Source organism: Nodularia chucula CCY0103, assembly GCF_963923915.1.
GTDB classification, from domain to species: Bacteria; Cyanobacteriota; Cyanobacteriia; order Cyanobacteriales; family Nostocaceae; genus Nodularia; species Nodularia chucula.
Genome location: NZ_CAWUOL010000035.1, coordinates 1 through 43,137, shown reverse-complemented (window position 1 = coordinate 43,137; position 43,137 = coordinate 1). Strand labels below are relative to the sequence as shown.

The 43,137-nt window shown below is 42.4% G+C and carries 38 protein-coding genes and 2 pseudogenes; 26 read left to right on the top strand and 14 right to left on the bottom strand.

Annotated elements, in window-relative coordinates:
- Positions 1 to 147 precede the first annotated feature (147 nt).
- The 6 genes from ACM0OP_RS11950 to grpE all read right to left on the bottom strand — a co-directional run bounded on the left by ACM0OP_RS11950 (position 148) and on the right by grpE (position 7,883).
- Positions 148 to 1,737, bottom strand: coding sequence for a glycoside hydrolase family 57 protein (locus tag ACM0OP_RS11950; protein WP_414528628.1), 1,590 nt, complete (start codon positions 1,735 to 1,737; stop codon positions 148 to 150).
- Between the two features lie 177 nt (positions 1,738 to 1,914).
- Positions 1,915 to 3,003, bottom strand: coding sequence for a small ribosomal subunit biogenesis GTPase RsgA (gene rsgA, locus ACM0OP_RS11945; protein WP_414528627.1), 1,089 nt, complete (start codon positions 3,001 to 3,003; stop codon positions 1,915 to 1,917).
- Positions 3,000 to 3,257, bottom strand: coding sequence for a sulfurtransferase TusA family protein (locus ACM0OP_RS11940; protein ID WP_414528626.1), 258 nt, complete (start codon positions 3,255 to 3,257; stop codon positions 3,000 to 3,002). The genes rsgA and ACM0OP_RS11940 overlap by 4 nt, the downstream gene beginning before the upstream one ends.
- Positions 3,257 to 4,390, bottom strand: coding sequence for a molecular chaperone DnaJ (gene dnaJ, locus ACM0OP_RS11935; protein ID WP_414528625.1), 1,134 nt, complete (start codon positions 4,388 to 4,390; stop codon positions 3,257 to 3,259). Before dnaJ ends, ACM0OP_RS11940 begins: the two co-directional genes overlap by 1 nt.
- Positions 4,391 to 4,907: 517 nt before the next feature.
- Positions 4,908 to 6,875 (bottom strand): molecular chaperone DnaK, encoded by a 1,968-nt coding sequence (gene dnaK, locus ACM0OP_RS11930; protein ID WP_414528624.1) that lies wholly within the window; start codon positions 6,873 to 6,875, stop codon positions 4,908 to 4,910.
- Between the two features lie 261 nt (positions 6,876 to 7,136).
- The gene (grpE, locus tag ACM0OP_RS11925; RefSeq protein WP_414528623.1) at positions 7,137 to 7,883 is read right to left on the bottom strand and encodes a nucleotide exchange factor GrpE; all 747 of its coding nucleotides are present in this window, start codon (positions 7,881 to 7,883) and stop codon (positions 7,137 to 7,139) included.
- A 387-nt stretch (positions 7,884 to 8,270) separates the two neighbouring features.
- Between grpE and ACM0OP_RS11920 the strand changes: the two genes are divergently transcribed.
- The 4 genes from ACM0OP_RS11920 (at position 8,271) to ACM0OP_RS11905 (ending at position 13,426) form a co-directional block, all read left to right on the top strand.
- Positions 8,271 to 10,286: a GspE/PulE family protein gene (locus ACM0OP_RS11920; protein ID WP_414528622.1), complete on the top strand. Its 2,016-nt coding sequence runs from the start codon at positions 8,271 to 8,273 to the stop codon at positions 10,284 to 10,286.
- A gap of 63 nt (positions 10,287 to 10,349) precedes the next feature.
- Positions 10,350 to 11,468, top strand: coding sequence for a type IV pilus twitching motility protein PilT (locus ACM0OP_RS11915; protein WP_414528621.1), 1,119 nt, complete (start codon positions 10,350 to 10,352; stop codon positions 11,466 to 11,468).
- 42 nt (positions 11,469 to 11,510) lie between these two features.
- Positions 11,511 to 12,731 (top strand): type II secretion system F family protein, encoded by a 1,221-nt coding sequence (locus tag ACM0OP_RS11910; RefSeq protein ID WP_414528620.1) that lies wholly within the window; start codon positions 11,511 to 11,513, stop codon positions 12,729 to 12,731.
- 143 nt (positions 12,732 to 12,874) lie between these two features.
- Positions 12,875 to 13,426: a hypothetical protein gene (locus ACM0OP_RS11905; RefSeq protein ID WP_414528619.1), complete on the top strand. Its 552-nt coding sequence runs from the start codon at positions 12,875 to 12,877 to the stop codon at positions 13,424 to 13,426.
- Positions 13,427 to 13,561: 135 nt separating this feature from the next.
- Here the strand turns inward: ACM0OP_RS11905 and bioU are convergent, their stop codons facing one another.
- Positions 13,562 to 14,566 (bottom strand): (S)-8-amino-7-oxononanoate synthase BioU, encoded by a 1,005-nt coding sequence (gene bioU, locus ACM0OP_RS11900; protein ID WP_414528618.1) that lies wholly within the window; start codon positions 14,564 to 14,566, stop codon positions 13,562 to 13,564.
- A gap of 342 nt (positions 14,567 to 14,908) precedes the next feature.
- Here bioU and ACM0OP_RS11895 point away from each other — a divergent pair, with 342 nt between their 5' ends.
- The 3 genes from ACM0OP_RS11895 (at position 14,909) to ACM0OP_RS11885 (ending at position 16,128) form a co-directional block, all read left to right on the top strand.
- Entirely contained in the window at positions 14,909 to 15,247 is a 339-nt protein-coding gene (locus ACM0OP_RS11895; protein ID WP_414528617.1) for a XisI protein, read from the top strand.
- Positions 15,248 to 15,318: 71 nt separating this feature from the next.
- A complete protein-coding gene (locus ACM0OP_RS11890) occupies positions 15,319 to 15,672 on the top strand; it encodes a hypothetical protein (protein ID WP_414528616.1) in 354 nt (117 codons plus the stop codon).
- A gap of 129 nt (positions 15,673 to 15,801) precedes the next feature.
- Complete coding sequence (locus ACM0OP_RS11885; RefSeq protein ID WP_414528615.1) at positions 15,802 to 16,128, top strand: HNH endonuclease; 327 nt, start codon at positions 15,802 to 15,804, stop codon at positions 16,126 to 16,128.
- 87 nt (positions 16,129 to 16,215) lie between these two features.
- Here the strand turns inward: ACM0OP_RS11885 and ACM0OP_RS11880 are convergent, their stop codons facing one another.
- Positions 16,216 to 16,392 carry a hypothetical protein gene (locus ACM0OP_RS11880; protein ID WP_414528614.1) on the bottom strand — a complete coding sequence of 59 codons (177 nt, stop codon included), beginning with the start codon at positions 16,390 to 16,392 and terminating at the stop codon, positions 16,216 to 16,218.
- Positions 16,393 to 16,510: 118 nt separating this feature from the next.
- Here ACM0OP_RS11880 and ACM0OP_RS11875 point away from each other — a divergent pair, with 118 nt between their 5' ends.
- The 5 genes from ACM0OP_RS11875 to ACM0OP_RS11855 all read left to right on the top strand — a co-directional run bounded on the left by ACM0OP_RS11875 (position 16,511) and on the right by ACM0OP_RS11855 (position 18,852).
- Positions 16,511 to 16,765 (top strand): hypothetical protein, encoded by a 255-nt coding sequence (locus ACM0OP_RS11875; protein ID WP_414528613.1) that lies wholly within the window; start codon positions 16,511 to 16,513, stop codon positions 16,763 to 16,765.
- On the top strand, positions 16,762 to 17,106 hold the full coding sequence (locus ACM0OP_RS11870) for a type II toxin-antitoxin system RelE/ParE family toxin (protein ID WP_414528612.1): 345 nt from the start codon (positions 16,762 to 16,764) through the stop codon (positions 17,104 to 17,106). Before ACM0OP_RS11875 ends, ACM0OP_RS11870 begins: the two co-directional genes overlap by 4 nt.
- A gap of 652 nt (positions 17,107 to 17,758) precedes the next feature.
- A complete protein-coding gene (locus tag ACM0OP_RS11865) occupies positions 17,759 to 17,968 on the top strand; it encodes a DUF2997 domain-containing protein (RefSeq protein WP_414528611.1) in 210 nt (69 codons plus the stop codon).
- 39 nt (positions 17,969 to 18,007) lie between these two features.
- Positions 18,008 to 18,394: a DUF1257 domain-containing protein gene (locus tag ACM0OP_RS11860; protein ID WP_414528610.1), complete on the top strand. Its 387-nt coding sequence runs from the start codon at positions 18,008 to 18,010 to the stop codon at positions 18,392 to 18,394.
- On the top strand, positions 18,394 to 18,852 hold the full coding sequence (locus ACM0OP_RS11855) for a ferredoxin (RefSeq protein ID WP_414528609.1): 459 nt from the start codon (positions 18,394 to 18,396) through the stop codon (positions 18,850 to 18,852). The genes ACM0OP_RS11860 and ACM0OP_RS11855 overlap by 1 nt, the downstream gene beginning before the upstream one ends.
- Before the next feature lie 86 nt (positions 18,853 to 18,938).
- On the opposite strand, the gene ACM0OP_RS11850 is transcribed toward ACM0OP_RS11855, so the two are convergent.
- From ACM0OP_RS11850 to ACM0OP_RS11840, 3 genes are all read right to left on the bottom strand, one after another.
- Positions 18,939 to 20,501, bottom strand: a complete 1,563-nt coding sequence (locus ACM0OP_RS11850) for a DUF4335 domain-containing protein (protein ID WP_414528608.1) — start codon at positions 20,499 to 20,501, stop codon at positions 18,939 to 18,941.
- Positions 20,502 to 20,528: 27 nt separating this feature from the next.
- Positions 20,529 to 21,134, bottom strand: a complete 606-nt coding sequence (locus tag ACM0OP_RS11845) for a DUF3038 domain-containing protein (protein WP_414528607.1) — start codon at positions 21,132 to 21,134, stop codon at positions 20,529 to 20,531.
- A gap of 241 nt (positions 21,135 to 21,375) precedes the next feature.
- The gene (locus ACM0OP_RS11840; protein ID WP_414528606.1) at positions 21,376 to 23,802 is read right to left on the bottom strand and encodes an endonuclease MutS2; all 2,427 of its coding nucleotides are present in this window, start codon (positions 23,800 to 23,802) and stop codon (positions 21,376 to 21,378) included.
- 574 nt (positions 23,803 to 24,376) lie between these two features.
- On the opposite strand from ACM0OP_RS11840, the gene ACM0OP_RS11835 reads away from it, so the two are divergent.
- The 7 genes and pseudogenes from ACM0OP_RS11835 to ACM0OP_RS11805 all read left to right on the top strand — a co-directional run bounded on the left by ACM0OP_RS11835 (position 24,377) and on the right by ACM0OP_RS11805 (position 30,775).
- Positions 24,377 to 25,039, top strand: a complete 663-nt coding sequence (locus ACM0OP_RS11835; protein ID WP_414528605.1) for a DUF1449 domain-containing protein — start codon at positions 24,377 to 24,379, stop codon at positions 25,037 to 25,039.
- 25 nt (positions 25,040 to 25,064) lie between these two features.
- Positions 25,065 to 25,199: a hypothetical protein gene (locus ACM0OP_RS11830; RefSeq protein ID WP_414528604.1), complete on the top strand. Its 135-nt coding sequence runs from the start codon at positions 25,065 to 25,067 to the stop codon at positions 25,197 to 25,199.
- Entirely contained in the window at positions 25,180 to 26,079 is a 900-nt protein-coding gene (locus tag ACM0OP_RS11825) for a flotillin domain-containing protein (RefSeq protein WP_414528603.1), read from the top strand. The genes ACM0OP_RS11830 and ACM0OP_RS11825 overlap by 20 nt, the downstream gene beginning before the upstream one ends.
- 116 nt (positions 26,080 to 26,195) lie before the next feature.
- On the top strand, positions 26,196 to 27,359 hold the full coding sequence (locus tag ACM0OP_RS11820) for a GuaB3 family IMP dehydrogenase-related protein (protein ID WP_414528602.1): 1,164 nt from the start codon (positions 26,196 to 26,198) through the stop codon (positions 27,357 to 27,359).
- 331 nt (positions 27,360 to 27,690) lie between these two features.
- A pseudogene (trxA, locus tag ACM0OP_RS11815) lies at positions 27,691 to 28,023 on the top strand (thioredoxin); the annotation flags it as partial.
- 210 nt (positions 28,024 to 28,233) lie between these two features.
- Positions 28,234 to 29,304, top strand: a complete 1,071-nt coding sequence (locus ACM0OP_RS11810; RefSeq protein WP_414528601.1) for an LOG family protein — start codon at positions 28,234 to 28,236, stop codon at positions 29,302 to 29,304.
- Between the two features lie 133 nt (positions 29,305 to 29,437).
- A complete protein-coding gene (locus ACM0OP_RS11805) occupies positions 29,438 to 30,775 on the top strand; it encodes a D-alanyl-D-alanine carboxypeptidase (protein ID WP_414528600.1) in 1,338 nt (445 codons plus the stop codon).
- A 169-nt stretch (positions 30,776 to 30,944) separates the two neighbouring features.
- Here the strand turns inward: ACM0OP_RS11805 and lptC are convergent, their stop codons facing one another.
- From lptC to metG, 3 genes are all read right to left on the bottom strand, one after another.
- Positions 30,945 to 32,204 (bottom strand): LPS export ABC transporter periplasmic protein LptC, encoded by a 1,260-nt coding sequence (lptC, locus tag ACM0OP_RS11800; RefSeq protein ID WP_414528599.1) that lies wholly within the window; start codon positions 32,202 to 32,204, stop codon positions 30,945 to 30,947.
- Positions 32,205 to 32,206: 2 nt separating this feature from the next.
- Positions 32,207 to 32,836 carry a LabA-like NYN domain-containing protein gene (locus ACM0OP_RS11795; protein ID WP_414528630.1) on the bottom strand — a complete coding sequence of 210 codons (630 nt, stop codon included), beginning with the start codon at positions 32,834 to 32,836 and terminating at the stop codon, positions 32,207 to 32,209.
- Positions 32,837 to 33,006: 170 nt separating this feature from the next.
- Positions 33,007 to 34,608, bottom strand: coding sequence for a methionine--tRNA ligase (gene metG / locus ACM0OP_RS11790; RefSeq protein WP_414528598.1), 1,602 nt, complete (start codon positions 34,606 to 34,608; stop codon positions 33,007 to 33,009).
- 824 nt (positions 34,609 to 35,432) lie between these two features.
- On the opposite strand from metG, the gene ACM0OP_RS11785 reads away from it, so the two are divergent.
- From ACM0OP_RS11785 to fabD, 7 genes and pseudogenes are all read left to right on the top strand, one after another.
- Positions 35,433 to 36,263: an alpha/beta fold hydrolase gene (locus ACM0OP_RS11785; protein ID WP_414528629.1), complete on the top strand. Its 831-nt coding sequence runs from the start codon at positions 35,433 to 35,435 to the stop codon at positions 36,261 to 36,263.
- A gap of 102 nt (positions 36,264 to 36,365) precedes the next feature.
- Positions 36,366 to 37,526 (top strand): hypothetical protein, encoded by a 1,161-nt coding sequence (locus tag ACM0OP_RS11780; protein ID WP_414528597.1) that lies wholly within the window; start codon positions 36,366 to 36,368, stop codon positions 37,524 to 37,526.
- A 66-nt stretch (positions 37,527 to 37,592) separates the two neighbouring features.
- Positions 37,593 to 37,688, top strand: a pseudogene (locus tag ACM0OP_RS11775) (element excision factor XisI family protein); the annotation flags it as partial.
- A gap of 74 nt (positions 37,689 to 37,762) precedes the next feature.
- Complete coding sequence (locus ACM0OP_RS11770; protein WP_414528596.1) at positions 37,763 to 39,235, top strand: leucyl aminopeptidase; 1,473 nt, start codon at positions 37,763 to 37,765, stop codon at positions 39,233 to 39,235.
- A gap of 165 nt (positions 39,236 to 39,400) precedes the next feature.
- On the top strand, positions 39,401 to 40,426 hold the full coding sequence (plsX, locus tag ACM0OP_RS11765) for a phosphate acyltransferase PlsX (RefSeq protein WP_414528595.1): 1,026 nt from the start codon (positions 39,401 to 39,403) through the stop codon (positions 40,424 to 40,426).
- A 119-nt stretch (positions 40,427 to 40,545) separates the two neighbouring features.
- Positions 40,546 to 41,538: a beta-ketoacyl-ACP synthase 3 gene (locus ACM0OP_RS11760; RefSeq protein ID WP_414528594.1), complete on the top strand. Its 993-nt coding sequence runs from the start codon at positions 40,546 to 40,548 to the stop codon at positions 41,536 to 41,538.
- Between the two features lie 87 nt (positions 41,539 to 41,625).
- On the top strand, positions 41,626 to 42,507 hold the full coding sequence (gene fabD / locus ACM0OP_RS11755; RefSeq protein ID WP_414528593.1) for an ACP S-malonyltransferase: 882 nt from the start codon (positions 41,626 to 41,628) through the stop codon (positions 42,505 to 42,507).
- Positions 42,508 to 43,137: the final 630 nt, after the last annotated feature.

Sequence of the window (43,137 nt, the reverse complement as noted above, 5' to 3'; positions counted from 1 at the left end):
CTTTCTTGTTTCCGTAATTTCCCTGTGTGACAGCTAAGGGTGCGGAATGTGGGTTTGTAGTATGAGATGCGCCAGCTAAGAGTCTTAACATAGTCCCCAGTCCCCAATCCCCAATCCCCAGTCCCCAATCCCCAGTCTCCAGCTATATTACAAAGGACGATAAACTCGATAGTTAATTTTAGGGAAAATATTATCCATCAATTCCACTTTTTCCAGCCAACCACTATCAACCTTGCCAATTTTAACGTCTTCGTAAAGTTTATTAAACCGCATCAGGTGCGATCGCGTTCTTCTCACAGCATAGGGAACCATTGTTCCAGTCCGCATAATAAAAGCCCAGTCAGAAGATTGCGCTAATAAAAGTTCTCGCGCTGCTTGGTTAAGTGCTTTTTCCTGCAATTCGTCCTCAACTTCTAGGTGAGATAATTCAATCATCCGTTCGGTTGCTTTATGTAAATGAGGATAAATCCAAGCATTTGTTTCATTCAACCAATATTCATGAAAACCCTTATAACCCCAACTGGACTGAGAAGGGCGACACACCTGCTGAGTTGATTCAGTCCGTAAATAGTCAGCTAAATGAGTCATTTGATATGTGCCTTGGTCGTACCATGATTTGCGGAACAGATAATCAATAAACCAGGGTCCTTCATACCACCAGTGACCAAATAACTCTGCATCGTAGGGCGAAACAATAATTGGGGGGCGACCCATAATACCGTTTAAATGCTCCGCTTGGCGTTCCCGGTTATACATAAAGTTAGCGGCGTGTTCTGCTGCTTTTTCCCGCGCCCAATAAGGGTCATAGAGTGCTTTATCAGAAAGCCCCAAACCACGCCCAGTAATTTTATGATATTTAATGCCCGTATTTTTTCTTTGACCATTGGGCATAATGAAGGGCTTAATGTACTCATATTCGGCTTCCCAGCCCAAATCTTTGTAAAATTCCCGATATTCTGCTGCACCGGGATAGCCCACTTCTGATGACCATACCTGCTGAGAAGATTCGTGATCTCTACCAAACACTGCAACACCAGTTTCTGTAAAAATTGGGGCGTAAGTACCAAAGCGGGGGCGAGGACGGGCGTATAAAATCCCATGTCCATCAGTAAGGAAATAGCGTAAACCAGCATCCGCCAGCATTCGCTCCATACCTTCATAGTAGGCGCATTCCGGCAACCAAATACCTCTGGGGGCTTGACCAAAGCTTTGCTCGTAGTGTTCGCAAGCTACCTGAATTTGCGCCCACACTGCTTCTGGATACATTTTCATCAGTGGGAGATAGCCGTGGGTAGCACCACAAGTGATAATTTCTAGGTTGTTGCTATCTTGGAATTTCTTAAATGCTGTTACCAAGTCACCTTTGTAGTGTTCCCATACCTGACGCGCTTCTTGAAATTCTTTAGCGTAATGTTCTGCTAAATAACGCAGATGCCCATTATTGATATTATGCTCAATCTCTAGCTCTGTCAGTTTTTCTAGTTGGGTTAAGTGTGCGTCATAGCGTTCTTGGAGTAGAGGATCACGGAGCATTGACACTAGGGGAGGTGTCATACTCATGGTGATTTTGAAGTCGATACCGTCTCGCTTTAAACCCTCAAATACTTTTAATAAAGGAATATATGTTTCGGTGATGGCTTCATAAAGCCATTCTTCTTCCAACACATAGTCACTTTCTGGGTGACGAACAAAAGGTAGATGTGCATGGAGTACCAGCGAGACGTAGCCTATAGTCATAGTAATTTAAGGGTAATCGTAAGTTTAAGTAAAGAGGGTTGAGCGAAATTAAAAATATTTTAAGACTTTATGGGGTGCTTGACTGTAGTTTTATCGTTGGCTGTATTGTTAAGATATCTATAAGTTATCATTGGGTCTAAGTTGCCTAGTACATTGGCTTGATAACTATTCACTGATTTATTCTTCAGCTTCTTTATACAATTGTTCTAATTCTTGCAACTGTGTTTTCCGAGAGACGCGACGATATTTTTTACTTTCTAACTTCGGTTCGTACTGTTGCTTACCCTGACCTTTGCTTTTAACTTTCATGGTGGATTCGGGATCGGCTTGGTGATGTAGCTGAGTTTGACGGGCGATCGCCTGATCTAAAAATTCTAAGTAATGTTCATACCTTTCCCAGTCACCCTGCACCACACAATCAGGCTCGTCTCGATGCAAACAGTCGCTAAATCGACAGCTAGCCACTGCTAAACGTTCTCTGGCTTCTGGGAAATAATAGATTAATTCTTCGGGGCTACAATCCAAATCAGGTTGATTAAAGCCGGGAGTATCTGCCAGTAAACCACCCCCAGGTAATTCAAATAATTCTGTATGGCGGGTTGTATGGCGACCTCGTGCTAGTTTGCCGGAAACCTCTCCCACTCGCAGGTTAAGGGTGGGTATCAGCACATTAATCAGGCTCGATTTTCCCACTCCAGAAGGTCCAGCAATCACGGTAATTTTGTTATTCAGATGGCTAGTTAATGCGTCAATATTGATGCCGTTTTGGACGCTGATAAATAGAGGTTTATAGCCCCATCCCAGCAGGCGATCGCTAATTTCCTGTTGTACTTCTGGGGAAACTAAATCACTCTTATTTAGACATAACAGCACATCTACATCAGTAGACTCAGCTTTTACCAGAAATCGACTTAATTGATAAGGTTCCAGAGGTGGATCTGTGACAGCAAATGCTAAGAGAATTTGGTCAACATTGGCGATCGCGGGTCTATCTAAAACACTTACACGGGGGAAAACATCAGAAATGGCCCCCCTACCACCAGACCAATCCGGCTCAGAAACAATCACGCGATCGCCCACCATCACCTGTTTCCCGATTTTTTTCAACCGGGTTCGACGAGTGCAGAGCAGAATAGGCGGAGTAGAAACTGGAGAAAACTCCTCCTTCTCATTCACATCCAGTTGTACGCGATAAAAATTCGCCTGTACAGCAAGCACCGTACCCAATAACTCTCCAGTATGAGAAATCATTTCCACTGTTGTCATTGGGCAGCAGCCGGACAGCGTACCAACAAAGAAAAATAGCCCGTACAATCTGTAATTTGCTCAACCTGATAACCAGCCATTGTCAGACTATCAGGAACCTGCTCAATCGGTTCTCCAGAATCTAGCCATACTTCCAGCAAAGTACCAGGCAGCATTTTCTCCAAAAATAACTTTGTCCGCACAAAATTAATCGGGCAAGGAGTACCACGTAAATCAAGTTGAGCATCAGGAATTGAAAGGTGAGAAAACTTCATTACTTAAACAGATTTCCCAAGAATCCTTCTAGACCACCTTTACCAGTACGGTCTCCCTTAATTTTAGCCAATTTTTCCAGCAATTCTCTTTCCTCAACAGTCACCTTTATAGGAATATCAATTAATATTGTCAGCAAATGGTCTCCCCGACTCACAGGATTTCCCAAACGCGGTACACCCCGATTTTCCAGTTTCATCACCGTATTTGGTTGAGTACCAGCAGGGATAATTAACTCCACAGGGCCATCTACAGTTTCCACTTCCAAACGGCAACCTAAAATAGCTTGCAAGTAGCTAACTTTGATTTCCGAAATAACATTAATCCCATCCCGTTGAAATTCTTCATCTTCATTGACAAACAAATAAACATACAAATCGCCAGGAGGTCCACCCCGTTGACCAGCATCCCCTTCTTGAGATATCCGTAAACGTGTACCATTATCAACCCCAGCCGGAATCGTAATTTTCAGCTTCTTAGGTACTTGATTAGTTCCCTTACCATCACAAGCATCACATTTATCCTCAATCACCATCCCCGTACCATTACAGGTGGGACAAGTAGAAACTTGAGTAAAGCTACCAAAAGGCGTTCTAGTCACACGCCGGACTTGACCAGAACCACCACAAGTTGCACAAGTGCGAGGACGAGTACCAGCCTTCGCACCAGAACCACCACAGGTATCACAAACCTCTAAATGGGAAATACGAATTTCTTTTTCGCCGCCAAATACCGCTTCTCGAAAGTCTAACTTCAGGTCTAGCCTTAAGTCATCACCACGCACTGGCCCACTACGCCGGCGTTGCGTTTGACCACCCATACCGCCACCAGCAAAGCCACTGAAAATACTTTCAAAGATATCAGCAAAGCCGCTCATATCGCTCATATCTTGGAAGCCTCCGCCAGCAGCAGCCCCTGAAACACCAGCTTCACCAAAACGGTTATAACGTTCTCGTATATCTGGCTCAGAAAGCACTTCATAAGCGCGGTTAATTTCCTTAAACCGATCTTCCGCTCCCGGTTCTTTGTTCACATCTGGGTGATACTTCCGGGCTAAACGGCGGTAGGCTTGTTTGATGTCTTCTTTGTCGGCGTCACGAGAGACACCCAGAATTTCATAATAGTCGCGGGCCATATAGCAAAGGTAAAAGTTAGGAGGAAGAAAGCAGAAGGCAATACACGCCACCAACACTTGCTATCTTACGGTAAGTCATGTCGTTCAGGAGCGGCTACCCATTCAAGTAACCTAGTCAGGAATCAAAATTTACTCCTGTAGTGCGCCCAAGAGCGAAAACTCTCTCAGATGACTTATTTCAGTAATGCAGCGTCTTTAGAGGGCGGCTTGCCAGAAACTAGACAGAAACAAAAAGTTAATTTTTATTAATATATCGATTTTACCTTTTAGGCTTTATCTTTCACAAAAATTACTAGCAAATTTTAGACAGCTAGGAGAGAACACCAGTCAAAACAGTGGGCAAGATCAACTGTGCCTTGGACTATTGTGCTACTTAGTAGAGTTAACATCCGCGCCTGAACCAAGGAGTTAGCCGCACAACTAGGTGCGGAAAACCCCCCATTTGTGGTAATTCAGGACTGTCCCAGAGGGTAGAAAACAGGATGCATGGAAGAAGATTTTCACTACTCACCAATAACTAATCTATAGCTTCATAATCAGCCGGAACTGTAGTCTCATCATCAAAATCAAAGTTAAATTCTGGTTTTAGTGTTTCATCATCAGGCTCTTCTAATTCTTCTGATCTCAAAACATCCTCTGAGACTTCTTGCACTGGGTCATGACCTGTTGAGTCACTGGCTCGGCTGTATACATCAGCACCAATAGCAAACACAGTCTGTTGGAAGTCATCTAAGCACTGTTGAAATTCCGTCAGAGAAATCCGTGGATTAGCCATAACAGCTTTGAGCTGGGTCACTTTTTCTTGGGCTAAAGTTTTCATCTGCTCACCAATAAACTCACTATTTTCTTTCAGGCTGGATTCGTAACTAAACAACAAATTATCTGCTTGGTTTTTGAGATTAACCAATTCTTTGCGTTTTTTATCTTCCTCAGCAAATTGTGCAGCTTCTCGCTGCATTCTTTCTACTTCGCTGCTATCCAAACCACCTGTATTAGTAATCCGGATACTTTGTTCTCGACCAGTACCTTTATCTTGGGCTGCAACCTTGAGGATACCATTAACATCGATTTCAAAAGATACTTCTATTTGTGGCACACCACGAGGAGATGGCGGGATTCCGGTCAACAAAAATTTTCCCAGACTTTTATTATCCTTGGCCATAGCCCGTTCCCCTTGGAGAATGTGAATTTCTACCGAGGTTTGCCCATCAACAGCTGTGGAAAAGACTTGGAATTTACTAGTGGGAATTGTCGTATTACGATCAATAATTTTGGTAAATACTTCTCCCAATGTTTCAATTCCCAGGGATAAAGAAGTCACATCTAAGAGTAGTAGATTATCAACCTCACCACTCAAAACCCCAGCTTGAATGGCTGCACCCAATCCTACTGCCTCATCAGGGTTGATGGAACGGTCGGGAGTTTTACCCTTAAAAAACTTCACCAGGGCATTCTGGACTGCGGGAATACGGGTGGAACCACCCACCAAAATAATCCGGTCTATGTCGTTGGTTTCTAAGTTGGCATCTTTGAGAGCTTGAATCATCGGCTCGACGGTAGCTTGAATTAACAACTTTGCCATCTCTTCAAATTGAGCGCGATTCAGTTCCATTTCTAGATGTTTGGGACCATTGTGATCGGCGGTGATAAATGGCAGGTTAATGGAGGTACTGGCCATGTGAGAAAGTTCAATTTTGGCTTTTTCTGCGGCTTCTCTTAGACGTTGCAGCGCCATATTATCCTGGGAGAGGTCGATACTTTCTTGTTCCTGGAAATGTTCTAGCATCCAGGTGACAATCACGTTATCAAAATCATCTCCGCCTAAATGGTTGTTACCACAGGTTGCCTTAACTTCAAAAACTCCATCTCCCAGTTGCAGAATGGAGACATCGAATGTTCCACCGCCTAAGTCAAAAACTAAAATTAACTGCTCTTGGTCTTGTTTTTCTAAACCAAAGGCTAAAGCCGCAGCAGTTGGCTCGTTGATGATGCGTAGCACTTCTAGTCCAGCAATAGTACCCGCGTCTTTAGTTGCTTGTCTTTGGGCATCGGTGAAATATGCTGGTACGGTAATTACTGCCTTGGTGACTTCTTCTCCTAAAAAAACTTCTGCATCCTGCTTGAGCTTTTGCAGAACCATAGCAGATATTTCTTGGGGTGTGTAGCTTTCGCCGCGAATTTGCACATCCACAGTATCATCTCGACCTTTGACACAGGTGTAGGGTACTCGACTACGCTCTGTTTGAGTATCTTCCCAGCGACGACCGATAAATCGTTTAATACTATAGATTGTATTTTCAGCGTTAGTCACGGCTTGGCGCTTGGCCATCTGACCAACTAAGCGAACATCACCTTTACTAAATCCCACGATACTCGGTGTAGTCCGTCCCCCTTCAGTATTGGAGATGACAATTGGTTTACCACCTTCTAAAACTGCGACGCAGCTATTCGTAGTGCCTAGATCGATGCCAATAACTTTTCCCATAATTAAAATATTTTTATTGAGTGTTTCTACTGAGTTTTTTTCTGGATTTATAGCTTAATGTAATGCCTGTGCAACTCTTCTGGCAAGCAGTGGCAACAGGGACATTGGTTGAGGGTAAGCTTGTGATGTGGGGAATATACTATTAAAAGGCGGGCTGAGAAAGTCGGGTCAACAGTCCACAGCCCTATCCTTTTTGAGGTGTGCGATGCCTGTTCTTAATAGCATCTAGCCATTGTAGTCAATGAGACAAGTAACTACAGTTTAACTGTCAGATGCACTGGACGGCTCTTCTGGTGCAGATGGTGTGTCTACGGGAGGGGCAGCCACTTTGACCATAGAATGGCGTAAAACGCGATCGCCTAAATAATATCCGCGTACTAACTCTTCTAATACGGTTCCTTCCGGATGTTCATCTGTAGGTTCACGCATAACTGCTTCATGGAGATTGGGGTCAAATTCTTGACCTTCGGGACGCATGGGTGATACTCCTATGCGTTTGAGGCAATCCACAAGTTGTTTATAAACACCTTGATAACTTTTGTGAATTGTCATCTCACCATCACTTTGTGGCTTGAGGTGCGCTCGCGCCCGCTCAAAATTATCGACGATGGGTAGCAATTCCATAATAGTGTTACGTTTAACTTGCAAATCCAGCTCTTCTTTTTCCTTGCTGGTGCGTTTGCGGTAGTTCTCAAAATCCGCCGCAATCCTCATATATTGAGTGCTGCGTTCTTCTAGTTGGACTTTGAGAGACTCAATTTGCTGAGTTAATTCTCCTAAAGCAGCCGTTGGTGCTTCACTGTTATCAGTCGCAGCAACACCATCATCCGGAGAAAATGTTGTATCTTCAGGTACATTGTCTGGTGTTGTCACTGGCTCTGTAACCTCGTTACCAGATTCATAAGAGTTGGTTTCGGTGGGGGAGTCGCTCTTCATTGATTGATTTACCTCTGTTGGTTCACCCAATTGCTGGCTTGTATTGTTTACCTGTTTATTTTCATCCATCATTCATTACTTTACCCGTCTCAGATTGTTTTTATGGCAGTCAGTCACCACAGCTGACAACTGAGGCTAATTTTCTTGCCGAGATTTTTCTAGAAATGATGCCACCGTCTCCTATTTTGACAAATAGTGAACACCTGAGTGCAGAGAGCTTGAGGACGGTATTCCGAACGAGTAGGTGAAGACTTGATTCCCTACTTCCTCTGTTTCTGGAAATTTCCACACAATATATCATTTCAGAGTAGTTCTACATACCCTACCTATTCAGGCTTTTTTCCTCATCAAAAATCTCCAGCAAGAACTTTGACCTAAATTTAGTCGGTATGAATGAAAATTATTGGTCTCAGGCTGGGAATAATGTAATTAGAGGTTTTCCATACTCATCGCTCACCTATGACTTACTCCTCACCACAACGGCGCAGTACCGCTCTCACGACCAGATCAGACATTTCCTCCTTCGGTAACAAGCTAGTCCAAGCTGGCTACGTCAATACCGAACAGATGAGGTTAGCCCAGATTGAAAGCCGCAAGTCTGGCAAACCTTTGACGGAAGTTTTGGAGTCTATTACTGGCAAACAACTATCACCTGAGTTCCTGCGACAATATAAAAAACAGCAGCTATTTGAACTCAAAATACTGTACGGTGTTGAGTTTGTAGATCCAGAAGTTAACCAAATTGGTAATCCCAAATCCGTCAACCTGATTCATACTCTGATCCCGGCGGATGTTTGTCGTCGTCATCGCTTAATTCCATTGTTAAGAAATGATAACCAAACTCCCCCCAGTGTCTTGGTGGCAATGGTTGATCCGGATAATCTGGAAGCTTGCGATGACTTAAACCGCATCCTGCGCCCCCAAGGTTTGGCATTACAGCGCATGGTAATTACCCTACAAGATTACCAACAACTAATTCATAAATATTTGGATGATTTAGCTGTACGCCAAAAGGTACAGGAAAAAGAAAAGTTTACAGATATTAATCAAGATTTAGAAAATCTCAGTGATGTTGACCTCCAAGATAAGGCAGAAGAAAGCGAGGACGATTTAGGGGTAGTGATGAAGGGTGCAGAAGATGCGCCCATTATTAACCTTGCTAACAGAATCTTGGCCAAAGCCTTACATGAAGGGGTTTCTGATATTCATATTGAACCGCAGGAAGAAAATTTACGTATTCGCTTTCGTAAGGATGGGGTATTACGTGAAGCTTTTGACCCCTTACCGAAACACATCGTTTCTGCGGTGACAGCAAGATTTAAAATCATCTCCAATCTAGATATTGCCGAACGCCGCTTACCCCAAGATGGACGCATTCGGCGGCTATTTGAGGGACGTAAGGTGGATTTCCGGGTGAATACCTTACCTAGCCGCTACGGGGAAAAAATAGTCCTGCGGATTTTGGATAATTCCTCTACCCAGTTGGGATTGGATAAACTAATTACTGATCCAGAAACTTTGAATATTGTCCTAGATATGGTTAGCCGTCCCTTTGGGTTAATTTTGGTAACTGGCCCAACTGGTTCTGGTAAAACTACATCCTTGTATTCAGCATTGGCAGAAAAGAACTCTCCGGGAATCAATATCAGTACCGTAGAAGACCCCATTGAGTATAGTTTGCCAGGGATTACCCAAGTACAAGTAATTCGGGAAAAAGGCTTAGATTTTGCTACGGCTTTGCGGGCGTTTTTGCGCCAAGATCCAGACGTGTTACTGGTGGGTGAAACACGGGACAAAGAAACAGCAAAAACTGCGATTGAAGCTGCTTTAACTGGTCACTTAGTATTAACTACTTTACATACTAACGATGCTCCTGGTGCGATCGCTCGTCTAGGAGAAATGGGTATTGAGCCTTTCATGGTTTCTAGTTCCTTAATCGGTGTATTAGCACAACGTTTAGTGCGGCGTGTGTGTTCTAATTGTCGCATTCCCTATACTCCAACCACTGAGGAACTAGCTCGCTATGGTTTATCAGCCTCCCAAACCGCAGGAGTAACTTTTTACAAAGCCAACTCCTTAACCTTTGAGGAAATTACAGAAGCTAAGGACAAAAATCAGGAAGTTTGTTCCAACTGTGGCGGCGCTGGCTACAAAGGACGTTGTGGTGTTTATGAAGTGATGCGAGTTACGGAAAACCTACAAACTCTGATTAACCAAGAAGCTCCCACTGAACGGATTAAAGAAGTGGCTGTGGAAGAAGGGATGAAAACCTTACTCGCTTACAGTCTCGACTTAGTGCGTCAAGGGGCGACAACCTTAGAAGAAGTAGAACGTGTTACTTTCACTGATACTGGTTTGGAAGCAGAATTAAAAGCCAAACGTAAGAGTGGTCTGACTTGTACTAGTTGTAATGCCATATTGCAACCGGAATGGCTTGATTGTCCATACTGTCTCACACCTCGTTTTACAGATTAGTTATCAGTCATTTGTGACTGCTTTCAACTGACAAATTCAACAGATAAATAAGGAATCAAAACTATGGATATGATGATTGAAGACTTGATGGAACAGATGATTGAAATGGGTGGTTCGGATATGCATTTATCCGCAGGTTTACCCCCCTACTTTCGCATCAGTGGGAAATTGACCCCCATCGGAGACCATATATTGACGGCGGATCAGTGTCAAAAACTGATTTTTAGTATGCTCAATAACACCCAGCGTAAGACTTTGGAGCAAACCTGGGAATTAGATTGTTCCTACGGTGTCAAGGGTTTAGCTCGTTTTCGGGTCAATGTCTATAAAGAACGTGGTGCTTATGCTGCTTGTTTACGGGCGTTAAGTTCCAAAATTCCTAACTTTGAGAAATTGGGTCTGCCAGATATCGTGCGGGAAATGTGTGATAAGCCCAGAGGATTAATTCTAGTCACAGGCCCCACCGGTTCTGGTAAAACCACCACCCTAGCGGCAATGATTGACTTAATTAACCGCACAAAAGCCGAACATATTCTCACGGTAGAAGATCCCATTGAATTTGTTTATGAACCCATCAAGAGTCTAGTCCACCAACGACAACTAAATGAAGATACCAAGAGTTTTTCTAATGCCTTAAGAGCAGCTTTACGGGAAGATCCAGATATTATTCTGGTGGGGGAAATGCGTGACTTAGAAACCATTTCTCTAGCTATTTCGGCGGCGGAAACAGGACACTTGGTATTTGGAACTCTGCACACCAGTTCGGCTGCACAAACAGTTGATCGGATTATTGACGTGTTCCCTCACGAAAAACAAACCCAAGTCAGAGTACAGTTATCTAACTCCTTAGTAGCCATATTTAGCCAAACTTTAGTACCTAAGAAAAACCCTAAACCAGATGAATTTGGTCGGGTCATGGCGCAAGAAATTCTCGTGGTTACGCCTGCTATTTCTAACTTGATTCGAGAAGGAAAAACAGCACAAATTTACTCTACTATCCAAACAGGGGGTAAATTAGGAATGCAAACTTTAGAAAAAGTTTTAGCTGATTTATACAAGGCTGGAACTATTTCCTTTGAGGCTGCAATGTCTAAAACTTCTAAGCCTGATGAAGTTCAACGGCTCATCGGTAGTGCTACACCCCAAGCCGGTACAAGACCCGGTACTGTGAGAGCGCGTTAAATTTTTACGTTTTCTATCATCCAATTTTGAATTACTGAATCCATGCCAACTTATGTAGCCCGTGTTCGGGATGCTCAAGGACAATCCCGAAAGGAAAAAATCGTTGCCGAATCCTTGTCAGATGCCCGCACTAATCTGAGGCAGCAAGGCTTTGTTGTTCAAGATTTAAAACAGTCCCAAAGTTTTGCCAGCACCTTTGATTTAAAGAAAATCGAGCTGGCAATGACCAAGGTGAGTGTTAAGGATAAAGCAGTATTTTCTCGTCAATTTGCAGTTTTGATGAATGCCGGTGTAGCTATTGTCAGAAGTTTAGGGGTGCTGGCTGAACAGTGTAGCAATCCTAAATTAAAACACGCACTGCTGGAAATTAGTGCTGATGTGCAAACTGGTATGGACCTTTCTGAGTCCATGAGTAAACATCCTGAGTGCTTTGATGGTTTATATGTCAGTATGGTGCAGGCTGGTGAAATTGGCGGTGTTTTGGATGATGTGCTAAATCGTTTGTCTAAGTTATTAGAGGATGTCGCCCGATTACAAAACCAAATTAAATCAGCATTGTCTTATCCAGTGGTTGTGGGTTTTATAGCAGTTACTATCTTTGTCGGGATGACTGTTTTTCTAAATCCCATTTTTGCGACAATTTTCTCAGATTTGGGGATAGAATTACCGGCTTTGACGCGATTTCTGATGTGGTGTAGTGCAGTCTTAAGAAGTTGGTGGTCTTTAGCGGTTGTTGGTAGTTTGATCGCATTTCGTATTGCTTATCAGCAATACTACAAAACACCTGTTGGCCGCATAAATATTGACAGCCTTTCTTTAAAACTACCTTTGTTTGGTGATTTGATTCAAAAATCAGCAGTGGCTCGCTTTAGTCGGACTTTCGGCGCTCTAACTCGTTCAGGTGTGCCAATTCTAACCTGCTTAGAAATTGTCCGGGATACATCAGGAAACCAAGTGATTGCTAACGCTATAGATGCAGCCCGTTTAGAAATTCAACAAGGAGGTGTGATTAGCGTGGCTTTGCAAAAAGATAAAGTGTTTCCGATGATGGCAATTCAGATGATGAGTATTGGTGAAGAAACTGGTGAATTAGATTCGATGTTGATGAAAGTTGCAGATTTTTATGAAGATGAAGTGGAACAGGCTGTTAAAGCACTGACGAGTATTTTAGAACCAGTGATGATTGTGGTTTTGGGGGGTATGGTAGGAACAATTTTGCTGGCGATGTATTTGCCGATGTTTAAAGTGTTTGAAGAGCTTTAAATAAATTGGCTAAGTGGTTAGATTTAATGATTGATGAGTTAGGAGTTCAAAATTTTGATTCCTAACTCTACATAACTGTTGTAATTAATAATTGCGTTTGCGTGGTTTAGCCAGAGGAAATATTACGAATTAGTAGATAAATCATGGCTGTGAAAAAATCTCACTATGAAGCTAGTTTGGCAGAGTATAGCAATAATTTAGCTGCGATCGCCTTACTCAAGCAACACCGACCTTACTTAGAAATGATTCCGAGTCTGCGTCGTCCCGATGAAAGTCTGATTACTATTCCTCTACCCATTGTGCGTTTCCGTGGTAATGCCACAACCGATACACAGATAACTTGCTTACCCTGTGATATAGCAATGATTATGTGTGATCCAGAATGGAAAATCAAAACTGGAGTAGAAATTTTACTGTTTATTCATCGTCCCCATGAAGATTTTTCTGATTTATTGGGGCGTTGGCGCAAAACTCAAGTGTTGCTGGATAAAGACTACGAGTGGCTAATGCCTTTACGTCACAGTCATATTTTGAGTGATGGGGCAAATACTATATGTCCACTATTTGTGGTGTTTACTGAAACCTCAGAACGCATCCAGAAGGGTCTTGTAGGGGCAGAACTGCCATTTATTATCCAAGCACCCTCTTTTTTAATAGAAGAGGAAATTCAACAGGGACTAGAGGCTAACCGTTAGTGCTACTAAGCGGAAGAAAATTAGAAAAGTAGGTTGGGTAAAGCACAGCGCAACCCAACAAAGCAACAAAAATGTTGGATTTCCAGCCGTCAACCCAACCTACATTGAAATCTAATTTTGGGTTTTAATAGTGGCTTATTTCACAAATTGGGGCATAATTTCCGCAGCAGTGAAAATGCCATAAATACCGCGCTGGTGTAATTGTCTACCAGCTTTGAGATAGCCAAAGGCGGGGCCGCAAACATTCGCCGCCATGCTGGTTTCATCTCCTAAAGTAAAGGTATGGGTAGAAATTTTACCTTCAAAGGTGCGTCCTGTGACTTTAACGTTAGTGCTGAGGGGTTTTTTGGCGTTGCGGGTATCTACGACTCCACCAACTGTAACGCGATCGCGTGAACAAATGCCCGCAAATTCTAACATCACATCATCAGCGTGTTCCATATTCTCTAAAGTCAGCACGCCATTGGTTTTATCTAATAAGGCTTCAACTTCTGCATCAGTCATCGCCCTAGCAGTTTCTACACTATAACCAGGCATATGTCCAATATCTTCCCGAACAGTGGCGCGGTAAGCTTCCCAATTGGCAATACCCACACCAAAGGTAATTTCTACCTTGTGAATTTCCGCGTAGCTTTGGGCGGCTAAAGCGGCGGCGGCGGTTAATAGTCCTGGTGTCGCACCACATCCAGACATATAGGTAATTCCGGCGGCTTGTAGTTCATCTTTCATCGCCAAAAGTTGTTCTACAGCACTGGTGCGCTTAATCGCATCCACTAGCACACCGCGCCAACCAGATTTAATGAATTGTTGGGCGACGGAGGGGATGAAGTCATTGGGGAGGTTGGGTAAAGCGAGGAAATACCCATCGACAGGCTGAGTGGTAGCGATTAAATCTTGAATGCTGTTATTGCTTAATCTGCCAACTGGTTCTAAATAACCCACTGAACCTTGAGATTGGTAGGTTTTAATGCATTCTTGAGTATTTAAACCTTCAGTAGAGTAAGCGTAGCCTTTTTGGTCTGCGGCGGCCACTAAGATCATTTCCCCTTTGCTGGAGAGGAGTTTAGCGGCTGCTTGTCCCAGTCCACCGAAACCCAGGACTCCGACGCGGATAGGTTGGTTTGTTGGTTGTGTATTCATAGTAAATTTACCGTGTTGGCTCATGGCTATAAAGGTTAATTATGCTCCATTATCCTTGGTTCGTTAGCTGAGTAATAATTTTTTTTTACCAGAATATTTTGCTGATTTGAGCTTGGCTATAAAGACGGTGATGTTTAGATGACAATTGTTATGGCACTTACTACTTGACAGAAAATACTAAATATGTGTAGGTTGCTCAGATTTTCAAACCAGATTTTTCCTGATGGCTTTGAGTGAAAGCACTTGTAAAACAGTTTTTGAAGAAGAAGCTGTTCAAACTTTAATTTAAGATGGTGTTATTCGTTTATTTAGCTTCGATACTGAACAGGAGGTAATTGTGAGATGGATTCCTTAACTAATCAATATCGTCAGATAATTAAAAAGATTCTCGAAGATTACGCTGATTTTCTTGGTAATGATGAGGAGGTTCAAATTGAACTGGTGTTAGATGAAAAAAATGATCGTTATTTATTAGTTGAGTCAGGCTGGAAAAATGGTTATCGTATCTATGGAACTTTATTACATATTGATTTAATTGGCCATAAACTCTGGATTCAACATGATGGCACAGAAGAGGGAATTGCTAATGATTTGGTTGCTGCGGAAATACCAAAAGCACATATTATTTTAGGTTTTAAGTCTCCTGAAATTCGTAAATATACAGAATTTGCTGTTTCTTAACGTGAGGATAAAACGTGATGATTATTTAAAGTTTATTAAGGTAGGTTATTTGCATGAGCAAAGTATTAACAGTGAAACTGAGCGATGAAGTTTATACAGCTTTGCAGCAAAAAGCTAGTGCTGTTGGACTTTCAGTCGCAGAATTAGTTGCTACGTCCTTAAATACTCAGTATAGTTTGTCAGTTGGTCATAAATCCGATGCTGAGGAAGCACGTCAGCGTTTGCTGGGTTTTGCTGGTGTAATTAGTATGGGTTATGCGACTATAGGTGGTGGAAAGCTTAAAAACGGACAGACGGGCGTGTTAATAAAATTTGATACTGGTGAAATAGAATGGAAAAGACGAAGAGCAGTTGCAGATCAAGCATACGTAAAAGCTGACGATCCAGCAAAGGCATCTGCTCTTTGGCGTGAGATTAACGAATAAATTATGTTAATCAAATTTAACTCGCGCAAGTGGGGTTACTAAATTTTCTCAGGCTTTGTTTTGTAAATTTCTACTAACAGCTAATAATAATCGGCTGCTCTCTATAGTTTACTTTTTGAGGATTAAAATATGAAAGCTCGTGATTTTATTAAACCTGGTGAAAATATTATTGTTGTTTTCACTGATGGTACATTGCTTGAGTTTGGTAATGATAATACAGGTTTAACAGGTGATTGGCATATTGATATAAATCGTTCAGTTGATCGAGTTATTGTTTATGTACGTGACACTCAGACAAATTCGTTATACATTGGCAATCATGCTGGTGTGCAATTTGTTGAAGAAGCCAAGAAATATAAAATTAAATTAACTCATGTTCAATATATAGGTAAAACTGACTTAAATTGGTTCGACTTTGCTGAGACAGGCTCACACTCTATTCGGTATCTCCCATAGTTTTACTTACCATAATTAAATAAATAAATGACGACTGGGCGTGTTTTTGCAGCTATACCCAAATCAGCAAGCCAAATTTCACCAAGTTTAGGGTTCATCCAACAAATCCAAAACTTCCTGCTCTACTGTACGAGTTATGAGAATGTCTAAAACATCCTGGTCTGCCATTTCCATTATTTCTAGAATACAATGGCGAACTTGATCTGCTATAGCTGGTTGCCAGTAATTTAACTTTGCATTTAGTTCTTCAATTAAAGCATCCATAGTAATTTTGTGTACTTCTAATTATTAATGTTAAACCAATTTTGAACCCAAGCGATACCTTTATTGGGCGATCTAGCATAGAATTATATTTAGAAACCTTTTGCAAAATAATCTGATTATGGCGATAGTTGTTTCCCTTAGCCCAGAATTAGAAGCACAACTGCGTGAAAAAGCTGCACAGCAAGGACAAGATGTTAGTTTTGTTGCGGCGAAATTGTTAGAGGCTGTTTTAGAGTGGGAAGTGGAAGACTCAGAAGCAGCTATTCAAGGTATTCAGAAAGGATTAGAAGATTTTGAAACGGGTCGATTTCGTTCATTTGATGATTTTGCTGACGACCAGCGTCACAAGTATAACTTGCCTGCTGATTCATGAAATACCGTATTGAAATTTCTAGTGTAGCTGAAGCTGAAGCTGACAAGGCATTTTTATATTTGTCTCAAGTTACTTCTGCGAGTAGAGCAAGTCAATGGTATGCAGGTTTACTCCAATTGATTGAGTCTTTATCACAAATGCCTAAACGGTGTTCTCTAGCTAGAGAAAATGATTGCTTTAGCCAAGAAATTCGCCAGATAATTTACGGTCGAGGGCGTAACTCATACCGCATAATTTTCACAATTGTGGAAGGACAAGAAATATCTACAGTTCGTATACTTCATATCCGTCACGCCACACAAAAGAATCTTGGACAAGCACCTGATAATTTTGAAGATTAAGTTGGCAAATTATATTCGCTTCAAATTTTTCAAACACCCTCTAAGCCAGGAATATTACAACTGTAGGTATGCGATCGCCTATCGTCTAAAATTAATATATAGTCGATACCATTAAGCAAGTATTGGGCGCAGCAGGAATACAAAAATATTTCGCCAGTACAAAAGATTTTTTAGGGTAGTTGCAGTCCATTTAGCTATTTTGTGAAAAAATCAGTCGGGCGATCGCATCCCCTGGCGCAGATATGAAATAATCCCACTGGGTGCAACTACCGCCATTGAAACTATCCAGAGCCATAATAGTGGATATCCAATGGTAATGATAGAGATTTTCAACAAAAAGTATATTTTTGTGAAGCAGTAAACTGATTATACTATTGCTATACCTTGTTTTCAGCGCTTTTATTGCTAATTCTGGTAACAAAATTGTTAACTTGACTATTTTATAAGGTTAAGAGAAACTAACTAATAAGTGATGTATGTGCTTATAATATTAATAAAATTTGTAAAGATTCTGAGATATATATTTTGAGAGATGGAACATTAGTTAACAAATGGCAAGTTTGTATCTAAGTAACTATGTTCCCTGGGCTATATTTTTAGCCTGCTGCTCCGGCAGTAAAGTTCAAAAGTACGATCATGGTTGGCCAAAAGTATGGAGACATTAGAATTTATCATCTATCCAGACGGTCGGGTACAAGAAACAGTCACTGGAATTGTGGGCAATTCTTGCGCTGAGGTTACAGCAGCAATAGAAGCACAACTGGGGCTGGTACTTAGTCATGAGCCAACCTCAGAATTTTTTGCCACTCAGGTGCAACAATCCTCTGTGGTCAATACCCAAGCCACATACAGCGATTGGTAAGTTTTCTCAAAAGTTTCATGTCATTTATCAATAACCGCCATGTCACACTTTAGCCAAATTAAGACTCAAATCCGTAACCTTGACTCTTTAAAAGATGCTCTCAGCGAATTGGGCATCGACTGGAAACCTGGCCCCCGCGAAGTCCGTGGCTATCGCGGTCAAACTCATCCGGCCGAAGTAACTATTGAACAGGAAAATGGCTATGACATCGGTTTTAGATGGAATGGCAAAGAATATGAGTTGGTGGCTGATTTACAATATTGGCAACAAGGCTTGTCTGTGGATGGGTTTTTACGCCAAGTAACCCAACGCTATGCTTACCAAACCGTGGTGAAAGAAACGGCTCGTGCAGGCTTTGAAGTTGCGGAACAACAAAAAAATCCCGATGGATCAATTCGCTTAGTTGTACAACGCTGGAGTGCGTAATGGCTGATTTTCTGCCGTCGCCGTCAGAAGAAGAAAATAATCGTTCCGGTGTGGAACCAGAGTTAGGCGGTTTCTTACGAGATGACCTAGAACGCTCTGGTTTAGAGCCGGAATTGGGTGGTATTGAACGTCAAAAGGGTGTTTATGTGGATGAAATCACCTGTATTGGCTGCTTACACTGCGCTCATGTGGCGCGTAATACCTTCTACATTGAACCAGATTATGGGCGATCGCGCGTGATTCGCCAAGATGGAGATGGAGAGGAGGTCATCCAAGAAGCTATCGATACTTGTCCTGTTGATTGCATCCATTGGGTTGATTACACTGAACTAAAAAACTTAGAAGAAGAGCGTAAATATCAAGCCATACCTATTGCCGGCTATCCAGTGGAAAAAGCAGTATCTACTGCTGAACGGCGACGTAAAAAGCAAAAATTAAAAAACAAACAACCCCGTTAACAAACCGTCATCAAAAACCCTACATACGTCTTTAAGTATCAGGTGGAGATCAACATCCCTACCTGATACACATTTATCACGACTAATTAATTTTCCGGCAATGTTTGAACTTTACCATCAGGACTGAGAACCACTCGAATCCTGACATTTTCTCCATTGCGATTGGCAGAAACAAAGGGTTGACCAATTTCGGGTATGCCTGCACCATCGAAAAATATTCTTGCAGCCTGATTTATAGGATAAATCCTCTCAATTGTACCATCAGCATTCACAATCAAACTATACTCTAAAGTTTCTGTAAATCCACTAGGTGGCTGCCAGCGTTTTTGGAATACGGCTCTAGCTTCAGCTACTTGGGGTGTGTCAAACAAGCTGCTACCAGCAGCAACGGTTTCAGATGTTGCAGGTTGTCCTGTGGTTCTGCTAACTGATGAATCTGCCTCAGTCCCCATATTTCCAGAAGAATTTATACTTCCTGACGTGGGAGGTAGTGTGAGTAATGATTCAGAAGGTAAAGAACTCTGCCTAACACCGTTACTAGAAGTAATGGAGGGAGACAAGGGAGGTGATGAGAGTTGAGATAATGAGTCTCTATTAGTAGATAGGTGAGGTGGTAAAGACCGCCTTTGGGGTAAATTTTCAGTCCCTGCAATTGAGGCTGTGAAGTCTGGCTGAATAGAAAATGTGGGGGGGATTCTAGCAGTTGAGAGATTCGTTTCTATATCTGGAATTTTGGATTCCGAGATAAACAGTGGATCTTCTAAAGATGGTAGCGGCGAAGAGGAAGGAGTAAACAGGCTAGAATTAGATGCTGCTAAGGGCGTTTGTGGGAAAGCAGCAATGGGGGTTTGAGGTGTTGATTCTAAAGGTGCCTGCGGTGTCAATCCGGGTGGTAATGGGGGCGTTTCTAAAGAAGGCGAGGGTTCTAAGGCCGTTGTCAACTTTTCTGGCTCTGATGTTGTGGCTATTTGTTGCTGATTGTCTCTGTTATTTTTAGCCAGATGCCAAGTTGCTGGTAGTAAACCTACACTTAAAACCATGACTGCGGCAATAGAAGCCCAAGCTGGAAAGCGCAGAACTTGATGTTGATGATTGAGATTTGGTAACGCCATCACATCAGCAGAGTATGCATCTAAAGCAGTTGCTAAATCAAATATTTGCAGCAAACTAAGTTGAATTACAGCACCAGATGTGGGGTTAGCCAGGGGGCCAAGAAACAGATTATGAGTTAAATAATTCCCTGGTTCTAAGTAAATTTTGCTCTGTGATCTTTGAGAGCTAAAAGATTTGAGATTATTGGGGCTGGGGAGTGAATTTTGCTGAAAATCTGTGAACTGAGAATCATGAGAAACTTTACTAGAGTCCTGGGGTTCAGAAATATTCAGCCAAAAGTTATCAGCCGGCTGTTGTAGAAAATCTTGCACGTAGTTGGTGACAACATCACACAAAATTTCTAGTTGATCGCGATCGCCCCGAATCAATATTTTACTTTCTTCTGGTAATTGGGGCGCGTCAAAGTACAGTTCAAAGGTCAGCTGCTTGATCACAGTTTTTCCCATCAAATGAGATAACGGTGAACTTTGCGCCCAGATTTCTAAGGTACAAGTGGGAGGCGTGTAGCGTCTAATAACAGAATTCAATGGTGGCATAGCAAAAACGGCGAAAGAGACGATTATCTAAAATTTGGCAGAACTGTCGATGAGTGCTAACCAGAGGCGGCGGTGTCCACCAGGCGCACTGTAAAACAGCAAATCTACAAGCAGTTTTAGTGCCAAGTGGGTGAGTAGATCCGTGGTTATTTGGTCGTCTTCTTCCATCCGTTCTTGGTAGGTATTGCAGAAAGCATCGATATAATCTCCAAGTAAGGCAGACTGATGAGGTTCCCGCTTGTTTTCCGCCATTTGTTCTAGTAGACCAACAGCACGGCGAATCAACTCCTGATGCTGTTTGGCGAGGTAGCAGGTAATGAGAACCAGCGATCGCGCTTCTTCTACATCTAGCTTTTTTCGCCCACCTTGTCCTTTGCGTAAGGGATTAGACTGACGCAATCGCCATAAAGCTACCCGGTCTGGCACTCTTGACTCTAAATTCAGGTCGGTTGCCGCAGACAGCATAGCCTCGGAACCAATACCCGTCAAAGTTTCTAACACCAACAGCACTAAGTCTAACTGGGTTTTGATGTTGTCCCACTGAACTGTGTTTGGGGTGGGAAGGCTAATTAAATCTGCCCACTGAGGATTTGGTGTGGCTGAGTTGGCGGCCGAGTGCATAACTTTTAGCATAGGTGATCAGGCTGTAGGGGCTGTTGCTGTTACCCATTTTGAAACCGACTCTTAAAGATTCAGGTTGGTTTCCCATCGCTATTAGCTAGAAGCTGCCGCAAGCTTTGCTTATTTTGGTCAACAGCAATAGTCTTTGTCTTACTCTACTAGATGAAAATAAATTTTCAACCAATTTGCTTGACAAAATTGATCCAGTTCCTACCAAATTCTATCTTTTCTGGGTATATTTATGGCTGCTGCATCATTTAACATGAGCAATAGTCACACCAGTCCCGCCATCTGCCTGTTCTGCTGGTTCATGGTGGCTAATTCTGGGGTGGTGGCGTAAAAACTCGTGAACTCCTTGGCGCAACTTCCCAGTTCCATGTCCATGAATAATCCACAAGGGGCCTATGGCTTCCGAAATGGCTTTATCTAAAATTATTTCAGAATCAGCAACCCGTTTACCACGCAAATCTACTGTATTCCGAGAGGTGCGAATAGCGGGGGCGCTTTCTTCCGGAGGCTTGACTGGGGCTGGTTTTTGTTTAACAACTGGTTCTGGTTTTTGACCATCTAAAGATTCGATGTCTTGTAGCTTGACAGTCATTTTCATAATCCCAAACCGCACACTGAATTGACCTTCAGCATCAGGGGCGGTTAAAACTTCTGCTGTTTGCCCAAACTGGGAAAGCCGGACGCGATCGCCTACTTTGGGCATAAACCCCACTTTTGGCTTCGGTGCTACTACTGGCTGATATTTTTGGGAAATTTTATTTAACGCCTCCGTAGCTGTTTGGGCATCTTGGGCTTTTGGTGTGCCTTTTTGCAAACGCCGAATTACTTGGGCAATTTCACCCTTAGCGGCGGCGATCGCTTGCTGTACTGCTAGTTCCTGATCAGCCCGTAAAGCCTTTTCCCGTTCCTGCAAAGCTTCAGATTTTGCCGACACTTCCTTGTATAACCGTTCCGCTTGCTGCAACAAACTTTGAGCTTCCGCAGCTTTAGTTTCTTGACGGCGGCGTTGTGCTTCTAACCCAGCAATCACCTGGTTAACTTCGTCTGTGGTTCCTCCCACTTGGGTTTTTGCCTGTTCCACCACTTCTGGCTTTAAACCCAAACGGCGTGCAATTGTCAAAGCATTAGAACGTCCCGGAATCCCCCACAGTAAACGATAGGTAGGGGAAAGTGTACTTTCATCAAATTCTACAGAAGCATTTTCAAAGCGCTGGTCTTCATATTTCAGGGCTTTCAATTCACCAAAGTGAGTTGTAGCAATGGTTAGCTGGGCATGATTAGCCAGATATTGCAGCAAGGCGATCGCTAATGCACTACCTTCCACTGGATCAGTTCCCGCCCCGACTTCATCCAGTAATACCAAGGATTTCATCTTGCTAACTTCTTCTTCCCCGTTCCCCAGTCCCTGTTCCCCAGTCCCCGTTCCCCCCTGATCCAACGCCTGCAAAATCCGACTAATGCGGCGAATATGTCCCGAAAAAGTCGATAAACTTTGCTGTAAAGATTGTTCATCGCCAATATCAGCCAACACCTGGTCAAACCAAGGTATTTCCACAGGTTCACGGGCGGGAACAAATAACCCCACCTTAGCCATTAACGCTGCTAAAGCTAAGGTTTTTAAACTGACTGTTTTACCCCCGGTATTCGGCCCCGTAATCGTCACTACCCGCAGATGGGGACTGATTAATAAATCCACCGGTACTACAGCTTGACCATGTTCATGTTGCTGTTGCCAAACTAACAGAGGATGGCGTAATTGCCGCAGGGTAATGATTTCATTATCTTCCCGGTTGATAAATCTGGGAGGATTAGCACCTAACCAAAAACTATACCTGGCTCTGGCGGTGGCTAAATCCAAAGTTGTCACAATTGCTAACAACCGTTCCAAATCTGCCTTGACTTCTGCCACTTGCTGGGTTAATTTCCGGCGAATTGCTTCCTCTTCTGCTTGTTCTCTTCTCAGAGTTTGCCGGAGTTGATTACCCCACGGCACTATAGAATTAGGTTCTACATACAGAGTCGCGCCACTGGTAGAAGTATCATGAACAATGCCGGGAATGGCATCTTTTTGGGGTGCTTTTACAGGGATAACATAGCGATCGCCCCGTTGAGTAATTAACTGTTCTTGAACTGCATTCGATTTAACTTGTAAAATATTTTGTAGTTTTTGGGTAATTTGACTGCGTGTTTTCCGTAGTTCAGTGCGAATTTCTCCCAGTTTTTGACTAGCCCGGTCGGTGACTTGACCTCGTTCATCTATACATCGGTGGATTTCTTGCTCTAGTTCCGGATAAGTCCGCAAATCAGCGACTAATTCCGTTAATACCGTTAAATTCTCTTGATTATCAATAACACGGCGTAAATTTCTCGCCCCAGCCAAAGTGGTGGCGATCGCCAGGAGTTCGTCCCCTGCTAAAATCCCACTCAGTTCCGCCCGTTCTAAAGCATCACCAATATCCTGAATCCCATCAAATGACAGTCCCGTTGTCAATTGAATTTCCAGTTGGTAAACTTCCTTAGTCTGGGCTAACAAATGCGTACTTGCTGCTTGGGATGCAGGTATTTTCAGATGAAGTGATGCGATCGCCCCTAGCTTAGTTGCCGCAAATGTGGAAAGATGCTGGCAAAGGCGATGCCATTCGAGTAGTTCTAAGGTTTCAGATTGGATCAAGGCTTCAATATCAAATCTGAAAGAATTGTAACAATTCTAGCTCCTGAATGGTTAAAACTTAAAGAGGAAAATTTTCCGTCCTCCCAGTCCCAGCTGTATGTCTCTGGGGATTGGGGATTGGGGATTGGGAAGTTACAATCTTTTCCCCCTACCCCCTACCTGTTGGTGTGTGACCTCCTGGGCGGTTACTATAATCAGAAATTATTTAACTTTTTAATTAGAAATAGTAAAAAAGATAGGACTTACGCAAGAACTCTCTGAAACCCTCTTGACTATGCCTTCGGCACGCTACGCGAACGTGTCCTTTGTGTCCTTTGCGGTTCGTTTTTTCATAATTTTTCGTAAGTCCTGTTTAAATAAAAATTAACTGCAAATTATCAAATGTATGACCTTGGGAAAGTTAAAACTTTCCCAAAAATTTAATCTACAACTTAATACAACTTAAATTAAGAATAATTACCCGCCGATAAATTTAGATATTTCCGAAATCTCCTTTGACTGAGTTGTAGTTGTCTACAACAATTCCTACATTAGTCATCCTGAGCAGATTAGGAAACATATCACCGAACATCTTATGCTGTTTAACCCCGCTAACTTAGCTTATTGGATATTCCTGGGGATGGGAGTATTTCTATTTTTATTTATCATCGTTTCCGGTGGGGGAGACGGAGATGCAGATGCAGATGCCGAATTTGATGCAGATGCTGATGGGGAATTGAGCTTTGGGCAATTTTTGGGATGGGTAGGAATTGGAAAAGCACCACTCATTTTATTACTAGCAATAGACCTCAGTTTTTGGGGTATTTTTGGACTGATATTAACTAGTTTAGCAATTAACTTCAATGAAGATCTGAGTGCTTTTTTGGGTGGTGCTATATTCTTAATTTCCTTAATTCTCAGCTTAATTCTGGGAAGATTCATCGCTGAAATAATGGGTAAAATTTTCGCTGAATTTAGTGAAGATGCCAGTAGCGATCGCCTAATTGGTTGTGAAGGTACTGTGACATCCTTTTATATTCCCAGCGAAAAAGAAGGGAAAATTGGTCAAGTAGATGTACTAGATACCAAACATAATTTTCTCACCATCAGTGCTGCTTTACCAGAATGGGCAACCATTGCACCCCAAAGAGGTGATCAAGTGATTGTCATTGACAATAAACAGCAAAGCTATCTGGTAATCGCCAAAGATACCCCAGATGAAGCAACTTGGTTAGCTAATTCCAGACATACAAATTAAACATCAAGAATCAGGGGGCAAAATCATGCTATATTGGTTAACTTTTATCCAGTCATTACCAACTATTCCCCTATCGGAAATTCCCACAAGTCAATTAGAACCAAAACAGTACCAAGGAAGAAATCCGCAAAAAATTATCCTTGCAACAAAGCCAAATTGAAGCCGATATTGCTTTAGAAGAACGGAATAAACATTTAAAAGTGTCCCAAGCCTTACAACAACAAGAAGCCGAAATTGCCGAAATTTCTCGCAAACATAAAGTAGAAGCCGGCAAACTGAAAGCCGAAATGGAGATAGTCGAGTCAGAAAAACTCGCCAGAATTGCTCAAGAAGATTTAGAAATTGCTATTTCTGCCAAAAAACGTGAAAGCTTTCTCGCCCAAGCCGAACAAGCCAAAGCCCAAGAAGCAGTACGCACAGCAGGTGACATCGAAAAAGCTGAACGTGACAAACGTTTGTCCACCATTTCCGCCGAAAGAGAAGCCGAACAACGCAGCATCAGCGATCGCAACGTCGTAGAAATTGATGCCTTCCGCCGTCGCCGTCAAGCAGAAATCGCCCAACAAGCCGCAGAATTAGAAGCCGAGTCCATTCGTATCCTAGCCGCAGCCCACCGCGACCAAGTTTTAGCAGAAGCCGAAGCCCTAAAAGTGAAAATTGCCGCCGAAAATACCATTAGTAACGCCAACCTCTCAGCCAAAATCCTCACCACAATGTGGCCAGCTGTAGCCGATAAACTCCCAGAAATTCTTACAGCCCTCGCCCCACAAGCAGGGGTTTTAGGAGATACCCGTATTTACTCATTCCCTGGTGCTAACGGCAGTAATGGCAGTCAAGATATTAACAAATTAATGCTTTCTACCAGTGGGTTATCCTTAATCAATACCTTGCTTGAGGATGGAAAATTAGGTGAATTAATTGGTCAAGTTAGCCAATTAGTCCGTAACGATAACCCAGTTATAACTGACACAGATAGCAATTTTGCCTTAGCTAAAAAACCAACATCAAACAACAGCCAAAACAACAGCGAAGTTGGTTAATCATTTCTACCAGACTCTTATCTTTTAAAAATTAGTCGTTACTAAGGAAAAAAAACGCTCCAAACCTCCTCACAATTTGATACCCTAGCTTAAACAGATTTGAGAAAAGTTAAAGCGTGGAAATTCAACTTGGGCGGGGAAAAAAAGCTCGTAGAGCTTATGGAATTGATGAAATTGCTCTAGTCCCTGGTAACAGAACACTCGATCCGAGTCTGGCAGATACTAAGTGGACTATAGGCAATATTGAGCGAGAAATCCCCATCATTGCCAGTGCAATGGATGGCGTAGTCGATGTCAAGATGGCTGTACATTTATCAAAATTAGGGGCATTAGGAGTCATCAACCTTGAAGGTATCCAAACTCGCTATGCAGACCCAGAACCGATTTTAGATCGCATTGCCTCTGTGGGGAAAACTGAATTTGTTTCCCTGATGCAAGAACTCTATGCCGAACCCATAAAACCGGAATTAATTGAAAAACGTATTCAGGAAATTAAGCAGCAAGGTGGCATAGCCGCAGTCAGTGCTACCCCAGCCGCCGCCAGTAAATATGGTGAGGTAGTGGCAAAAGCGGGAGCAGATTTATTCTTTGTGCAGGCGACAGTAGTCTCTACAGCACATTTATCTCCAGATTCCATAGTTCCCCTAGATTTAGCGGAATTTTGCCGCTCTATGCCTATACCAGTGGCTTTAGGGAACTGCGTAACTTATGAAGTCACCTTGAACTTATTGAAAGCTGGGGCGGCTGCGGTATTAGTGGGAATTGGCCCTGGTGCAGCTTGTACCTCCCGTGGTGTTTTAGGTGTAGGTATACCACAAGCAACTGCGATCGCCGATTGTGCCGCCGCCAGAGATGATTATTATCAAGAAACTGGTAACTACATTCCCATCATTGCCGATGGCGGTTTAATTACAGGTGGCGACATTTGTAAATGCATCGCCTGTGGTGCAGATAGCGTCATGATTGGTTCACCCTTCGCCAGAGCCGCCGAAGCTCCAGGCCGAGGTTATCATTGGGGTATGGCAACTCCTAGCCCCGTACTGCCCCGTGGGACTCGCATTAGCGTGGGTACAACCGGCAGCCTAGAGCAAATACTCATCGGTCCGGCGGGACTAGATGACGGCACTCATAATCTTGTGGGAGCCTTAAAAACTAGCATGGGGACATTAGGAGCCAAAAACATCAAAGAAATGCAGCAAGTGGAAGTAGTAATTGCTCCTTCCCTACTAACCGAAGGCAAAGTATACCAAAAAGCTCAACAATTAGGCATGGGTAAATAGAAAATGGGGAATAGGCACTAAATAATAAATAAAATAAATTTTTTACTATGCCCTATGCCCCAAGTACAAATTCTTACCATGCAGAAAATTTTTTCCAGACTTACAAACAATCTCTGGAAAAATCCGATATGTCGCCTACAATAGAGATAGCGGAGACTCATGTTTCCGTTCACTCCTCACACCACACTCCGCCCGGACTATTGTTCGGGCGGTTCCTTATATTTGTGCATAATTTCTTTAGTTTCGTTGCAAATGTACATTCTTGACTTCTAAGTTGCTGTTTTTGCTATGGTAGAATTTTCACCAAAGTCAGAAATATAATTGCCAAAGGTTTATAGGAATGTCAGCAGCCGCACAAGTTACAGATTCTAGTTTTAAGGAAGAAGTACTCGATAGCGATGTACCAGTTTTAGTGGACTTCTGGGCCCCCTGGTGTGGTCCCTGCCGCATGGTAGCTCCTGTCGTCGAGGAAATCGCCGGCCAGTACGAAGGTCAAATTAAAGTAGTGAAAGTTAATACTGATGAAAATCCTCAAGTGGCTAGTCAGTACGGTATCCGCAGTATCCCTACTTTAATGATTTTTAAAGATGGGCAAAAGGTAGACATGGTAGTTGGTGCAGTACCTAAAACTACATTAGCTAACACTTTGGAAAAATATCTTTGAGCCTCAATCGGTAGCAAAATCCTTTTGAGTCTGCCGTTTGCTTTAGATTTAGCTCAATCTTTGTTCATAAGTTTGTGAGGCGCGACAACTCGCGTCTCAAAAAAACTTTTTTGTGGTAAGAATTTCATCCAGCATCAGGAGTCTGGAAAGCGGTGATAAACTGCACTACATAATTAGATAAAATGTAATGCCATTGTAGCGACAGTTTTCATGACCTCATCTGCGTCCTTTGAAACATTAGAGACCCTCCAGGCAGATATTGCTGAACTATTTGATCGTTTACCGACATTAAAAAATCGGCAACTGATTCAGCAAGCACTAGCTACTATAGTGCGTCTGGCTGAGAGTGAGATTGAACGTCTTGACTGGAAAATCTTGTCATCTGCTTTAGCAGATATGGAACTAGGTTTCCATCTATTTTATGAATACCGACACGTCCGCAAAGTCACTATCTTTGGTTCAGCTCGGATATCGCCAGCAACACCAGAGTATCAAATGGCTTTGCAATTATCTCGCGCCGTTTCTCAATTAGGATTTATGGTGATGACAGGCGGCGGTGGCGGTATCATGCAGGCGGGAAATGAAGGTGCTGGACGAGAAAATTCCTTTGGCTTAAATATTCAGTTACCGTTTGAGCAGCAAGCGAACCCATTTATTGAGGGTGATCCTAAGCTGATTCATTTTAAATATTTCTTCACTCGCAAACTGTTCCTCCTCAAAGAAAGTGATGCTGTGGCTTTATTTCCAGGAGGTTTTGGAACTCAAGATGAAGCCTTTGAGTGTATGACTTTAAGCCAGACGGGTAAGTTTGGCCCTGTTCCTGTGGTGTTAATTGATCATCCAGGTGGCGATTACTGGCGGTCTTGGAGCGAATATATTGATCAACAACTGATCAAAAAAGGTCTTGTGAGTCCTGAAGATCCCAGCCTTTACACAATTACAGACAACCTAGAAGTAGCTTGTAATGCAATTACTGGTTTTTATCAGGTTTATCACTCTAGCCGCTACGTAGGTGATCAATTGGTGATTCGTCTATCGTCAGATTTATCAGATGCGGCGGTGGATGATTTAAATGCTAAGTTTAGCGACATTCTGGTAAAAGGGAAAATTAGCAAAAGTCAGGCTTTACCCCAAGAAAACCAAGATGAAACAACGGAACTACCCCGCCTGGTTTTATACTTTAACCAACGTGATTTGGGTCGTTTATATCAAATGATTGCGGTTATTAATCAGATGGGTCGGCTTTCAGTGGAAGAAAAGCCACATCCTGAAAGAAAATAACTATTAGGGGTGGTGTTTCCACCCTCTACTTTTCTAATTGAGCTAGCTAGAAACACAGCAGTTATGGTTGCTGAATGCTGATGATCTAAAAAAAGCCTGTATATTAGCTCAATAGACGTATAGGGGAATCAATATGCTGGAATTATTGGGTTCAGGTTTAGTTTCTCTGTGGCTGGAAATGGCTGGAGTCCAAATTAAGCCTGCACAAGCTCTACAGACATTAGCTTCGCAGACTAGTCCTGGCTTAGTTCTCGCCCCTGACCCCAATCCCTCTGGAGCCACTACTGTAGAAGAATATTTACAAGCTCTGATCAAATCAAAGTTGGTAACGGAAAATTTAACCGAAAGTCAAGGTATTTGGTTACAGTCAGGACCGATTTTGATGGCGAATCATCAAGGGACTACGCCTCTTCCTGCTGCTTCTTTAACTAAAATTGCTACTTCTCTAGTGGCTTTAAAAACTTGGGGGCCAAATCACCAATTTGAAACTTTGGTCAGCACTACAGGACCCATAGTTAACGGGGTATTGCAGGGTGATTTGGTGATTACTGGTGGTGGTGATCCTCTGTTTGTGTGGGAAGAAGCGATCGCCCTGGGTAATACTTTAAATAAAATGGGTATTAAGGAAGTTAAGGGGAATTTGTTGGTTACAGACAATTTCGCCATGAATTTTGAACCAAATCCCATGTTAGCTGGTCAGATGCTCAAGCAAGCATTCAATCACACCACTTGGACTCGTCCAGCCAATTACAGCTATGCAATTATGCGGCAGGGAACAGCTAAACCCCAAGTTGTGATTGCAGGTGGTGTAAAATTAGTCTCTCAACCGAATCCCCAACAAACTTTACTGCTGCGTCGCCGTTCTTTAACTTTGCAGCAACTGATTAAGGAAATGAACATTTTCAGTAATAATTTTATGTCTGAAATGTTGGCGGAATCTCTAGGAGGAGCGGCTATTATGCAATCCCAAGCTGCTAAGTTGGCTGGAGTTCCGGAGGCGGAAATTCAATTAATTAATGGTTCTGGATTAGGGGTAGATAATCGCATTTCTCCCAGGGCGGCTTGTGCGATGTTAATGGCAATTCAACGGGAAGCAACCGCTCAGAAAATTAATGTCGCTGATTTGTTTCCTACTTCTGGTTTTGACCGTCGAGGAACGATGCAATATAGAAATATGCCTTATGCGACTGTGATGAAAACTGGTACTTTGCGTGAGGTAAGTGCTTTGGCTGGGGTAATTCCTACACGCGATCGCGGTTTGGTGTGGTTTGCTATTATTAACCGTGGCCCACAAATTCCTGGTTTCCGCGCTAGTCAAGACCGACTTTTACAGTCTCTTGTAGAAAAGTTAGAAGTCGATCCTAATATTGCTCATGCTATTACTCCCCAATCTCCTAAATATTTTGCACCGGAATTGGGTGCAGCTAGTCGGAATGAAATTTTGTTTAGCGCGAATAAAACTAATTTGTAATTCGTAATTCGTAATTTGGAATTTGGGTATTGGGAATTTTTCCCCCCTGTCTCTTTCCCCCCTGTCTCTTTCCCCCCTGCTCCCCTCCCCTGCCTCTTTCCCCCCTACCTCTTTCCCCCCTGCTCCCTGCTCCCTGCTCCCCTGCCTCTTTCCCCCCACTCCCCACTCCCTAATTACGAATCCCTAAATCTTGAGGAATAATTTCAGTGACTACTCTACCGCCAGATTGACCGCTTTTGACAATAATGTCTTCTGTTTGCAGATTACCAACGGCTGTTTCACCTGTAAAATTGATTGGTGGGTCAATTTGGTTGTAAACAATATTGCCTTGAGCTTCTAATAATTTCTTGTCCAAATACCAAGTTAGTTGATTAGATTTGAGGCTTTGACTACGTTGACCTACAGCATTAACATTTCCACTTAAATTCACAATTTTTTGCTGTATTTTCATTTCGCCTTGATTGGCGGTGACAGTTACATTTTCGGCACGCTGAACGATTTTAATTGGGGAATTTGTCTTCACAGTTTCTGCGCTCATGTCCCAGGTCATCGACTCACTGGCTATTTGCGTGGGTGGATCTACTAATTCTAACTGGGCATTTTTTTGGATAGTAGCAATTTTAGTTTTTAAGTTCACTTCGGCCGCGTCGCCTTTACCACGGTCGGTAATTTGATTATTATTGTAACGGTCAATTTCTATAGGGCGATCGCTAATTAATTTTTCTTCTTCAATATGCCAAATTAAATGCTCTGTTCGCATTTGCATTTGGGGATCAACAGATTGGGCGACTACGCCACCAGAAAATTCTATGCGCTGTTCGCGGGTTTTAACTCGTGCTTCTTGAGCTACTGCTTGGAGTTGTTTATGAGTGCCATTTAGTTGATTACGGACTATTAATAAATCTTCTTGAGGCAACCATTCTAATTCATTTCCTCTTAATACAATCCCATTTACAGGATCTGTTGCCACAATTTTTCCTTTCAGAAATAGCTTCTGTCCATCCTGGACAATATCTGCTGTTTCGGCTTGTATTTGATAAATTGGTTTACCATCTTGGTATAATTCACCAACGGGATTTTCCGCTTGACCAAGTTGTTTTTCTTTAGTATATATTGCCTTTTTAGATCGGACTTTCCAAACAGGTCTTCCTACTTCGTCTGCTTGCTCTAAAGTCACATCAAAAAAGGTCAAATTGCTTTCTTGAGGGGATGAATCAGCCTCATTCGATGGAGAATCGATGGGGGATGTACCCCCACAAGCAGCTAATCCTATTAGTAATAAACAAGTTACAGGCAGATAAAAGCAATTTGCTTTCAATTGTAAAGAACTCAGAGATTTTAAGGAAAAGAATCGGAATAAATTTTGATTAATTTGCACTTTTTTAGCACAAGTTACTCTCTGTTTCTGCCTGCATTTTGGATAATTCATTACTAATCTTGGATTTCTAACTGTTGATCAGCTTCACTGATATCTTCCAGAAAACCCATGCTGGATAGAGGACGATATGGGTAACTTTGGCGCGGGTTTTTTTGGATATCTTCTTTGATGGCTTCTAAGTCAATATAGCGATCGCTCACATTGATTAAACTATCGCTGGTCATAGAGCGCAAACTCACAACCTCTACCCGCACACCACGATAGCTGACTGAATTGACTGCATAAGCCAAATCTCCATCACCACTGACTAAAACTGCGGTATCATAAGAATCTACCAAAGCCATCATATCTACGGCAATTTCTACATCCAGGTTGGCTTTTTTAGAGCCATCAGGTAACTGGACTAAATCCTTAGCAATCACTCGGTAGCCATTGCGACGCATCCATAACAGAAACCCTTGCTGCTTTTCATTTGTCCGGTCTACACCAGTATAAAAGAAAGCTCGCAATAGTCTAGAACCGCCAGTTAATCGACATAGTAGCTTTGTGTAGTCAATTTCAATTCCCAGTTGCAATGCAGCATAAAAGAGATTGGAACCATCAATGAATATAGCTACACGACCTCGATTCTCTAAGACTTGTTCCGGTGTAAAGATGGAGTCACTTTCTAGATTATTCAACATTGTTGTCATACCTCATTATTATTCATGTTATTTTTGATACAAAATTATCAAGCAGATATGTTAGAACGGCTTATGATAAGGTTTCGGAGCTAATAAATTCAGCCCCGGTGAGTTTTTTGAGAAAATTAAGAAATTGAACAGAGTTGAAAAAATAGCAAAAATTCACAAGATTAATCGTTTTTAGCAATTTCTATGCGCTTAAAGACGGGTTGGGGTTTACCCAAGGATTGTTCACTAGTTAGTATTCCCCAGTGTGCATGGGTGGTAAAAGGAGCAAGCATTGCAGTGTTAATGGGATCATTAAAGTCAATTCCAAAGCCCAGTTGCTGATAAATGGCTGTACTGATATTGGGAATGACTGGGGAAAGAAGATAAGCGGCTAATCTCACAGATTCTAGAACTGCGTACAGAACTATTTCCACTTCCTGCTGCTTTCCTTGTTTATATAGTGACCAAGGGGCTTGTTCATCAATAAACTTATTACTAGTTCTGACTAGCATCAGGGTAGCTTCACAGGCTTGATTAAAAGCTAGGGCTTGATATGCTTGTTTTACCTTGTCTCCTAGACCTAAACCAATGGATTTCAAAGGATTTTGATCATTAATGGCTTCATTTGCAATTGCAAGTCCATCACCAGCACAGTACTTCTTCACCATATTTAAGGTGCGATTTAGCAAATTACCTAAGTCATTGGCCAAATCTGCATTTAAAACGTTAATGAATCTAACTTCATTAAAATCGCCATCTTTACCAAATTCGATTTCCTTAAGGAAGTAATAACGAACTGCATCACTACCATAACTGTGAACTAGTGCTACGGGATCGAGGGTGTTACCCTGAGACTTACCCATTTTGTGGCCATCTTTAGTCAGAAAACCATGCACAAATAATCTTTCTGGTAGGGGTAAACCAGCTGAAAACAACATGGCTGGCCAGGAAATTGCATGGAAGCGGAGGATATCTTTACCAATGAGATGTAAGTTAATCGGCCACCAAGTTTCTAAGGCGTTGGCTAAGGTTGGCTCTGCCTCTGGTTCTAGTAATGCTGTGAGGTAAGCTAGTAAGGCATCAAACCAGACATAAAGGGTGTGCTTGGGATCAACTGGGACTGGAAAACCCCATTCTAAATTTACCCGTGAAATGGAAAAATCTTGCAACCCTTGATTGATAAAGCTTAAAACTTCATTACGTCGGCTTTCTGGCTGAATGAAATCTGGTTGAGACTTGTATAACTCTTCTAGTTGGGTTTGATATTTCGAGAGGCGGAAGAAGTAGTTTTGTTCGTCACGCCATTCTACTTCCTTGTTAGTATGAATGGGGCAGCGATGTCCTTCTAATAATTCTCGTTCTTCTTTAAACTCTTCACACGAGACACAATACCAGCCTTTTTGTTGTCCTAAGTAGATGTCGCCGGCTTCCCATAATCTCTGGAAAAATTCTTTGACAATGACTGCGTGACGAGGGGCTGTAGTCCGACTAAAGCGGTCATATTGAATATTTAATAACTCCCAGAGGCTCATAAAACTGGGGACAATTTCATCACAGAATTGTTGTGGTGCTTTGCCTAAACTCTCTGCTGAACGCTGAATTTTTTGCCCATGTTCATCTGTACCTGTAATTAACAATACCTGATTACCTAACAGTTTCTGAAACCGGGACACTACGTCTGCGGCCATTGTGGTGTAAGCACTACCGACGTGAGGAACGTCGTTCACATAATACAAGGGTGTTGTCAATGCAAATGTTTTTTTTGGTGTATCTACTAAATTCATACAGAATAAAAAAATAAATTATTAAGGTGTTTTTGCTCTTACTTTTACTGTCAAATTTTCGCAATCATATAATATTACTACTTGTTTGACAAGCAGTAAATTAATACTAGCAAATTTTGGATGCTAAGAATTGCTTACTAATGTGTATGAATCATTTTTTTTGCGAATTTATAGACATAATTTAACGGATGATAATATTTTCTAATACGTTTCATTAGATTAATTGTAATGGTGATTACATAAATTTAAATTTCAGAAATACAACTACCTCTATGAAGAAAAATTTCTATCTTCAGACTGTCCGGGTAACACTAGGTAAATGTAAAAATTAAGTTTAGGTTATACCAATTATTTGTGAGGCTGCATATTATTTCGACCCCACCCCTAACCCCTCCCCGCAAGCGAGGAGGGGAACTAGATTTCTGGTTAAATAATATTTATGCATCTTTATATTAAATTGGTATTATCTAAAATTTTGTTCAAAAATAAGTATGAGTTATAACAATTCCACCGATATTTATTGTTATGTCCTGAAGGCTTTATTTACACAAGTATTTGCCTATTATTATGAAATTGCCACTTTACTTAATCAAAGTTGTTACTAAAAATCGGAATAATGTCAAAAATATATCTAATTGATGGCGTTTTTATTGTTTCTAGTAAACATTAAAAATGCTTTTTTAGTGGTTATTTTAAAGTGGCTGGATGTGATATTTATCAAATAATTGAGTTAATGTTAACTATTTTAGTTATGTTGAATGTGATTTTTCCTACAGACGTTATGATTTTATCATAAAAGCAAAAAATTGAATTTAGATTTACCCATGCCAAAAGTTGAGCTAAAGCCATGTTTCCTCACCCCCAACCGAGTCAAACTAGAGTATCCATTGTTCGTGTATTTACCAGGATTGGATGGTACTGGTGAATTGTTGCGATCGCAAACTGCTGGATTAGAAGTTGGCTTTGATGTCCGATGTTTGGCGATTCCCAGACAAGACCTGACAACTTGGGAGGAGTTAAGTAACAACGTCTTAGACTTAATCCATAACGAATTAGAAAAAAGCTCACAAAGGCCAGTTTACCTGTGTGGTGAATCCTTTGGGGGTTGTTTGGCGATGAAAGTAGCCACCCAAGCACCACAGTTATTTAAACGAATTATCTTAATTAACCCAGCATCAGCCTTTCATCTGCGCCCTTGGTTGGTTTGGACATCCCAACTGACTAACTTCGTTCCTGAAAGTTGTTATGAGATTGGCGCACTAGGTTTATTACCATTTTTAGCATCCTTACCCCGGATTCCCCGCCACCTGCGCCATGAACTGCTAAAAACCATGCGCTCTGTACCACCGGCTACAGTCACCTGGAGATTGTCCCTACTGAAAGAATTTAGTGTCACTGAAGCCCAGTTACGCCAACTAAACCAAGCAGTTTTACTGATTGCCGGTGCAGGCGATCGCCTTTTACCTTCAGTCAACGAAGCCAGACGCTTGCTAAATATTTTACCTAACCCCAAAATGGCGATCTTACCTGACAGTGGACACGCCTGTTTACTAGAACACAATATTAATCTCTATCAAATATTGCAACAGCAAAACTTTGTCGAACATCAGATTAAAACATCTCAGGAGTTAGAAACTAATACCAATTCTATCTGAACACTCTGGTTAATCAGGTGAAATCTGCTCAATCTGGAGGATGTCAGTCCCTAATATTTTCGATACAAGTGAAAGCAGAGGCTGTTAACATAGTGCTTAACAATGACAGAAACATCCAAATCAGAGACAGAAGTGAAAAAATCAAATAATTCACCCACGGAAAACCATAAATCTGTATGCGATTCCTTGGCTGAAACTTTCCACGCTGCGGGTGAGGTAGGAGAGGTAATGACTCAGGCCGTCGCCGAAGCGGGCAAAATAGTCTTAGATACATCCATTGGGGCGGGAGTAGTTGCAGCCCAAGAAACATATAAATTAATTGAAAAAGGCACTCAAACCACTGGTGATATAGTTAATCACATCAGCGAGAATTGGTTAATCAAAAAACTCACTGGGTTATTAAATCTTAATTGGTTGATTAGCCCTAGTGAAAGTGTGGATTTAGAAAAAGCTGAAGCATCTGTAAATAGACTGAAGCAAAAGTATCCAGATGAATCACCCAGTGAAATCGCCCATAGAATTATGGTGGACAAAGCCACTAAAGCTGGGGGAATTGGTCTAGCCAGTAGTATTTTACCTGGAGTGGCGGCGGCCTTGCTGGCGATTGATTTGGCTGCAACAACTAAGTTACAGTCAGAAATGATTTATGAAATTGCTGCGGTTTATGGTTTAGATTTAAAATATCCCGCCCGGAAGGGTGAAATTTTAGGAATTTTTGGCTTGGGTTTGGGTGGTGGTCGCCTTTTAAGATTGGGTGGCTTAGGTTTGCTGCGAAATGTCCCCTTTGCTGGTGCGGCGATCGCCACTAGTTCCAACGCCACAATGATCTATTCTTTAGGATATGCAGCTTGTCGATTTTATGAAGCCAAGCTAGATGAATCAATTTCCCTAACTTCCCCAGAAACTGTAGCAACTTTACAAGCAGAAAGTGACGAGTATCTGGAAACGGCTTTGGCGCAACAAGCAATTATGGATCAGATTTTAGTGCAAATGATCCTCGAAAGTTATCCTCACAAGACTTGGGAAGAAATTTTACCAGAATTGCAAGCTGTGAATTTGAGTGATGATTCATTGCAGGCAATAGCTGAAAATATCAAATCACCCCAGCCTTTAGAGCAGCTTGTCAAACAACTTAACTCAGATTTTGCCATTGCTTTAGTCGCTAGATGTCAAGAAATAGCCCAAGAAAATCCTGATTTGGCGAGTCCTTTATTATCTCAGTGTGAAAAAATTTCTCAAGTTGACCGTAGTGAAAACTCGTAAACTAATAATAAGCGAGTTTTTCTAGAGGTTGGTAATGTCGGCAAAAGACTGGTTCCACGAAGCAGTGAAGAACTATTAGATATGGGCATTCCTAAAGAAGATATAGTTCTAGGGCTGCATCCCCCATATAAACGTCCCTACACAGGTTATGGCGTTGCTTAATCGAGATTTCACCAAAGAAAAAAGAATTTTAAGTAATACTGGTAAAAGTAGGAAAATTTAGATAAATTCACAAAATGAAAATTCAACCGAGCAACACGCCTCTGCTAGAGTGGGCAGGGGATACTTTAGCCATTGGATTATTTGAAGATGCCGTAGAGTTAACTGGTGAACTGGCAAAGTTAAATGAGCAGTTGGCTGGGGTTTTAAAAGAACTGATTGCGGAAGAAGAATTTACCGCCAAAGCCTACAGCACTATTTTCTCCCGTGTTAGTGGTGGTAGCATCCGGAAAGTAATTTTAGTGGGTTTGGGGAAAGCTGAAGGGCTGAAACTAGAAACCGTGCGACGTGCGGCGGCGGCTGTGGCTAGGGTGGCAAAAAAGCAAAAAAGCAAAAGTCTGGGTGTGAGTTTTCCTTTGTGGAACAATGATCAAGGTGCAACTGCTCAGGCGATCGCCGAAGGTACACAATTAGCCCTTTACAAAGATATTCGCTTTAAATCTGAGCCAGAAGAGAAAGGCGTAAAAATTGAAACCATAGATTTACTGGGATTAAGTGGGCAGGAAGCAGCCATTACCCGCGCCAATCAAATTGTTTCCGGGGTAAACTTGGCCAGAGAGTTGGTAGCCGCCCCAGCTAATGAAGTCACACCCATTACCTTGGCAGAAACAGCCCAGGCGATCGCCACTGAACACGGCATTGAAGTAAAAATTTTAGAACGGGAAGACTGCGAAAAATTGGGTATGGGAGCCTTTTTAGGAGTTGCCCAAGCCTCAGAATTGCCGCCAAAATTTATTCACATCACTTATAAACCCCAAGGTACACCCAAACGCAAACTAGCAATTATTGGCAAAGGTTTAACCTTCGATTCCGGCGGACTGAATATTAAAGGCGCTGGTAGTGGTATCGAAACCATGAAAATGGATATGGGCGGTGCAGGTACTACCTTGGGCGCAGCCAAAGCCATTGCCCAAATCAAACCAGATGTGGAAGTTCACTTCATTTCCGCCGCCACAGAAAACATGATTAGCGGTCACGCCATGCACCCAGGGGACATATTAAAAGCATCAAATGGCAAAACAATAGAAGTGAACAACACCGACGCTGAAGGGCGTTTAACCCTGGCTGATGCTTTGGTGTATGCAGATAAATTGGGAGTAGATGCGATCGTGGATTTAGCCACCCTCACAGGTGCTTGTATTATCGCCTTGGGTGATGATATTGCCGGTTTATTTACTCCCGATGATGCTTTAGCCGCCCAACTAGAAGAAGCTGCTGAAACCGCCGGAGAAAAATTGTGGCGGATGCCAATGGAAGAAAAATATTTTGAAGGGCTAAAATCCGGCATTGCCGACATGAAAAACACCGGGCCTCGTGCTGGTGGTTCCATTACTGCTTCTCTTTTCCTCAAACAGTTTGTTAAAGACACCCCTTGGGCGCACTTAGACGTTGCTGGCCCAGTGTGGGCAGATAAAGAAAACGGTTACAACAGTGCAGGAGCTACAGGCTACGGTGTGCGAACCCTTGTGAATTGGGTGTTAGCGCAGTAGGGAATGGGGAGTTACTTCGACTGCGCTCAGTAACCGGGGAGTCGGGAGTCGGTTTTCCCGCAAATATGTTTTAATAGTGACAAAAGTAATACGGTAGTGAGAAACTTCCGGTTTTTGAGCAAAGGCATCTGGTAAAATTTGTAAGGTTTCTAGTAGCTCTAAGCAATGGGATCGACTGGTGTACGGATAGCAATTGACGCAATGGGAGGGGATCATGCACCCGGTGAAATCGTTGCTGGCGCAATACGCGCAAGTGAAGAATTGGGTGTGAAAGTCTTGTTAGTTGGTGATCCCCAACAAATTGCAGCTGCCTTGCCCCCAAAAACTAATTTGGAGCGGGTAGAGATCGTTCCTGCTGAGGAAGCGATCGCAATGGATGAAGAGCCTTTAAATGCGGTGAGACGCAAACGCAAGGCCTCTATTAATGTGGCGATGGATTTAGTCAAGCAGCAACAGGCAGATGCTGTGTTTTCTGCGGGACATTCCGGAGCAGCTATGGCCTCAGCTTTGCTCCGACTAGGGCGATTACCAGGAATTGACCGGCCAGCCATCGGCACAGTTTTTCCTACAATCAAAGCTGGTAAACCAGTGATGATACTTGATGTTGGCGCAAATGTAGACTGCCGCCCTAAGTTTTTAGAGCAGTTTGCCGTCATGGGATCAACTTATAGTCAATACGTTTTAGGTATTAACAAACCCCAAGTGGGTTTATTAAATATCGGGGAAGAAGATACTAAGGGTAATGAAGTCGCTCTCCGCGCCCATCAATTATTAAGGGAAAATTCCCAAATTAATTTTATTGGTAATGCTGAAGGGCGGGACGTACTTTCCGGTAACTTTGATGTGATTGTCTGTGATGGCTTTGTGGGCAATGTGTTATTAAAATTTGCCGAAGCAGTGGGTGAAGTAATCCTGCAAATCTTGCGGGAAGAATTACCCCAAGGATTGCAAGGTCAAATTGGTACGGCAATTTTAAAACCTAACCTGAAGCGAGTTAAACAGCGCATGGATCACGCAGAACATGGTGGTGCTTTGCTTTTAGGGGTAGCCGGAGTCTGTTTTATTGGCCACGGTAGTTCTCAAGCTCCTTCTATTTTTAACGCCATTCGTATGGCAAAAGAAGCTGTAGATAATCAAGTGTTGCAAAGACTTCAATCGCAATACGAAATTATACAGCAGGAAACAACTTAGAAATTAGTCATAAAACTAGCGATCAATAGCTGGAAAAAGGTCATTGGTCAATAGAAAAATACTAAAGACTAATGACGAATGACTAATAACTAAAATGCTTATAGCTTGGGAGACGAGGAGTGCAAAACTTAGGCATAGCAATTACAGGAAGCGGTTCCGCAGTACCCAAAACTCACCTCAGTAACCAGGAGCTGACTGCACTGGTAGAAACTTCAGATGAGTGGATTACTACAAGAACAGGAATTAGTCAACGGTGTTTAGCTCTGCCATCGGAATCTGTAACTACCCTGGCGGCTGATGCTGGTAGTCAAGCGATCGCAGCAGCAGGAATTAAAGCCGCAGACCTGGATTTAATTTTGCTGGCTACATCCACTGCTGATGACTTATTTGGTAGTGCTTGTCAAGTTCAGGCGGAATTAGGAGCAACCAACGCGGTAGCCTTTGATTTAACAGCCGCTTGCTCTGGGTTTGTCTTTGGGCTAGTGACGGCAGCCCAATATATCAGAACAGGCGCTTATAAGAATGTACTGTTAATTGGGGCAGATATCCTCTCGCGCTGGGTAGATTGGCAAGACAGACGGACTTGTGTATTGTTCGGTGATGGTGCTGGGGCGGTAGTTTTGCAAGCGAATCCAAGCGATCGCCTATTAGGATTTTCCCTCAAAAGCGACGGTACACAGAATCGCTACCTCAATCTTGCTTATGCCCCCTCTTCCCAAAAATTACTTCCCAACATCAACGTCACTCAAGGCACTTACCAACCCATCACCATGAACGGCAAAGAAGTTTACCGCTTTGCTGTCCAGAAAGTCCCAGAAATTATTGATAAAGCTCTATTTCAGGCTGATCTCACCGTTGACCAAATAGACTGGCTACTTTTACATCAAGCCAATCAACGGATTTTGGATGCCGTAGCCCAACGCTTAAATATTCCCCAACATAAAGTAATTAGCAATCTTGCTAATTACGGTAATACCTCAGCCGCATCTATTCCCCTAGCCCTAGATGAAGCCGTGCGGCAAGGAAAAATCAAACCTAATGAAATCATCGCTGCATCTGGCTTTGGTGCCGGACTAACTTGGGGCGCAGCAATTTTTCAATGGGGAAGGTAAGAGGCAGGGGCGCAGGGAGCAGGGAGCAGGGGGAAAAGATTTTAATCTCCCAATGATAAATCACCAATGACCAATGACTAACGACTAATGACTAAAACTGCATGGGTGTTTCCCGGACAAGGTTCTCAAGCCTTGGGAATGGGAGTTGATTTATTAGATATATCTATCGCTAAAGAGAAATTTGCCGAAGCTGAAGCGATTTTGGGCTGGTCTGTCACAGAATTATGCCAAAACGCAGAAGAAAAGTTATCACAGACCCTCTATACACAACCATGTCTTTATGTTGTCGAAACTATCCTGGCTGATATTCTCCGGGAAAGAGGATATAAACCAGATGTAGTTGCTGGTCACAGTTTGGGTGAATATATTGCCCTTTATGTTGCAGGTGTATTTGAGTGGTCGGCTGGGTTACAACTAGTCAAGCGTCGCGCTGAACTGATGGATAGTGCAGCCGGCGGGATGATGAGTGCTTTGATGAATTTTGACCGTGAACAATTAGAAGTAATTCTGGCTGCAACACCAGATGTAGTTTTGGCTAACGATAACAGTCCGGCTCAAGTGGTGATTTCCGGCACTCCAGAGGCTGTACGCTCAGTTATGTCCCAAGTGAAAGCTAAACGGGCTATACCTTTAAGAACCTCTGGAGCATTTCACTCTCCTTTGATGGCAGCTGCGGCGGCGGAGTTTAAAGATATTCTCGAACTAGTAGAATTTCAGCCGGCTGTTGTACCGATATTATCTAATGTAGATCCCATTCCCGCTACTGATGCCAATATAATTAAGCAGCGTCTTAGCCAACAAATGACAGGCTCGGTACGCTGGCGAGAAATTTCTCTGCAATTAGCCACAGAAGGTGTTGAGGAAGTTGTGGAAATTGGCCCTGGTAATGTGCTAACTAATTTGATTAAACGCACTGCTCCGGATTTAATCTTAAAAAATGTCCGTAATGCTGCTGAATTAGTAGTTTAGGGTATTAGGCAAGTTCATTCAAATTTAGGCAAAATCATGTATATACGTTATTATTGGATTTGATGGTTGGATTATATACATCCAGCTTATTCAGTAATTAAATCTCAGAATTTGATAGTCTTAGAGGTTGTTTATAAAGTATCGATTATTACTAGCCCTGGCGACTAGAAGTCGCGGCTATACAAACTAAACCCGCCTGCGCGGGTTAAAAATCCCACTTTTCCATTAGTCCACGGAGGTAGACTTCCCTACGGGAAGCCGCTACGCGTCCTGCCTGTGTAGTAGTGTATCGCTAAAGCGAAAGCTCCGCTTTAAGCGTAGCTATGCCGTAGGCTTTACCCGTAGCGTGCCGGAGGCTCTATCATATTCGCCCAAAACTTTTAAAACATCCTCTTAAAATGGTAGCTATTAAATTTCTATTATTTGGATACAAAGTTTTCTCAGTAAAACCGACTGACAGAATTAAACTAACGTGAGTTCGACGGAGAGGAAGGGGCAAAAAGCTTGCTGTGTAAGAATTTGCTCAAGTGGGATTCACGGGAGCGGTAAGCGTTAGCTATGCCGTCAGGCTGATCGCGCACAGTAAGACATCACTACGATTAATTGAGAATCGGTAAAAAGTGGCAAAAA

Excerpts from the sequence above, each read along its gene's own strand:
- plsX (WP_414528595.1), top strand. The coding sequence starts at position 39,401 with ATGGGATCGACTGGTGTACGGATAGCAATTGACGCAATGGGAGGGGAT.
- ACM0OP_RS11885 (WP_414528615.1), top strand. The coding sequence starts at position 15,802 with ATGAAAGCTCGTGATTTTATTAAACCTGGTGAAAATATTATTGTTGTT.
- ACM0OP_RS11905 (WP_414528619.1), top strand. The coding sequence starts at position 12,875 with ATGGCTGTGAAAAAATCTCACTATGAAGCTAGTTTGGCAGAGTATAGC.
- ACM0OP_RS11850 (WP_414528608.1), bottom strand. The coding sequence starts at position 20,501 with ATGCCACCATTGAATTCTGTTATTAGACGCTACACGCCTCCCACTTGT.
- ACM0OP_RS11805 (WP_414528600.1), top strand. The coding sequence starts at position 29,438 with ATGCTGGAATTATTGGGTTCAGGTTTAGTTTCTCTGTGGCTGGAAATG.
- ACM0OP_RS11875 (WP_414528613.1), top strand. The coding sequence starts at position 16,511 with ATGGCGATAGTTGTTTCCCTTAGCCCAGAATTAGAAGCACAACTGCGT.
- ACM0OP_RS11920 (WP_414528622.1), top strand. The coding sequence starts at position 8,271 with ATGACTTACTCCTCACCACAACGGCGCAGTACCGCTCTCACGACCAGA.
- ACM0OP_RS11810 (WP_414528601.1), top strand. The coding sequence starts at position 28,234 with ATGACCTCATCTGCGTCCTTTGAAACATTAGAGACCCTCCAGGCAGAT.
- grpE (WP_414528623.1), bottom strand. The coding sequence starts at position 7,883 with ATGATGGATGAAAATAAACAGGTAAACAATACAAGCCAGCAATTGGGT.
- ACM0OP_RS11785 (WP_414528629.1), top strand. The coding sequence starts at position 35,433 with ATGCCAAAAGTTGAGCTAAAGCCATGTTTCCTCACCCCCAACCGAGTC.
- metG (WP_414528598.1), bottom strand. The coding sequence starts at position 34,608 with ATGAATTTAGTAGATACACCAAAAAAAACATTTGCATTGACAACACCC.
- ACM0OP_RS11795 (WP_414528630.1), bottom strand. The coding sequence starts at position 32,836 with ATGTTGAATAATCTAGAAAGTGACTCCATCTTTACACCGGAACAAGTC.
- rsgA (WP_414528627.1), bottom strand. The coding sequence starts at position 3,003 with ATGACAACAGTGGAAATGATTTCTCATACTGGAGAGTTATTGGGTACG.
- ACM0OP_RS11830 (WP_414528604.1), top strand. The coding sequence starts at position 25,065 with ATGCTATATTGGTTAACTTTTATCCAGTCATTACCAACTATTCCCCTA.
- dnaJ (WP_414528625.1), bottom strand. The coding sequence starts at position 4,390 with ATGGCCCGCGACTATTATGAAATTCTGGGTGTCTCTCGTGACGCCGAC.
- ACM0OP_RS11855 (WP_414528609.1), top strand. The coding sequence starts at position 18,394 with ATGGCTGATTTTCTGCCGTCGCCGTCAGAAGAAGAAAATAATCGTTCC.
- ACM0OP_RS11895 (WP_414528617.1), top strand. The coding sequence starts at position 14,909 with ATGGATTCCTTAACTAATCAATATCGTCAGATAATTAAAAAGATTCTC.
- ACM0OP_RS11770 (WP_414528596.1), top strand. The coding sequence starts at position 37,763 with ATGAAAATTCAACCGAGCAACACGCCTCTGCTAGAGTGGGCAGGGGAT.
- ACM0OP_RS11940 (WP_414528626.1), bottom strand. The coding sequence starts at position 3,257 with ATGAAGTTTTCTCACCTTTCAATTCCTGATGCTCAACTTGATTTACGT.
- bioU (WP_414528618.1), bottom strand. The coding sequence starts at position 14,566 with ATGAATACACAACCAACAAACCAACCTATCCGCGTCGGAGTCCTGGGT.
- ACM0OP_RS11950 (WP_414528628.1), bottom strand. The coding sequence starts at position 1,737 with ATGACTATAGGCTACGTCTCGCTGGTACTCCATGCACATCTACCTTTT.
- ACM0OP_RS11870 (WP_414528612.1), top strand. The coding sequence starts at position 16,762 with ATGAAATACCGTATTGAAATTTCTAGTGTAGCTGAAGCTGAAGCTGAC.
- ACM0OP_RS11880 (WP_414528614.1), bottom strand. The coding sequence starts at position 16,392 with ATGGATGCTTTAATTGAAGAACTAAATGCAAAGTTAAATTACTGGCAA.
- dnaK (WP_414528624.1), bottom strand. The coding sequence starts at position 6,875 with ATGGGAAAAGTTATTGGCATCGATCTAGGCACTACGAATAGCTGCGTC.
- ACM0OP_RS11780 (WP_414528597.1), top strand. The coding sequence starts at position 36,366 with ATGACAGAAACATCCAAATCAGAGACAGAAGTGAAAAAATCAAATAAT.
- ACM0OP_RS11845 (WP_414528607.1), bottom strand. The coding sequence starts at position 21,134 with ATGCTAAAAGTTATGCACTCGGCCGCCAACTCAGCCACACCAAATCCT.
- ACM0OP_RS11865 (WP_414528611.1), top strand. The coding sequence starts at position 17,759 with ATGGAGACATTAGAATTTATCATCTATCCAGACGGTCGGGTACAAGAA.
- ACM0OP_RS11835 (WP_414528605.1), top strand. The coding sequence starts at position 24,377 with ATGCTGTTTAACCCCGCTAACTTAGCTTATTGGATATTCCTGGGGATG.
- ACM0OP_RS11860 (WP_414528610.1), top strand. The coding sequence starts at position 18,008 with ATGTCACACTTTAGCCAAATTAAGACTCAAATCCGTAACCTTGACTCT.
- ACM0OP_RS11915 (WP_414528621.1), top strand. The coding sequence starts at position 10,350 with ATGGATATGATGATTGAAGACTTGATGGAACAGATGATTGAAATGGGT.
- ACM0OP_RS11910 (WP_414528620.1), top strand. The coding sequence starts at position 11,511 with ATGCCAACTTATGTAGCCCGTGTTCGGGATGCTCAAGGACAATCCCGA.
- fabD (WP_414528593.1), top strand. The coding sequence starts at position 41,626 with ATGACTAAAACTGCATGGGTGTTTCCCGGACAAGGTTCTCAAGCCTTG.
- lptC (WP_414528599.1), bottom strand. The coding sequence starts at position 32,204 with ATGAATTATCCAAAATGCAGGCAGAAACAGAGAGTAACTTGTGCTAAA.